We start from the raw sequence: 55419 nt of genomic DNA on the forward strand, positions 1-55419 counted from the left end.
CAGATGCAGAAATTAAAAAACCGCCCTGCCGGAAAAAGCAGGTGCGGTTTTACCCTTACAAAATCGTGGAAGCCGGTTCTTCCGATAACATTTTTTCAATCCGGTTTTTTGCATCAAGCAGGACAATTTTCGGATGGTGGTTTTTCATTTCTTCTTCCGTCAAAAGGGCGTACGAAATGATAATCACAATATCACCGGGTTGTGCAAGCCGGGCGGCCGCGCCGTTCAGGCAGATGACACCGGATCCCCTTTCACCCGGGATAATGTACGTTTCAAATCGCGCCCCGTTGTAATTGTTCACTATTTGCACTTTCTCATTGGGCGCCATTCCCGCAGCATCCAGCAAATCCGCATCAATCGTGATGCTTCCGACATAGTTTAAATTCGCTTCCGTCACGGTTGCCCGGTGGATTTTTCCGTTCATCACAGTCCGCAGCAAAGCAATCTCTCCTATTCTCATGTTGTTTATTCTGCAAAAATGATATTATCGATAAGCCGTGCTCTTTCAAATTGGACGGCGACTGCGAGGATACAGCGCCCATGTATGGCATGGACCGGTTCGAGGTCAGGATATGAATACAATTCTACGTAATCGATTTTCCCGGACAGATGCGCGGAAAGATGCGCTTTCACAAGGGAAATCACTTTTTCCGGGTTTCTCTCTCCCTGTTCAACCGCTTTGTTTGCCAATTGCAAACTTTTGTATATTTCGGGTGCTTCTTTCCGCTCCGCCTCCGATAAATAGACGTTTCGCGAACTTTTTGCAAGGCCGTCCGGTTCGCGCACGATCGGGCACGGGACAATGTCAATGGGAAAATCCAAATCGCGAACCAAATTTTCGACAACGGCCACCTGCTGGGCATCTTTCAATCCGAAATAAGCGCGGTCCGGCTGAACGAGGTGAAACAATTTCGAAAGAACCGTCGCCACGCCGTCAAAATGGCCCGGCCGCTTTCTTCCGCAAAGGACATCCGTCCCTTTTGTCACTGTCATTTGAACCGATAAAGCGCGCGGATACATTTCTTTAACAGACGGGATAAACAATACATCAACGCCTGCTGCTTCCGCTTTATGCCGGTCCCCTTCCGCATCGCGCGGGTATCGGTCGAAATCTTCATTCGGCCCGAATTGGAGCGGGTTTACAAAAATACTCATGATGACAATATCGTTTTCTTTTCTTGCCTGCTTTGCCAGGGCGAGATGGCCTTCATGCAAGTAGCCCATCGTCGGGACAAACCCGATCGACTTGCCTTCTTTTTTATACCGGGATACAAGCGTCCGGATTTTCTGCTTCGTTTCTGCAACACTCATTACCTGCACGGTTTTCATTTTGCATGCCCCCCGTACAGTGTTGCCAGTTCTTCTTCTTTCATCGTGTACGTATGCTTTTCTTCGGGGAACGTCCGGTTTTTTACTTCCTGTACGTATTGGCGGAGCCCCGCGCGCATCACGGTATCCGCATCGGCAAATTGCTTCACAAATTTTGCCACTTTTTCGCTTCCGTATTTTACCAGGTCATGGAATACAAGGACCTGCCCGTCTACATCAAGGCCGGCCCCGATTCCGATGGTTGGAATGGAAAGTGCGGCTGTCACTTCTTCCGAAAGCTGCCGCGGGACGCATTCCAGGACGACAGCAAAAGCGCCGGCCTCCTCGCACGCTTTCGCATCTTCCAGCAGCTTTTTGGCGGCTTCCGCTGTTTTCCCTTGGACTTTATAGCCGCCGAAAATCCCGACCTTTTGCGGCGTCAGCCCGATATGAGCCATCACCGGGATGCCTGATTCCGTAAGCGCTTCAATTTGAGCCGCGACTTCTTTCCCGCCCTCCAGTTTTACGGCATGGGCACCGCCGTCCTGAATGATGCGGGCGCCGTTTTTTAATGTTTCTTCGCGGCTCAAATGGTACGACATAAACGGCATATCGGTGACGATAAAAGTGTTTTTCGCCCCGCGTTTGACCGCTTTCGTATGGTGGACCATGTCCGCCACGGTCACCGGAATGGTCGAATCATAGCCGAGCACGACCATGCCGAGTGAATCGCCGACAAGAATCATGTCAACGCCCGCTTCTTCCGCAAGCTTTGCAGAAGGATAATCATAAGCGGTCACCATTGCAATTTTTTCTTCTTGCGCCTTCATCTTCACAAAATCCGTCGTTTGTTTCATTTTCCAACACTCCTCACCTGTCATGGATTGACCGGTGCAGAGGAAACAAACAATTGGAAAAAGGAGCCCGTCACTGGACAGACGGGCTCCCTGTTGTTTCAATTGTTCATTTTGGCCCTCTGTCCCCGTCCGTTTAAGGATCAAGGCAGAATCTATTTTGTATAAAAAGCTGAATTGGTGTAGTTCCGAAATAGATACTACCCAAGTTGATTATAGCAGGAATGGCCAGATTGCGCTATATCCGGCCAAAAATTTTGTCAATTTTTTAACGTTCGATTTCAATATCTGCGGAGTAAATGGCATGCATCTGTCCGTCTTCCCCTTCAAGCTGGAGCACGCCGTCATCCGTGATGCCGACCGCACTCCCTGAAATATCCCCTTTTAACGTATGCGCCGTGATTTTTTTCCCTGCCACATTGGCATAGCTTTCCCATAAAATTTTAAGCGGCGCAAAACCGTTTTGGAGATAAATTTCCTCGTATTTTTCCAATTTCTCAAGGATGCGCTGAATGAGCAGCGCGCGTTTTACTTTTTTACCAGAAGCAAGGGAAAGGGATGTTGCGATCGATTTTAAGGGGTCCGGGAAATCGGTTTCGTTTACATTGATCCCGATCCCTGTGATCACCGCCTGGATCCGATCCGTGTCCGCTTCAAGCTCTGTCAGGATCCCTGCGCATTTTTTTCCGCCGATTAACAGGTCATTCGGCCATTTGATCTCCGGCACAATCCCCGCTGTTTCTTCGATTGCCTGTGCGACCGCAACGGCGGCAATGAGCGTAAACGGGGGCGCCATTTGCGGCGGAAGATCCGGCCGCAGGACAATACTCATCCAGATACCGGTATATTTAGGGGAATACCAGGACCGCCTGAGCCTGCCCCTTCCTCCCGTCTGCTGCTCTGCAATCACAAGCGTGCCATCAGGACAGCCTTCCTGTACGAGCTGGTGCGCAAGCCGCTGGGTAGAATCGATCGTTTCCCGGTAATGAATGTTTCTTGCAAGCCGTTTTGTCCCGAGCCCGTACCGGATTTCATTTTTCGTCACTTTGTCGCCCGTTCCTTTAATCCGGTAGCCTTTTTTCCGAACCGCTTCCAATTCAAAGCCTTCTTTGCGCAGCTCTTCCATATGCTTCCAAACTGCCGCCCGCGAGCAGTTCAGCTTTTTCGCCAGCGTTTCTCCCGATACAAAGCCGTCCCCAGCTTCCGTTAGCAATTCTATTATTTTTTCTCTTGTGGATATTTGCACAAAACCCACCTCCGGATTGCCTCATATTGGTTTTCGATTTCGCCGTTTATCAGCGCTTTTTCAATCTCACGGAGCATTTCTTTCAGCCACGGGCCGCCTTTTTTCGAAAAAAGCGCCATCAGCTTTTTCCCGTCGATTGCCAGCTCGCTGCGGTTTTTCACCGGCAATTTCTGGAAAGCCTGCCGGAGAGCGGAAATGCGGGGCGCCGGGTTTTCGCGGCGAAAAGCACAGAAAACCGCTTCAGCATCCAATGCCGTTTGTTCGCCAGCATCGTAGAGCATAAGCGGATCCCACTTTCGCCCGGCGCGCATCCTGAAAAGGCTGAGCGTACGCACGATGGCTTTCCGTTTTTCATTCGGCAGTTTCCATTTTCGCAAAAAAGCGTTGGCATCTTCCGGGTTCGCGGCGGCAACAAGGTACACCCAAAGCTGCTGTTCTGACAATTCGTTTAACACCGGGTGCAGGACGGAAAAAAGCTGTGCTTCCCTGTCGCAAAGACCGGGGAGAAACCCCAGCAGCCCGGTTTCCTGAAGCAGTTGAAGTGCTTCATACGGATGCTCTCCTTCCAGCAATTTGATGAATTCCTGGGTTATCCGCTCAACAGCAATATGTCGGATAAGCGGTGCATGGCGCTTGATGGCCTGCTTCGTCCCGGGTTCAATACCAAAACCGAGCTGACTTGTAAACCGGGCGGCCCGCATCATCCGGAGCGCGTCTTCCCGGAATCTTTCTTCAGGGGATCCGACCGTTTCAATCCGCTTCATCCGGATGGCTTCACTGCCTCTAAACGGATCAATCAGTTTCCCGTTTTTATCCATCGCCATCGCATTCATCGTGAAGTCGCGCCGTTTTAAATCTTCAAGCAATGAGTCCACATATTCAACCGATTCCGGACGCCGGTAATCTTTATAGGCCGACTCGGTCCGGAACGTCGTGATCTCGTACTGGTTTCCTTTATATAATACAAGCACTGTTCCATGTTCAATGCCGATGTCAACAGTATGTTTAAAAAGCGCCTTTACCTCTTCCGGTTTCGCCGAGGTGGCAATATCGACATCGTGCACCGGCCGCCCGAGCAGGCTATCGCGGATCGAGCCCCCGACAAAAAAAGCTTTGAACCCTGCGTCTTCAAGCGTCCGGATAATGGGAAGCGCCGTCTGAAATGGCGGGAGCATGTCCATCAACCTCATTTACCGTTTGTTCATATATTTGTTCGTATTGTTTCAAAATGTTGCGGGAATAAAATTTCTCTTTTACCGTCTTTTCGCACGCTTTCGAAAATGCAGCATAAAGGCCTGGATCCTCAAGCAGCCGGACGGCTTTTCGGGCAACGTCGCTCACATCACCCAACGCGCACAAATAGCCGTTCACCCCGTCTGTGATGACTTCCGGAATGCCGCCGACCCGGGTGCCAATGCACGGGACACCGCACGCCATCGCTTCAAGCGCAACAAGGCCGAAACTTTCCTTTTCCGATAAAAGCAGCATCAGGTCGCTGATTGCGTACAACTCCTCGAGCCGGTCCTGCTTTCCTAAAAACAAGACATCTTTTTCTATACCGAATTGGGCAACGAGCCGGGAGACGACAGTCATTTCCGGCCCGTCGCCGACAAGGAGCAGTTTCGCCGGCATTTGTGCCCGCACTTTCGCAAAAGCCTTGACGACATCGGGCACGCGCTTTACCGCCCGGAAATTGGAAACGTGAATCAGCACTTTTTCCTTTTCCGAAATGCCGTAATCCTGTTTTAAATGGCCTGCCTCCCTTTTCCGGTATACGCGTTCATCGACAAAATTATAAACCGTCGAAATGTTTTTCTGCGGCCGGATCAAATCGTACGTTTGCCGGACGAGCGCTTCAGAAACGGCCGTTACTGCATCCGACTGTTCAATCCCGAACCGGATGGCGGAAACAAGCGACGGGTCATACCCGAGCACAGTGATGTCCGTGCCATGCAGGGTGGTCACGATTTTCATCCGGGTGCCGGCCATCATTTTGCCGAGAATGGCGCAGATGGCGTGTGGAATTGCATAATGGACATGGAGCACATCCAGCTTTTCCCTTTCCGCCACTTCTGCGATCTTAGAGGCAAGCGCAATATCATAAGGCGGATATTGAAAGACGGCGTACTGGTTCACTTCCACCTGATGGGTATAAATATTCGGGTACATTTTATTGAGCCGAAACGGGACACTCGAGGTAATAAAATGGATCTCGTGGCCGTTTTCGGCAAGCAGCTGGCCGAGTTCCGTTGCAATGACGCCGGATCCGCCTACGGTCGGATAGCACGTAATCCCGATTTTTAACTTTTTCATAAGTCGAGCACATCCAAATTCACAAGAACCGGTTTTTTGCTTAAAAACCCTTCTGCATATTTCACCCCGAGCTCTTTCCCGAACATCCTCTCACGCGCGGTGACCGCTTCAATATAGCCATCCGTAAGCGGTGTATGGACACTTCTTTCCCGTATCGAAAACTGGCTTTCATAGGCATGGAGGCTCTCAAGTTTTTTGTCCATAAAGTTGGTGACATCGACGACAAAATCGGGCGGATGAAAACCGTTTACCATATAAAAATAAAGATGTTTCGGTTTATGGGAAGGAAGATCCGGTTCAGAACGGTATTTCCCGATGCCGGCCGAAAAAAAGGCTTCCTCTGTAAGCCTGCCGCAGTTACCGTGATCGGGATGGCGGTCTTCATGAAAAGGCGCAAACACGACATCCGGCTGAAACTTCCGGATGACACCGGTAACGGCACGGATAGCGTCCGCTTGCATAAAAAGGCCGCGGTCTGGCAATTTCAGCGTTACTCTTTCTCTAACCCCGAGGCAGGCTGCCGATTTTTGCGCCTCTTTTTTGCGGTTTTCAACCGTCCCGTTCGAAGACAGCTCCGCTTCTGTCAAATCGCATATCGCAATTTTTTTCCCCATTGATGCCCATTTGGCAATAGATGCCGCCATGCCGATTTCGACATCGTCGGCATGGGCCCCGAAAGCGAGAATATCCACCTTGCCGGCCATTTCCTTTCCTCCTTCCGGTTAATCCAAAATATTTTCGAGCCCGTAAACAAATGTATTGAGGTTCATCACCGTTTCAACGGCTACTTTCACCCCTGACATGAAAGAGGCGCGATCCATCGAGTCATGGCGGATCGTAAGCAGCTGGCCGTCCCCGCCGAACAGCACTTCCTGGTGGGCGACAAGGCCGGGCAGGCGGACGCTGTGGATATGCATGCCTTCAAAATCCGCGCCTCTTGCACCTTGTAATGTTTCTTTTTCATCCGGATGCCCCTGTGTTTTTTTTCTTCTTGCTTCCGAGATCATTTGCGCCGTTTTTACGCTCGTGCCGGACGGGGCATCTTTTTTCCGGTCATGGTGTAGCTCGATGATTTCCACATCCGGGAAATATTTCGCCGCCATTTGCGCAAATTTCATCATCAGCACTGCCCCGATTGCAAAATTTGGTGCAATGATACAGCCGATTCCTTTTTGTGCGGAAACAGCCTTTAGTTCTTCCAGTTCCGCATCGGTAAACCCGGTCGTCCCGACAACCGGGCGGACACCATGTGCAAGGGCCGTTTTCGCATGGAGGAACCCTGCTTTCGGCACCGTCAAATCAATCCATACATCCGCCGGGCAATTTTCAAGGCATGCTTCCGGGTCGGTATACACCCGGACCGGTTCGCCGTTATAATCGGATACATCATTGAACAGTTTGCCATCAAAAGTCCTGTCCACTACGCCAACGAGTTTAAAATGTTCCGTCCGCTCGATCAGCCGGACCGCCTCGCTCCCCATTTTCCCGCGGGCCCCGGCAACAATAATCCGAATATCATCCATGTTTCATTACTCCTCCTGCTCTTTTCGCGTCCATCTGTCTTTATCACGCGTGTTAAATTTCTGCAAAACCATTGTATGGGCTTCCTGTAAATCAATATGTAAAGCATTTGCCATGCAAATGACGACAAACAGCAAATCGCCGAGCTCTTCTGCTACGGTTTTCGGCTTCTCATCCGGTTTTTTCGGTTTTTCCCCGTAATAATGATTGATTTCGCGCGCCAGCTCCCCAAGTTCTTCCGTCAGCCTTGCTGTAAGCGCAAGCGGACTGAAGTACCCTTCTTCAAACTGGCTGATATAATCATCGACTTCTTTTTGCATTTGCCGGATCGATTTGTTTTCTGCCATTTTCATCCCCCAATCCTGTAATCCTCTTCCATGTTAGCCAAAAACGGCAGATTTTACAAATCATATATTTGCTTTTCTCTCTGCCTGATTGCCCTTTTGTACCGCTTTCGCTATAATGGGAACGCCGGATATATACCGGGGAAGGAGGATACGGATTATGCTGAAAAAGAAAAACATTTTTTTTATCCTGCTCGGCTCTTGCATCTTTGCCTTTGGCATTGTCCATTTTAATATTCAGAACCATCTGGCGGAAGGCGGTTTTACCGGAATTACGCTGCTGCTTTACTATTTATTTCATATCAACCCCTCTTACTCCAATCTGATTTTGAATATTCCCGTATTTTTTGTGGGATGGAAGCTACTTGGAAAAAAATCGTTTTACTATACACTGGTCGGGACGGTCGGCTCCTCTCTTTTTTTATGGATTTTTGAGAAGAAACATTTCCATATTCCGCTTCGCGATGATATGTTTCTTGCGGCGCTGTTTGCCGGGGTATTTATCGGCGTCGGTCTCGGCATTATCTTCCGCTACGGGGGGACATCTGGAGGCGTCGATATCATTGCCAGGCTCGTGTTTAAATATAAAGGCGTGGCGATGGGCAGGACCATGTTCATGTTCGACGCATGCGTGATTACGCTGTCGCTTATCACCTATCTGCATTACCGTGAAGCGATGTACACGCTCGTTGCCGTTTTTGTCGGCTCGCGTGTTGTCGATTTTCTGCAGGAGGGGGCCTATACGGCAAGAGGCGCTTTTATCATTTCGGACAAGCATGATGAAATTGCCGAGAAAATTATGAAGCAGATGGACCGCGGCGTTACGGTTTTTCGCGGGCACGGTATGTTCACGAAACAGGACCGGGATGTACTGTACTGTGTCGTCGGAAAACATGAGGTGTCCCGTTTAAAAGGCATTATCCATTCCGTTGACCCCCATGCCTTTGTGTCGATGATGGAGGTCCATGATGTGCTCGGGGAAGGCTTTACACTCGATGAGAACAAACAGCCGATTGAAGATTAAAAAAGAGCTGCCGCGGCAGCTCTTTTTTAAATCTGTTTTTCAAAATGCAGGCGTTTGTTGATCAGGTAGATGACCGGCATACCAATCAGCATCACAGCAAGTTCACCGATCCCTGCCGTCAGCCAGCCGAAAAAGAAAGGCACGCCGTTAAACCATTGCATTTCCCATGCGATAATAAACATGGAGGCCGTAAAAGCAATGGAATTAAGGATCATCTGCCCCCAGACGCCCTTTATAAACCGTGCGGATAAAATGGTAATCGCAAGCGCAAGGACGGACTGACCCGTGCCGATGAACATATCATACTTGATCGGCGAGAAAAACAAGTTTGAGAGAAAAACGCCTAATACAATGCCAATCATATACTTCTTGTTAAACACAACGAGATGGTTAAAAATTTCAGAAACACGGAACTGGATGTTCATAAACGCAAGCGGCTGAATAAAAAATGTCACCGCAATATACAGCGCGGCGACAATCCCGTTGACGACGAGTGTTTTCAGTTTCATATGCATCTCTCCTTAGTTTTTTTACGTGGGATGGTTTCGAACCACGGGTTGGAAACAACCAAACTTCTTTATTATAATGCAAACTAGAACATGCAGCAAGACAAAAAAAGCTTTCCGGGTTGCCGATTCACCCCGGAAAGCTTTTCGTACTGTTAATTATTGTTGTTATTGCCGTTTAAGTTGGTAAAGATGAGGATTAAACGCAGCAGTTCAATGACCGCAACAGCCGCGGCAGCCACATATGTGAGCGCGGCAGCCGATAACACTTTGCGCGCTTCCCTTTCTTCCCCGCCGCGGACAATGCCGAGCGATGTGACTTGTGCAAGCGCACGGGACGATGCATTGAATTCAACCGGCAATGTCACAAGCTGAAACAACACGGCAAGCCCCATGAGAATGATCCCGAGCAGGAACATGCCTGTCGCATGCGTGAACATCCCGATCAAAATAAAAATCCAAGAGGCATTGCTGCCGATATTCGCCACAGGCACGAGGCGGTGACGGAAACGGAGCGGCCCGTAATTGACTTTATCCTGAATGGCGTGTCCGCATTCGTGCGCCGCAACAGCAGCCCCCGCAATCGAACGCCCGTGGTAGTTGGCAGTCGACAAATTGACCGTTTTGTTAATCGGATTGTAATGGTCGCTTAGAAAGCCGCTGTGTTCCAGCACTTTCACATGGTATAAGCCATTTTCGTCCAAGATCATCCTTGCCACCTCGGCGCCTGTCATGCCGGATGCATTTGCGACCTTTTCATACTTGCTGTATGTGTTTTTTACCTTCAGCTGGGCCCAGATCGGAATGATTGCCAAAATGAGATAGTAAATCAAAAACGACATTTGCCACCCTCCATACCCTCCATGGTAATCTTACCTTTATTGTATCCGAATAAGGTCAAAAGGTCAATCCATATGATCGGTCTCGTGACGCTCTTCTTTTTGCCCTTTGTATTTTCTCCATCCGACATACGATAAAGTAAGAATGATGATGCTGCCGGTGGAAATCATAATCCACCAGAGGGAGGGGTCGGCTTCATCTTCCTTCATGGCTTCAAACAGCTGCTTCAAATCTGTCCGGAGCGCCTCCAGTTCCTTTTTTCCGGACCCGCTGCCTGCCACCTTGTCCCGATAACGATCAATATAAGCGATTTTCGAATCGAGCCGCTGTATTTTTTCAACCGGCAGATCCACTCTTAAACTCGGCTCGATCACTGCATATTGTTTGAGGAACAGGTTTAATTTTTCGTTGTACGTTTCGCGCTTCCCTGTTGCGGCTGCTTTTTGCACCTCTGTAAATGAAGACATCACCGGCCCTTCCATCTGCGTCCAGAGCGGCTGATACTTCGATTGGATCGCATCCACCACGAGCCGGAATGACGTGCAGGCATCCACTTTCTCCTCAGGCTCTGCGCTTACTTTCGTCAACGCCTTTACCGCTTCATCATGGGTGACGGTCAAAACTCTCAATTCATCCATCGTTAAACGTTTATTTTTAAACGATTGCCTGGAAAATGTTTTCGAAAATTCATTCAGCACATTTTTTGCTTCTGCATATTGCCCGTTTTTCGCCAGCTGCAATGCCTCGTCGCTTAGGTCATTTAAATGTGCCAAAGCATCATCCGAACCTTTTGCAAAACTTTTTCCGGCAAAACTTAACATGAACACACAAAGAAGGATCACTACTTTTCTCCTCATCCTTGTCCCCCCTCATACTGTTACTAACTTATGAAGGGAGGGACAAGAGTAGACCATAAAAACAGCCCGGCGTCCATTTCGGGGATTCCTGCTTTCTGCCGACGGAAAAAGCGATTTAAAGTTCGAGGCGGAGCCGCCTTTTGTGCACGGCAAACCGGTATGCAAGCAAAAGAGAAAGGATGCTCAGCCAAAAGGTAAAATAGCCGATTTCACGGATATACCGGTATACATCTTCGTACCGGGGAAACTGCATAAAAACGTAGTCAATAATATCATTGTGCAAAGTCCATACCGCCGCAACCAAAAGATGCTTCCATTTGAATTGGTAAAACGGCGCATACAATATTCCCTCTATCGCCATTGCCAAATGGGAAGCCATCAGCATATATCCCTGCCGTGGCAATGAGCCGTTTACGATCAATACGAGAAGGTTCATCGCAACCGCCCAAATCCCGTATTTAAAAAGCGTCACCATTGCAAGTGCCTCCACATACGGCCAGTGTTTCCGCCATAAAAAGGCAAGCAGCACAAACAGAAAGAACAGGCTTGCGGTCGGGCTGTCCGGGACAAACAGCCAAAACGCAGGCGGCGTATCGCGAAGCTGCCACCCGTACCAAATGTAACCATAAATGGTCCCTGCAGCATTGGCTAAAAAAAGCATCCAAAGGACACGCCTGTCTGCCAGCGCCGCATACAATGCCGGTACATTCATCGTCTTCCCCCATTTCAAAAAAGATAGATTCATTTTAACAAAACAGAAAGCACGAAAAAAGCCGGCTTCTGCCGGCTTTTTTTGCTTTTATTTCGATTTTAGCCCGGCGATATAATCCGCCAGTTTTTTCAAATCCTGATCCGAGCCTTTAAATTGGTTAGGCGGCATTTTCCCCTTGCCTTTTTTGGCGATTTTTGCGATTTCATCCGCACTTAAGCCTGTGCCGACTAAAGAAGGGGCTGCCGCACTGCCCTGGAGATTTTCTCCGTGGCACGTCACACACGTCTGCTTGGCAAATATTTTATAGCCTTCTGCGTTTTTGTCAATGGCAACCTGTTTCACGATTTTCCCCTGCTCTTTCGCTTTTTTCCAATCGTGGTGGGCCGCCGCTTCCCATGTCAGGTAGAATATTGCACAAACCGCGAGCAGCATAAACCCGGTTGCAAGGGGCCTGTCAAGCGGCCGCCGCTTAGGGCCGCGGTCAATAAACGGTGCCAACAGCAGTGCAAGAAAAGCAACGCCCGGGATCGCGAGCCCGATCACCTGGTACGGGCCGGAAGAATAAGTATACTTTAATAGTTCATACAGGAATAGAAAATACCAGTCCGGCATCGGAATATAACTCGTATCCGTCGGGTCCGCAATTCGTTCAAGCGGCGACGGGTGTGCGGCAGTGAGACATAAAAAGCCGACGAGAAAAACAGCGCCGACGAGCCACTCTTTCAGCAAAAAGTTCGGCCAAAAAGCTTCCGTTTTACCGGGATACTCCGAGTAATCCTTAGGAATATTCGGTTTGCGGTCCGCATTAATTCTGGAATCACCAACAAATCTCATTCCTTTTCCGCGATGCATCCTTCCCCCTCCTTTTGCCCGTTATGGATACTTATTCATTACAGCGGTCCGGAAATTCCCTGCTTGCGGATCATCAAAAAATGGGCTGCCAAAAGCAGCATCAGCACCGCTGGCAGGAAAAAGACATGGATGGCAAAAAATCTCGTCAGCGTCTGGGCACCGACAATATCCGGATGGCCGGCCAAAAGCGTTTTAATATACGGCCCGATAAACGGCACCGAATCCGCAATCTGCAGGCTGACTTTTGTCGCAAAAAGCGCTTTCATATCCCACGGAAGCAAATAACCGGTGAGGCCGAGCCCGAGCATGACGAAAAAGATGAGCACGCCGACAATCCAGTTCAGCTCGCGCGGCTTCTTGTATGCGCCCTGGAAAAACACCCGCAGCGTATGTAAAAACATCATGACGATGACGAGGCTTGCCCCCCAGTGGTGCATTCCTCTCACAATCTGGCCGTATGCCACATCATGCTGCAAATAATAGACAGAGTGCCAGGCATTTTTAATATCCGGAACATAGTACATCGTTAAAAACATACCCGACAGAATCTGGATGGCTGTTATAAAAAAAGTGAGCCCCCCAAAACAATAGACAAAAGCGGAAAAATGGTGCGCCGGGTTGACATGCTCCGGCACTTCATGGTCAGCAATATCCCGCCAAAGCGGCGTAATATCAAGGCGCTCGTCGACCCAGTCATACAATTTGCTAAGCATCTCTTCCCCCTCACTTCACATATGGATTTTTCTGCGGTTTGCCCAGGTACAGATAGCCGCCCTTTGTTTTGACAGGGTATGCATCCAAAGGCGCGGAAGGTGGTGTTCCCGGTATGTTTTTCCCGTTTTTCTCATACCGTCCGCCGTGGCAGGGGCAAAAAAACTGATTCGGATGCGCTTTGTTCGTATTCCAGTTCACGGTACAGCCAAGATGTTTGCAAACCGGTGAAAGCGCCACAATATCGCCTTTACTGTCTTTATACACCCAGGCCGTCTGGGTGACATCCGACTTATACCAGCCGTCCGTCTGTTCGTATTTAAAATCGACACGCACCGGTTCGCTCTTAATATCAGAAACTTTCAATTTGGTTGGATGAAAGTCGCCGGCTGCTTCCGCCTCGAGCACCGGGTCGACGGCAAAACGGAGCATCGGCATCAGCGCACCCGCAGCCATAAATCCGCCTACGCCCATCAGCGTGTAATTTAAAAACTGCCTCCTTGACACCGGATCTTTTTTGCTCAACCTGTTCCCCCCCTTACAGAACTGTTGGTTTCCTAATATTTTCAAGATGTAGCAAATACACTCTTATGATAAAACAAAGATATTTGCCGGTCAATGAATATTGTCTATTTTATGTCAAGTATCTTTCTACTCGAAATAAACTGATATTTTAATATAACTTTTTCAGTTTTCTCCCCATGACCGGACAATAATGGAGATAAGCTGTTTTACCTGTTCATCTACAATGGCATCCTGCTGTTTTTGTTCCATATGTTCAAGTGGGACAGCCGGTAGCCAGACCACATTTCCGTTCAGTTCGGCCTGAAGCCTTTGCCAGCCGGGATCGCTGGTCAAATAAAAAATATGCCGGAACCCGCTTTCAGTCAATTCGGCTTCCCATGACTTGATGGCAGGCCCCGCACTGTCCGGGATCGTCTGCTGCAAATAAGGGAAAGCGGGCAGCAAAACAATCCGGCCTTTAAATTGCGACTCGAGGCAGCCTGCGATCATCTGGATCCATTCATATCCGGAAGCGAGCTGTCGGATATGGTCTCCGAATGAAACCGGGACAAGCGGCAGGACTGCCGTGTCAATAAAGTAACGTTCCTGTTGATACAATTCCATGTCTTTTGCACGCCAGCGCACAGATGATACCCCTTTCATTTTCCCCGCGGGCAGAAACCGGAAAGATTAATCATCCAGTTTTTTCATCTCCCCGCTTAATTCGACAAAACGGCCGTAATCTTTCTCATCGAGCGCTTTGTCGATTTCTTCCCGCAGTTTATTCCGTTTAAAGTCTTTCATGCTTTTTTCCAATAATTTTTCCGCCATTTGCCGGTCTGTCTCGTTTATATGGAGATCTTTCGGCATATACGGGTTTTCTTCAAGCACAGCCGCATACTGGTACGATAAATGGGATTTTTTGAAATTGAGCTGGATATAAATGTCTTCCTCACGGTTCAGCCGGATATCATGGAAAGACTTTTCCGCATCCGTTGTCATAATATTATCTTTATAAAAGCGGAACGGCACATTGTCCACGCAATGCGTCGACATGATAATGCCGCGCGGGCAAAGATGCGCTTCCTCGACGAAATGGACTTTTTCCATCAGCTGGTCGTGGCTCATTAAATAATTCAAAATCCAGACTGACTCCCGTCTTTTTAATTGGTAATGATTTAAAAACCAACGGATAAACTCCTTTTTCTCGTTGATTGAAACAGGGGTGAGAGCCATCGTAATCCCTCCTCTGCAAATTGAATGGCCGTGTTTACAGCGGGCAGCTTTTTTGATAAAACATTGGTTTACACCTTCATTATACCTTTTCCCGTCTAAACCGCCTACGAAAAAGTCCGGCAACGATGGCCGCAATTAATTTCCGTCTTCAAGCCTTTCAAGAAGTGCAATCCATTCATCATTTGCCGGATCTTCGCGCAAAAGCTTTTGGAAAATGCCGTAAGCCTCTTTCCTTCTCCCTTCTTCAATCAGGAAATAACCGTAATCCTCCAGAAACACCGTGTCGTTTTGTAAATCATTATATGCATATCCATAATACTTTAATGCCTGAGAATATTCTTCCAAATGCTTAAGCGATATGGCCAGATCCCAGTAAAGCCGAGGGTCGGTATCCCCTTCTTTTTCCATGCTGAGGGCCCGGTCACGGACTTCTTCGTACCGCTCCTTTTGAAGCAGCAGCTCGTTGTAGGAAAGGGCCGCATCCAAATAGCCGGGATCCAGTTCCAGCGCTTTTTTAAAATAATTTTCCGCTTTTTCCTCATCGCCTGCTTTTGTAGCCATTTTTCCAGCAAAATGATAAAGTTCTTTATCATACTCGTCTTCTTTTATGCCCTTTTCAGCAGCAGCAAGCGCTTCTTCCGGCATTTGTTCGTGCTCATATGCACGGCCAAGATACAGGTAAAGCGGATGGTAGCCGGGATCCGTTTCCCGCAATTCTTCAAACAGCTCTATCGCTTTTTCATAAAATCCTGCCTGGTACGCGGTTAAGGCATATCCAAATAATGTGTTCGCCTCAAAGCGGCCTTCCATCGCATGCTCATATTGGTGCAAGGCCTCTTCAAACGCGCCCGCTGCGCTCAGCACTTCTGCAAGGCGCCCGTGGATGTTTGTATCCGCAAATGTATCGATCCCTTTGCCCAAAAGCCACTCATATTCACGGGAAGCTTCCGCATATCGGGCACAGGAAGCGTAAAACTCGGCAAGCGCAAAATGGATGACAGGTTCTTCCGGCAAAAGCGATGCAGCTTCCATCAGTTTGTTTTCGCTGACCTCATACAGGCCCTGCATTTGATACAAATCCGCAAGCAAAAGCAGTGCACGCGGGTAATCGGGGTCCGTCTCCGGAATGCGGTCGAGGTATAATATGGCTTCTTCTTCATTGTCCATATCAATAAGCGTTTCCGCCATTAAGATCACAAGCTCGCCGTCATCCGGATAAGACGCAAGCAAATCTTTATATAATTGCTGTGCTTCATTCAGAAAACCGAGGCCCTCAAGTTGCCCGGCAAGCGCATATTTCTCTTCGTCCGTGCCGAGCGCGAGAAAATCTTCAAATGTTTTTTTCGCCTCCTCGAGCCGGCCTTCTTCCAAATGATCCAACAATTGTTCCATTAAGCTCATGAAAATCTTCCTTTAATCTTTGATGTGTTTCCTTTTGCTGAACCTTTTGCAACGTTAGCCGCGGGATTTTTGCAAAGCCAGAATCTTGCAAAGCCAAAATCCCCGGTTGCCGCTAAAAGCGCTCCCCCGGTCCCCTGGTAAAATGGCAATCGCCCTTTCCCTGGAGCCCACTTGCCTGCAGGAAAAACCGCGGGTGGCCTTTGGCTAAATCATAATGAATTTTGAAGGCCAGGGCAAATCATTTGCCTTTCCGGGTTCCCTGTTTAAGTATTTCTCCGCCGTGCATGAAAATCCCTTTTTTTCACAGCAAAAATAAAGCGGGGCACGGGATTTTGAATTTCCGCACCCCGCTTTTCCACGGGCATCATGATCAAGCTGTTCTCTGTTATCCTGAAAACAGGCGCCGGCTGATTTTCATTCTTTTGCTGGTGCCTGTTTTCAATAGGCGTCTAAAGCCGTTACAGAACGGATTTCAGATCATCAAAAAACTGCGGGTATGATACGGCGATTGCTTCCGCCCCTTTCAGGCAGACAGCATCCTTTGCCACAAGTGATGCAACGGCAAGCATCATCCCGATTCTATGATCCCCGTGGCTTTCCACCGTCCCGCCTGAAAGCCGGCAAGGGCCTTCAATGATCATGCCATCCGCTGTCGCTTCAATATGGGCGCCCAGTTTCTTTAATTCCCGGACAACCGTGTCAATCCGGTTTGTCTCTTTCACTTTCAGTTCTGCGGCATCTTTTATGACCGTCCTGCCTTCCGCCTGTGTAGCAAGAAGGGCAATGATTGGAATTTCATCAATGAGGCGCGGAATCAGCCCGCCGCCGATTTCAACGCCTTGTAAAGCAGCCGGACGGATCACCAACGTGCCTGTTTGCTCGCCGTCAGATGGGGCATGTGTTTCGATCACTTCCATATCCGCGCCCATTTGCTTTAAAACGTCAATGATCCCGGCACGGGTCGGATTGAGCCCGACATCCGGCAAGACGATTTCACTCCCGGGCACGAGCGAAGCAGCAGCCATAAAAAAGGCGGCGGATGAGATATCGCCGGGCACAACGATCTCCGTGCCATGGAAAACCGTGCCGCCCCGGACGGAAATCGTTCTCCCTTCCGTCCTGACCTCGCCGCCAAATGCCCGGATCATTCGTTCAGTATGGTCGCGGGTGGGCTGCGGCTCATGCACGATTGTAGTGCCGTCTGCCTGAAGACCGGCTAAAAGAAGCGCGGATTTTACCTGCGCGCTTGCAACAGGCAGCCGGTATTCGATTCCCTGAAGCGCCCCGCCCCTTATAGAAAGAGGGGTGAAATTGCCGCCCATTCTTCCGTCAATGTGCGCGCCCATTTCGCAAAGCGGTTTTGTGACGCGCTGCATTGGGCGCTTTGCAATCGATTCGTCGCCGGCAATGACCGAATGGAAGGGCCGGCCGGCAAGAAGACCGAGCATCAGGCGGGTCGTCGTACCGGAGTTTCCGGTATCGAGCACCGTTTCCGGCTCCGCCAAACCGTCCCATCCTTTTCCAGCAATCACCACCCGGGTGCCATCCCGTTCGATCGGCACGCTCATTTGCTGAAAACAATGAATGGTGCTCAAACAGTCGGCGCCGGGGAGAAAATTTTCTACCATCGTTTTTCCCCTGGCGACAGCGGCAAACATAACCGACCGGTGGGAAATCGATTTATCCCCCGGAACTTTAATCGTACCTTTTAACCCTGTTTGCGCGGGTGCCAATTTTTCCATTGCAGCCACCACCTTCTATTGGATATAGACTTCATGCGGGGTTTCTTTTTTTAAAAGATTCATGGCTAGATCGCGGTCGTTTTCCGAGCGAAAACTGATCCGGAGCACGCCGTATATATCTTCCCGCGCCTCAAGGATGCGGATATTCGTAATAGAGATTCCTTTTTCCGCCAGTTTATTGGTAATTTGAGAAACAACCCCCGGGACATCCGGAATATCGACAAATAAATCGTAAAAAGACGGGATTGCGCCCGATCCGCTGATTGGAAGGCAGTCGCGGTATTGTTTCGCTTCCGCATAAAAGCGGTGGAGAAGCTCATACTTGTTGTCTGCAAGCGCCTTTTTCACTTCCTGAAGATTTTTCGCCCATCTATCCAAAAGCCTGATCAGGTTTTCCCTGTTACCGCAAGAGATGTCCGCCCACATTTGCGGGCTTGAGGAGGCAATCCGTGTAATATCACGGAAACCCCCAGCAGCAAGCCTTTTTAAAAGGGGATATTCCGCATCTGCATCTTTCACAAGATGGACAAGTGACGCTGCGATAACATGCGGAAAATGGCTGATGACCGCAACCATTTCATCATGCATTTCCGGAGAAACGGTGATGAAATTTGCCTTTGTTCCTTTCAGCCACTGTTTCAATTCTTCCGTCCGCTGATCTTGTTCATGGAAAGGCGTAAGCAAATAAAAGGCATTTTCAAACAGGGACAGGCTGGCGGCCGTAACGCCGCTTTTATGGGAACCGGCCATCGGATGCCCGCCGATAAAAACGGTGTTGTTGCCGGCGAGCCGCTGCGCCTTTGCCATGATGCTTTCTTTCGTGCTGCCCGTATCGGTGATGATCACATTTTCCTTCAATTCCATTTGCCCGAGCTGCCCGATCAATTTTTCCGTTACAAGCACCGGCGTGGCCAATATAATTAAATCCGCGCCACGCACGCCGTCTTGGATCGTTTCCACGTAATCATCCACGACCATCAGGGCTTTTGCCATTTTCATTTCTTCCAATTTGGCATCATACCCTGTGACCTTGGCTTCCGGATGTTCCTTTTTAATCGCTAGTGCAATGGATCCCCCGATTAACCCGAGCCCGATCACAAACACATTTCCTTTCAAAGGTGCCACCTCTTTTTGTAAAAAGGCGGCCTTTTGCTGTCAAAAGGCCCGCCGTTGTCAAGTTCATTTGCGGCTTTCCAGAAAAGCCCCGATCGCCCCGAGTACGCCCCGGTTCTGTTCTTCCGACCCGATGGTCACCCGGACCGTCCCCGGCATCCCGAGCGCTTCCCCGGAGCGGACGATATATCCCCTGCCAAGCAAAAACCGGCAAACTTCCTCACTATCGCATTGAAAATCGATTAAAATAAAATTTGCCTGCGACGGGTAAAATGCAAGGCTGTTGCGGCGGCAAAACGCATAAAAGTGTTCGAGCCCCTGCCGGTTTTTGTCGCGGCAGCTCTGGATAAACGCCTGGTCCTCCAACGCCGCCTGGGCAGCCAGCTGGCCAAGGACATTGGTATTAAATGGCGGGCGCACCGGCTCGAGCTTTTGGATGATCGTTCGATCGGCAATCCCGTAGCCGACGCGTAAACCGGCCAGTCCGTAAATTTTCGAAAATGTCCGGCTGACAATCAAATGATGATACCGGCGGAATAAGACAAGCGCCTGTTCGTAATCTTTTGCGACCACGTATTCGCTGTACGCTTCATCGATAAAAACGAGCACGTCTTCCGGCACGCGGTCAAGAAAAGCGGTCAACTCCTGTTCGGTCGTATACGTCCCCGTCGGATTGTTCGGGCTGCAAATCCAGACAACCGCCGTGTTTTCATCAATTTGCCCGAGCATCGCCTCCAGGTCATGCCGCCCGTCTTTTAAGGGTACTTCACGGACTTCGGCGCCCTCGATGATGGCATTATGTTTGTATTGGGAAAATGTCGGTGCGGCCATCACCGTATTTTTGCCTGGTTCGAGGAGTGACCTGGAAACGATTTGGATCAGTTCGTCCGTCCCGTTTGTAAAAATCAGTTCGGTTGGATCAACGCCGAGATGTGCGGCCATTTTCTGTCTCAGTTGTAAGGCGTGCCCGTCCGGATAACGGGTAAAAGCAGGCTGAAAGTTTTTCAAAGCCTCATCCACTTTCGGGGAATAGCCGAACGGATTTTCATTGGATGCCAGTTTCACGATTGAATCGAGCCTGTATTGTTTTTTCACTTCATCAATGGTCTTTCCGGGCACATATGCATGCAAATCCGTAATTTTTGTTCTCCATTTCATCATCTTTAGCGAGAGTCCCCTGCTTCCATGCAAGAGCGCAAGCCAGGGGGTGATCGCATTCTCTCCTTTCGGTTCGTGACACGTTAGCATTCTCTTATTTTGTTAAATCCGGACGAAGCACGGCTGCACGGCGCAAATACACATGTTTTATGTCCTCCTGCCCAATGTCCGTGTCGACATGGATCAGGATACGGATGCAGCGGACAAGGCTTCCTTCAACCGGAATTTCTTGCATATTCATAATCGGGACATACTTCCAGCCGCTGAATTGGCGCATGACTTTCGAAGGAAAAGCCGAACGGATATCGGCTGTTGCCGAGAACAAAAGGGAAGCAACGCGGTCCGGCTTGATCCCGTTTTTTTCGATCAAGGCATTCATCAGCTCAGAAGTAGCAGCAAGGACTTCGCTTTCGTGATCGCGCTCGACCGTAGTCGCTCCGCGTATTCCGCGTATCATGTATGCAAATCCCCCTTTTGCTGCAGCAGAAACAGACGGCTCAGCCGGTCTTTGTCCACTTCAGCCAGCACCGGTTTGCCGACAGACTCAAGCAGGACGAAGTGAATATTGCCGGCAATTGTTTTTTTATCGCGTTTCATATAAGCATAGATTTCGTCAAATGCTGCGCCAGCCGGAATTTTCCAATCATAGCCGAGCGTTTCGATCCAGCTGAGAAATTGCGGCAAATCAAATTGAAGGCCGGTCTGTTCCCTGCTGATCAAAAGCGCGTAGACGATACCGGTCATGACCGCTTCGCCATGGGTGATTTTCCCGAACCCGCCGTGCGCCTCAAGGGCATGCCCAAGCGTATGCCCGAAATTCAAAAAGGCACGCACACCCGTTTCTTTTTCATCTTTGCGGACAATATCTGCCTTTACTTTGATCCCTTTTTTCAACAAGTCCGGAAGATGCGGGGATAAAAGATGCCCGCCGTCCGGAATCTTTGTTTGCAATTCTTTAAGGAACTCCTTATCCGAAAGAAGCGCATGCTTTACAAGTTCGGCAAATCCGCTTAACAGCTGCTTTTTGGGGAGCGTGCGCAGGAAATCTGTGTCATACAATACAAATTCCGGCTGGTAAAAAGCGCCGACGAGGTTTTTTCCAAGCGGGTGATTGATCGCTACTTTGCCGCCGACCGCGCTGTCATGGGCCAAAATGGTTGTCGGGATTTGAATAAACGCAATGCCGCGCATATAGGTTGCCGCCACAAAACCGGCAAGATCGCCGACCGCGCCCCCGCCAAAGGCAAGAATGCATGATTTCCGGTCTAAATGATGTTCCACGGCAAACGTCAAAGCTTCTTGGTAGACTTCAAACGTTTTGGCATCTTCCCCAGCTGGCACGGTCAGTACACACTGTTCCGCGCTTTCCGGAAGCTGTGAAAGCAGTTTGTCCAAGTGAAGCGGCCGGACATTTTGATCTGTTATGACCATGCAGCGCGTATATTTGCGGACGAGCGGACCCAGCTCCTGGAGCGCGCCGCTTGCTATGTATACCGGGTACTGTTTTGTTTCTGTATCAATGATGATCGTTTCCATTTAAAACAACCTTCCGTATTCTCTTTGCTCCGCAACCGTTTTTTTCAGCACATCCATCCTGTCGCTGTAAAACTGGGCAGTGATCGCTTCCGCCAGCTCCCAGGCGACAACGGCCTCACAGACGACGCTCGCTGCCGGCACCGCACAGCTGTCGGAACGTTCGATGCTCGCTGCAAAAGGTTCCTTCGTTTCGATATCAACGCTTTGAAGCGGCTTATACAATGTCGGGATCGGCTTCATGACACCTCTTACGACAATCGGCATGCCGGTTGTCATACCGCCTTCAAAGCCGCCGAGCCGGTTCGTTTTGCGCGTATAGCCCGTTTCTTCCGACCAGGCGATTTCATCATGGACTTCGCTCCCGGGCCGGTGTGCCATTTCAAAGCCAAGCCCGAATTCCACCCCTTTAAACGCATTGATGCTGATGATGGCGCGCGCCAGCTTTGCATCCAGCTTCCGGTCGTAATGAACATAACTGCCGACACCGGCCGGCATCCCGGTTGCGATCACTTCGACAATGCCGCCGATCGAGTCGCCGTTTTTCTTTGCCGTGTCGATGGCTTCCATCATTTTTTGCGCCGCCCCGTCATCCAAACAGCGTACCGGTGAACCGTCCGCTTTTTCCTGCAAGGAAGCAAGGGAATCATATGACACCTTTTCCGCGCGGACACCCCCGATTTCAAGCACATGCGAGGCCACTTCAATGCCGAGCTCTTTCAGCAGTTTTTTCGCGACAGCCCCGGCGGCCACACGAACGGTGGTCTCGCGTGCGGAAGAGCGTTCGAGCACATTGCGCAAATCCCTGTGCCCGTATTTGATCCCGCCGGCAAGATCGGCATGCCCCGGGCGCGGACGGGTCACACGCCGTTTCACATCGTCCGCATCGTCTGGAAGGGGCTCAATGCCCATGATCTTATTCCAGTGCACCCAGTCCCTGTTTTCAACCGTGAGCGCAACCGGCGAACCGAGCGTCAATCCGTGGCGAACGCCGGCAGAAATGATTGCCCTGTCCTTTTCTATCTGCATTCTCCGTCCCCGGCCGTAACCTTTCTGCCTTCTGGCAAGGTCAGTGTTAATTTCTTCAGCTGTCAGCGGCATGCCCGCTGGAAGGCCTTCAATAATGGTGGTCAGCGCCGGGCCGTGCGACTCGCCTGCTGTCAAATATCTCATTCTGCATCCCCCTTCATCACTTTAAAGCATTACATATCTATTACTATACCACAATCGCTATAAATCGAATAGATGGAGCGCTTTATATTTTTCTATAGAAAAAGGTGTCTACAATTTCAAATCCATACGCAGCCGGATTGAAAATCTGCTCCGTGCTGCCGACAAATAATATGCCGTTTGCCGACAGCGTTTTGCTGAAATTCCGGTAAACAGACACTTTGGCTTCTTCTGTAAAATAAATCAGCACGTTCCGGCAAATAATCAGATCCGCTGCCGGATAAGGGTCGTGCAGCAAATTATGTTGTTTGAACACCACCGCCCGCCTGATTTCGTCCGCAATTCGATAGAACGGACCTCCGCTGCTTTTTTGAAAATATTTTTGTTTCATTTCGCGCGGCACTTCCAGGATCGAACGTTCGGAATAAACGCCGGCTTCTGCTTTCTGCAGGGCTTTTTGATCAATATCGGTCGCCAGAATCTGAATCTTATTAAGCGGTAAATACTTGGACAAGATCATCGCCATCGTATACGGTTCTTCGCCCGTAGAAGAAGCGGCACTCCAGATTTTCAGTTTTTCTCCTTTTTCTTTCAGCAGCCCGGGCAAAATGTTCCGTTCGAGCACATCCCATCTTGACTTATTTCTATAAAATTCTGAAACATTAATCGTCATTCTGTCCAAAAATTCTTCCAGCAAATGTTCGTTTTTGTCCAATCCGTGAAAAAATTCACTGAAAGATGAAAAACCTCTTTTTTCATATAATGTCGTCAGCCTTCTTTTCATTTGCGCTTCTTTATACAAAGATAAATCGATCCCCGTTTTCTTTTTGACTTGCGCAATGAACCGGCCGTAATCATCCAGTTCTGTTTTCATTATGCAATCCCCGTATTTTTATTCAGATTTGTTGGTTCATACCGTTTATTTTAACATAAAAAAAGATTGGCGCGGAGAGGATCGCCAATCTTTTTTTGCATGATTTAATAAATCGAAGCATCCGCCGGCCGACTGTATGAGATCAGCTCATCTTCCCGGAAAAACAGGGAAATTTCACGTTTCGCGCTTTCTGGTGAGTCGGAACCGTGAATAATGTTTTTGCTGACAATCACGCCGTAATCGCCGCGGATCGTCCCCGGGGCGGCTTCGGCCGGATTCGTTTTGCCCATCATTTGCCGTGCGGTAGCGATGATGTTTTCGCCTTCCCAAACCATGGCAAAGACCGGACCGGAAGTAATAAATGCCACGAGATCATTGAAAAAAGGGCGTTCTTTATGCTCAGCGTAATGCTTTTTTGCAAGTTCATCCGAAATTTGCATCAATTTTGCCCCCGCAAGCCGAAACCCTTTCTTTTCAAAGCGGGAAACGATTTCGCCGATCAGCTGGCGGCTGACCCCATCCGGTTTTACCATTAAAAAAGTCCTTTCCATCTTCATCCACTCCATTCGCATTTCTACTATGTAAGACATCTTGGCCATAGAAAATCGTACCATGGTGGCGGGAAAATCTCAATATGTTTGAAGTAAGCGCTTCAAAACCGGGCCGCCAACGCAGGGCACTGCCCGGCAGCCCTGCTTTCTTTTAAAACTTTCTTTTTCCCATATAACGCGCCAAATCTGCCAGCATTTTTTTAAAACGGGTATCCGGAAGCTGCTCAAGCGTACCGAGCGCTTTCTCTAGATAGCAGTTGCTCACTGCATAAGACCGTTCGATCGCGCCGGACTGTTTGACCAGTCTGACAACGTCTTCAAGCTCCGCTTTTGGCATGTGCTCATGGACATATTCCAGCTTTTTTCTGATTTTTGGGTCTTCCCTTGCAAAAAGCACCGGAAGCGTTACATTGCCCTGGCGCAAATCTTCGCCTGCCGGTTTTCCAAGCTGCTTCTCCGTGCCGGTAAAATCCAGGATATCATCAATAATTTGATAGCTCATCCCGACATTGTAGCCAAACCGGTACAATTGGCGGTGGATGTTTTCGTCGGCGCCCGATGCAATCGCCCCGAGCTGGCAGCTAGCTGCAATCAGCAACGCCGTTTTCCGCTTGATCCGCCTTAAGTAACAGCGCAAATTTTGATGAAACCGGTATTTATCCTTAATTTGCTCAATTTCGCCGACGCACACTTCAACAAGTGTATCCGCCAGAATTTGGTGGGCGGAGAGATCCTCCACTTTTGTAATATATTCAAGCGCGGTTGCGAGAATATAATCGCCTGTATACATGGCAATCCGGTTGTCCCATTTGGCTTTTACGGTCGGTTTTCCCCGGCGCAATTCGGCATCATCAATGACATCATCGTGCACGAGCGATGCCATATGGATCAATTCCAGTGCAACAGCGACATTTTTGACACGTTCGATTTCGTAATCTCCGAATTTCGCGCCGAGCAGTACAAATACGGGGCGGATCCTTTTTCCTCCCGCTTTCAGCAAACTTTCAGATGCCTGCTGTATCAAAGCAGCGTTTGATGCGACAGCGTTGGCCAGCTCTTGTTCAATAAGCTCAATATCCGTTTTTAAAAACGAGTACAGCATTTGTACCTTCATTCCGTCTCCATCCGATCATCATTTCTCTTTCAAGGCAATATGTGCAGCTGCGGCCCCGCCGGCAAACGGCTTGTACAAAATCCTGCCAAAACCCGCATCGGAAAAAGCAGCTGCCAGTTCTTCCATTCCCGGAAACTGCAGTGCCGATTCCTGAAGCCAGGAATATTCCCGGTAGCTTTTTGCGAACCATTGTCCGAGAAGCGGCATGATCCGGCGGAAATAAAAGTAATAAAGCTGCCTGTACCCGGGAATCACCGGCTGGGAGGTTTCCAGGCAGGCCGCCATGCCGCCGGGCTTCAGCACCCTATACATTTCCTGCAAAACCTGTTTGTAGTCCGGGACATTCCTGAGCCCGAACCCGACCGTCACATAATCAAACGTTGCATCTTCAAATGGCAGTTCCATTGCATTTCCGTAACGGAGCGCGACATTTTTTAAGCCGAGCGCGTCCACTTTCCGCTTCCCGACTTCAAGCATGCTTTCACTGAAATCGAGACCTGTCACACTGCCGGATTCGCCCACTGCCTGTGCGAGGGCAATCGTCCAGTCCGCCGTCCCGCAGCACAGATCGAGTGCGCTGCTCCCTTCTCTTACCGCCATTTTCCGCATCAGGTCTTTCCGCCACCGCTTATGCTGGCTGAAGCTGATCACCGAGTTCATTCTATCGTAGTTTTGCGAAATTTTTTCGAAAACGACGTGTACCCGTTCTTCTTTTGGCATCATGGTTACCCTTCCTCCGCATATAATCTCGTTGCATCGCCATACCGCCCCATCAGCAGGCGGATCCGCTCTAAAAGCATTTCGTTTCCGCACGACATGGCCGCAGCCTGCAGCGCACGGATGCTTTCTTTCAAATACTTCTCACAAATATAAAATAGTTTCCGCTTTTTCTCATGCGGCAGCTGCTCAAAAGGGCGCCCGTCACCCGGGTAAGCCATTTTGTTCAAGGCTTCAAACAGGATGGAGCGCTTCCCGTTTTCAGCCTGTTCCTTTTCCCTTAACAGCCGGTTAAACAAAAGCAGTTCTTCGCTTAAACGGATGAGCGGCTGCGAACCGAAAAACTGCATAAATTTTGTAATAATCACGGATTCGATTTTTTTCAAATGCCTGACGAACGTTTCCGCGTCGGAATCGTCAAATTGGTAAAGCATCACTTTATATTCATTTACGGATTTGATTCCTTCCGCCAGTATGCCGACAAGCCGGACGTTGTGCACGCCCGCAAGCAGTTTGTAGTAAAGGCTGCTGAAATAATCCCCCGCTAGAACAGTAAGCTGGCGGTTTTTTTGATTTTCATTTGCATTGGTTACTTTTTCATGGGTGTCAAGGGCAATCTGGATCAGCATGGCAGTCGCAACAAACTGCTTCACTTCATGTTCCGTATACGGCTGCCCCGCAAGGCTGCTTATCAAAAGCAAAATCCGGTCTTCATCTATGTATGGGGCATCAATAAACTGATTTAAATAGTCGTGTGCCACTTCTTCTTCAATCGCCTGTTTGATTGCGGCAATTTGCTGCTCCCTCTGGTATGACATAACCCTTTCCCCGTTTCTTCGTTGATCTGGCCTAAAAATAAGCTGTAGTTTATTATATCACATATGTAAAACGGCCGTTAACAAATTGATTTCGGTTTATTTTTTCGCTTCGCTTTGCAAACTCCCGATGCCGGTCATGATTTGCGCTTCACCGCGAATCTTGATCATGGAAGTATGTTCGGTAAACTGTGCGACCAGCACTTCGCCATCATCCAGCATTTCCGTATGGTTCAGCTTCGTATCGGTACCCCTTGACAGCCCAATGACGCTCACCCCGTCCTGCAACGCTTTCACGACGATATAATCCGCCTGCGCCTCTGCTTTCATTTTCGGGCCTCCTTTTTATTCGTTTAAAAAACTTTTCATATATTCATCTTACCACAGCGCCGTTTGCAGTCAAAGCGCCGGAAACGCCGCGCTCAGGCTTTCCCCGGCTGTACCGGGATTTCGCAGGCATTTGCACCGGGAAAACGGGCGCCAAACGTATGCACGTTTCCCTTTTTCCGTTTTTTGGGCCCTGCTGTATTAAAAAAAGGCTGCCCAGGCAGCCTTTTTTCCGCTCAAAGCCAACCATATGTAATTACTTCACTGCGTCTTTAAGCGCTTTCCCCGGCTTGAATGCAGGCACTTTGCTTGCCGCAATGTCGATTTCCTCGCCGGTTTGCGGGTTTCTTCCTTTACGGGCAGCGCGTTCGCGCACTTCGAAATTACCAAACCCGATCAGTTGGACTTTATCTCCGTTTGCCAATGCATTTTGAATTGTATCAAAAATAGCGTCAACTGCTTTTGTCGTATCTTTTTTGGAAAGTTCGGTAGCTTCTGCCACTGCATTGATTAAATCCGTTTTATTCATTCCATTCACCTCCTCCAAAAGAAACGTAGAAGTCATTTCCAGTTTCTTCTCTTCAGTGTATACGGTTTTCCCTCATCATAAACGTTTAAAACCGGATAGAATCAGGCTTTTCAGCACCAATTCTGTTAAAAGATTATCATAATCGCAAGAGAGGTGCAAGAACTATTCGCTAACAAAGGAAAACTTTTCAACTTTTTTTCGGATTTAAAGTACTTTTCCCGAAAAATTCTAACTTGCGGCCAAAGATGCTCGTCCCACGTATACAAAAAAGGGATACCGCGGTATCCCTCTTACAAAATAATGGCGATCAGGCCGCCTGACCCTTCGTTAATGATCCGTTCGAGCGTTTCTTTTAACTTATAGCGGGCATTTTCCGGCATAAGCGATAATTTTGCCTGAATGCCTTCCCTGACAATGGAACTTAAGTTACGCCCGAATATATCCGAATTCCAGATGGACAGCGGGTCATCTTCAAAATCCTGCATTAGGTACCGCACAAGCTCCTCGCTCTGCTTCTCCGTCCCGATGATCGGGGCAAATTCCGACTCGACATCGACTTTGATCATATGGATGGACGGCGCCACCGCCTTCAGCCGGACGCCGAAACGGGATCCCTGGCGGATGATTTCCGGCTCATCTAGGCTCATATCCTGCAGGGAAGGCGAGGCAATCCCGTAGCCGGTTTGTTTCACCATTTTCAGGGCATCGGAAATTTGGTCGTATTCCGATTTTGCATGGGCGAAATCCTGCATCAGCTCGAGCAGATGATCCTTGCCGCGGATTTCGACGCCGACGATTTCCTTTAAAACCTGGTCGTACAGTTCATCCGGCGCCTCGAGGTCGATTTCCGCCACCCCTTGCCCCATTTCAATGCCGGCAAGGCTTGCAGATTCAATAAATTCATATTCGTTAAAAGCCTGGACAACGCGGTCCACATCGCGCAGCCGCTTAATGTCTTTTACCGACTCTTTCACGGCGTCCTGATAATTTTCACGCAGCCAGTGGTTTTCTTTTAACACCATGACCCAGCTCGGCAGGTTCACATTGACTTCCAGTACCGGAAATTCGTACAGCGCTTCCCGCAGCACATTCAGCACATCGGCTTCACGCATGCTTTCCACTGACATGGCGAGCACCGGAAGATCATACTTTTCCTGCAATTCCGCCCTCAGCATTTCCGTCTCCGAATGATGCGGCTTTGCCGAATTGACAACAATGATAAACGGTTTGCCGACTTCTTTTAACTCGGCAACAACCCTTTCTTCCGCTTCCACGTAATCCTCACGCGGAATTTCGCCGATCGTGCCGTCTGTCGTGATCACAACCCCGATGCTTGAATGTTCCTGAATGACCTTTCTCGTGCCGATTTCCGCCGCTTCGTGGAAAGAAATCGGTTCTTCATACCACGGCGTATGGATCATGCGCGGGCCGTTTTCATCTTCATAACCTTTCGCGCCCGGAACCGTGTAGCCGACACAGTCGACAAGCCGGATGTTCACATCAAGTCCTTCGTCGACATGGACAGCAACCGCCTGGTTCGGCACAAATTTCGGTTCTGTCGTCATAATCGTTTTCCCAGCCGCACTTTGCGGGAGTTCATCCTGCGCCCGGTTTCTGTCCGCTTCGTTTGTAATGTTCGGAAGCACAACGAGTTCCATGAATTTTTTAATAAAAGTGGATTTCCCCGTTCTGACGGCGCCCACGACCCCCAAATAAATATCGCCGCCCGTACGTTCTGCAATATCTTTAAAAATATCAACTTTTTCCAATTTGTTTCCCTCCCCACATTCGTTCCCGGGACACCATCATTCGCGCTGATGATAGGACATTATATGTGTATGATGTTGTCCGACCGCCTTATGTCTATAAAATGATTTTTTATAGATTTTCAAAAAGTTGCTGTACAGGATTTGCCCCTGTTTATTTTTTCAAAATTTTTCCTTACGAAGAGACGCAGGACCAAAAAATAAACCCTTTCTCTAACAATATATTGGGATGAGAAAGGGTTATGACTATTTTGCCATAAATACCGGTTCATTTTTTTGATTTACGGTGCAGGGAAGGGAATAAGCCGGTACAAACGGGGAGCCTTCAGTTAACAGCACGCGGATATCTTCCCCGGGTTTAAACGCCCGCTTGCCCGTTTTGAGCGCTTTTGCCAGATCAGCCCGGTAATCGACATAAATGCCGCCTCTCCCGGTAATGACAAACGGCAGTTTCCGGCCGGTATACGGAGACACCACGTACGGATCTGTTTTGTAACCGAGCTTTTTAAAATCTAAAGCGTATACATTTCTTGCAATCTCTTTTTTAAATGGCGGATAGCCCTGGGACGCAATCCGGATTTGCAAGTCTCTTATTTTCTCGGGTATTCTCGTATCAAACACTTTGACCGTCGGATGATGTTCCGGATCAAGGAGCACATATTGCAACGTGCCGCCGTTGTCATACGCATTTGCCGGCGGATCGGGCAGGTAGTTTTTCGGGCTTTTCAGCTTGTTGAAATCAATCGGGTATTTTAAATAGACCGGCGTATTTTGCGGCTTTGTCTTGATCGGAAGCAGGCCGCTATTGTCTTTCCGGTATTCATCTACAGCTTTTTGCACCATTTGAAGCTGCATGTCATCCGGCAGCCCGCTTTCTTTTTCCTGTGCCCCCGGATAAAGGCAGCCGCCTAAACTGATGCAGGCGCAAACAGCTACAAGCAATAGCAGCATATTTTTGAAGTGCAAAACGATCTCCCCCTCCGGTTAATTTGCCGGCCCGCTCAGCACGATATAAGCCATAATCAGGCCGCCCAGCGCCAGGCAGGCATACGCAATCACAGCAGCCGCCCATTTGAACAGTTTTTGTTTCAGCCTGTATCGGCTTGCAACAATCAATACCATCGCCAAACAGAGCAGGCCCATGCCAAAAAGCGAAATCCACATATTCGCCATCCCCCGGGACAAAACCATCTCCCCTTTCTCCCTTGTAAAATTCGTAAACTTTTCGGACTTCGGACATTATATCATAAGCTTTTGAAATGTTTCAATTTACGGCATAAAAAAGGCCGGGGCGAACGTCTGCCCCGGAGAAAAGGTTGACTATACCCAGCCTGCGCAGTTTAAAGCGAATTCTTTTTCCTTGCAGTTTATGCAACATGCATCCATCCGGTATCGTCCGAAAGCCTACCGGGACTTTTTTGCCAAGATGCCTAGTACTGTTCCCCCAGCATATCCATCAAACCTTCCATTTCATGTTTTTTCAGCCGGCCCATTAAATTGTCGACTGCTTCTTTCGGATCAAGTCCTTCAAATAAGACATGGTAAAGGGCATCGGTAATCGGCATTTTCACTTCGTACCGGCTGGAGAGCTGGTAAGCCGCCTTTGTTGTCCGGACGCCTTCCACGACCATTCCCATTTGTTCCAGCACATCATCGAGCTTTTTGCCTTTGCCGAGCATATTGCCGGCCCGCCAGTTCCGCGAGTGGACACTCGTACACGTCACGATCAGGTCGCCAATTCCGGCAAGCCCAAGAAAAGTGAGCGGATTTGCACCCATTTTAGTGCCGAGCCGGGCGATTTCCGCAAGCCCTCTTGTCATTAAAGCCGCTTTCGCATTGTCCCCGTAGCCGAGGCCGTCCGAAATGCCGGCTGCAAGCGCAATAATATTTTTCAGGGAACCGCCCAATTCGACGCCAATGATGTCGGGATTCGTATAGACGCGAAAATTCGAGTTCATAAAAATGTCCTGCGCTTTTTTGGCAGCTGCCATTTTTTTCGATGAAACGGTTACGGTCGTCGGGTGGCGCAGGCTGACTTCTTCAGCATGGCTCGGCCCCGATAAAACCGTGAGATCCCGCAGCAACGATTCCGGCATTTCTTCTTCAATCATTTCCGAAATGCGCATCAGGGAACCCGGTTCAATCCCTTTCGTGACATGGATGATGGAAAGCGGGCTTTTCCGCACCGCTTTTACTTGCCTGCATACATCACGCACCGCTTTTGTAGGGACCGCCAGTACAGCGGTATCAATGTCGTCTAACGCTTCTTCAAGTGAAAAGATGCCGGTAATGGCAGATTGCAGCTGAATGCCCGGCAAATAAAACGCGTTTGTATGGGATGTATTGATTTCATCGATCTGGCCTTTTTTGTTTCCCCACAACCTGACCTGAAAGCCGTTATCAGCCAAAACAATCGACAAGGCAGTGCCCCAGCTCCCCGCGCCGAGCACTGCAATCGTTTTTTTGGACAAATGAAACACCCTCTTTATGTTTATTTACGCGCACGGGCGATGATGTGGATCGGCGTTCCGGTAAAACCAAACGCATCACGGATCCGATTTTCCAAAAAACGTTCGTACGAAAAATGCATCAATTCGGGATCATTGACAAACACAACGATCGTCGGCGGTTTGACGGAGACTTGCGTTGCATAAAAAATTTTCAGCCGCCGCCCTTTGTCCGTCGGCGTCGGATTCATCGCAACCGCATCCGTTATAACTTCATTCAGCACGCTGGACTTCACGCGCATCGCATGGTTCTCGCTGACCGTCTTAAGCAGCGGGAACAGCTGGTCCAGCCTCTTTTTCGTTTTTGCCGATACGTAAATGACCGGCGCATAATCAAGAAACTGAAAATGGTCCCGAATTTTCTGTGTAAACTGATTCATCGTTTTTTCATCTTTTTGAACGGCATCCCATTTGTTGACGACAATGATCACGCCGCGGCCCGCTTCATGGGCGTAGCCGGCAATCCGCTTATCCTGTTCGCGGATCCCTTCCTCGCCGTTTAAAACGACACAGACGACATCGGAACGCTCAATCGCCCTCAATGCGCGCAGCACACTGTATTTTTCCGTGTTTTCATACACTTTTCCTTTTTTGCGCATCCCTGCTGTATCAATCATAACATAAGTTTGATCTTCATAAGTATAGACGGTATCCACTGCGTCTCTTGTCGTCCCTTCTATGTCGCTAACAATGACGCGCTCTTCGCCGAGAATCGCATTAAACAGCGAAGATTTTCCGACGTTCGGCCTCCCGATGAAACAAAATTTAATGACATCTTCCCCGTACTCCTCGTCCGCTTTTTCCGGAAAATGTTTGACAACTGCATCGAGCAGGTCGCCAAGGCCGAGGCCGTGTGCGCCTGATATCGGGAAAGGATCGCCAAAACCGAGGGCGTAAAAATCATAAATCTGGGTGCGCATCTCGGGATTGTCGACCTTGTTCACTGCCAGAACGACCGGCTTTTTTGACCGGTACAATATTTTGGCGACCATTTCATCCGCAGAAGTCACGCCTTCTCTGCCGCTTGTGATAAAAATGATCACATCCGCTTCCTGGATGGCGATTTCAGCCTGCTGCCGGATCTGCTCGAGGAACGGTTCATCCCCGATATCAATGCCGCCTGTATCAATCACGTTAAATTCGTGTGTCAGCCATTCAGCCGGACTGTATATGCGGTCCCTTGTCACTCCCGGAACATCTTCCACAATCGAAACGCGCTCTCCTACAATTCGGTTAAAAATGGTAGATTTGCCTACATTCGGGCGTCCGACAATTGCCACAACCGGTTTTGCCATACGATTCACCCTTTCTGTTCCGTTTTCGCAAAACAAATCAACTTTAGTAGTTTATCAATATTTTCTTGTTCAAGCAATATGCCGTAATTCATCCTGGCTTTTCCTTTTTTGCCGCTCTTTCTGAGATGAGATTCAAGGCGGTATCGATGAAATGCCAGCCGCACGCGTAGAGGAGAAAAAGCCCGGCGATATCGAGATATGCCGCAGATCCTGCCGTAATATGGAAATCCCATTTTGCAAGCACGAGCGCATACAGGATTTCCCCTTGTGCCGTACCGGTGAGTGCAGCGGCAACAGCATCCATTTTTGAGCGAAAAAGCAAATGGACAAGGATAAACAAAAACAGGCTATAGCAAATAGTACGCCAGGCAAACATCCAGACCGGATCGTACAGTTCAAATAACAACAGGCCTGCATAACCTGTCATCACGATGAAGACGCCGGCGAGCCGGACCAAAAGTGCCCATTTCGAAAATCTGCCGAAGTACCCATAACCGGCAGCCATAATGACGATGAGCGCCCAGCTCATATCAAGACGGCCCACCGCCGCTTGATGCGGAAAGGCAATCAAAAGCAGCAAAGCAACCAGTGCTGCCGGAAACCGCAAAGGGTGATCCCTTTCCAGCAAAAATGTCGCCCAAATCCATACCGCCCACATCACCCCCAAAAAAAATGCTCCTTCCACGGTGCACCCTCCTTTATCTCCATTATGGGAAAGATTGCACCGGGTTAACCGCAAGTTTTTCGCTTTTTTCAGGCATACTACAAGCGGGGGTGAATGGGCAATGGGAAAAGACCGCCAGGAGAAAAAACTGCGCCAAAGCGGGCGTGTAGAAAGCGACCGTGACCAAGCGCTCCATTACGGAGGGGCAACCCGCCTCGAAAGCGCTGACGCAGCACGCAAACGGCAGTAAAGAAAACGGTTTATAGAAAAGACAAAGCGCAAAAAAGCTGAGCGGCACCGGCAACCCGGGCGCCGCTCAGCTTTTCCATTCCATCCGGACATTTTTACTGTTTAAATTTCTTCAACTGGTCCCCAATCATATCCCCGAGCTGGAACCCGGTATTTTCTTCAGGCAGGTCATAATCAGAAGCTTCTGTATCGGCCTGTTCCAGTTCTTTCATGCTTAAGGACAAGCGGTGTGCCTGTTCGTTGACATCGAGCACTTTCACCTGCACTTCCTGTCCTTCCCTTAACACTTCATGCGGGGTGGACACATGCTTATGGGAAATTTGTGAAATATGAACAAGCCCTTCAACGCCCGGGAATACTTCTACAAACGCCCCGAACGAAACTAGGCGTTTTACCGTTCCTGTAAGGACAGTCCCTTTCGGCGCTTTCTGTTCAATGCCTTCCCAAGGGCCCGGAAGCGTATCCTTGATGGACAAGGAAATCCGCCCGTTGTCCCGGTCCACCGACAACACTTTCACTTTGACTTGCTCTCCTTCTTGGACGACATCGGACGGCGTTTCCACCCGTTCGTGCGCAAGCTGGGAAATATGGACAAGGCCGTCAATTCCGCCGATATCGACAAAAGCGCCGAAACTCGTCAGCCTTTGCACGGTCCCTTCCAGCACCTGGCCTGCTTCGAGATGGTCAAGGATATCCTGGCGTTTTTCTTCTTTTTCTTTTTCCACAACAGCTCGGTGTGATAAAATCAACCGGTTTTTGTCTTCGTCCAGTTCAACGATCAAAAAGGGCAATGTCTTCCCTTTATAGTCGGAGAAGTCTTCAACAAAGTGGTCCTCGACAAGGGACGCAGGAACAAAGCCGCGGACACCCAAATCGACAACAAGGCCGCCTTTTACCACTTCATTGACTTCCGCTTCAATGATTTCCTGGTTTTCAAATTTTTCCTTCAGCTCATCCCAGGCTTTTTCAGCATCATATTTCCGTTTGGAAAGAATGACGGCGTCTTCTTCCACTTTCGTAACGACGAGATTCAGCTCGTCCCCTTCTTTCACGGCATCTGATGCGGTTTCAATATGGAGATTGGAAAGCTCGCTGATCGGAATAATCCCGTCCACTTTGCTGCCTTCAATGGAAACGAGCACTTGCTTTTCCTCCACTTTGACAACCGATGCTTTCACTTTATCCCCTACAGAAAGGGACCGTACTTCTATTTCATTCATTTCGTCTGACATATGTACTTCCTCCTTATCCGGCGCTTCAACTACCATTGAATATACCCGTTCTTTTCAAATTAATTCGTATAATTCAAAAAGAAACGCTTTCCTATCAAATTTCTAACATCTTTTACTTTTTGTCAAGTAAAGAAGCCGATTGCTGCTGTGCCATTTTTTCTTTTGCCATCGCAAGAATCTTTCCGGCAACTTCATCAATATCCATGCTTGTCGTGTCCAGTTCTACGGCGTCCGCCGCTTTAGAGAGCGGTGAAACTTCCCGTTCGGAATCCAGCCTGTCCCTTTCCTCAATCTCCTGTTTTAAACGGCTGAGGTCTGAAGGGATCCCTTTTGCAACATTTTCGGCATGGCGCCGCTTTGCGCGCTCATCGGCGCTGGCTAGCAAAAAAATTTTCAATTCGGCATCCGGCAGTACTTTTGTCCCGATATCCCGGCCGTCCATGACAACGCCGCCACCGCGGGCGAGCATCCGCTGCCGCTTGACCATTTCTTCACGGACAACGGCATGCTTTGAAACAGCCGAAACTGCTCTCGTCACTTCCCTTTCCCTGATCTTGCCGGTTACGTCTTCACCGTCGACAAAAACGACCTGGCCGTTTTCCCCCGGCTCCAGGCGGATATTTGTCTTGTACAAAAGTTCGGCAAGCGCATTGCCGTCTTCAAGGTCCGTTCCGTACTGCAGCGCTTTATAAGTAAGCGACCGGTACATTGCCCCTGTATCAATGTAAATATATTGCAACTGCTCGGCAACTTTTTTCGCCGCCGTGCTTTTCCCTGCAGCAGCAGGACCGTCGATGGCAATATTGATTTTTTTCATACAACGATTTCACCCTATTCTCTCTTGTTGCATATACCCGTTTTTTGGGCAGATAAAAGGATACACCCTTTTTATAGTGTACCATAAAATGGTGAATCCTCCTATCCATGAAATGCAAGTTTTATCCGGAAAGCCCCTTTTTACGGAGCAAAAGCTGCTGCTCGAAGCAAAAACGCAGGATATACTGCCTCTCTTTCGCGCTTGTATTTTTAAACTGGAGCGAGGCCCCTGTTTTTCCGCCGGTTTCAAACAGCCTAACGACGGAAAAATGCAGCTGTAAGTATTGGTAACCTTCTTTTAGCGGCAGGACAAGAAGCGCTTTTCCTGTTTCATGCTCCCTTGGGCGGATATCATCAGGCAAATAGACCGCACAGCCGCCCGAACTGATGTCTTTTGTAACTGCCGTTGTTTTCAAATTGGATTCCGGAAAGGTGAGGGCAATATCGAGTGCGGCGTCTACCCTGACATACTGCCGTCGCTGGATTTTGCGCACATCTTCCGGATCAGGAGCGGATAAAATGAGCATCGGGATATTGCCGAGTTCCCTGCCGGTTACTTTTGATGAAAACCGGTAAGGAATCTGGCCGTCCGAAACGAAATCAACGAGCAGCCCCTGGCCGAGCAGCAAAAATACGGTCCGGTTTGTTTCCATGTCGATCGGGTAATCAATATAAATTTTATCCTCTTTTATATCCGCAATTTTACATCTATATCTTTTACCTGTATCTTTATCTTCCAGTGTGAGTTCCAGCCCGACTTTTAACATCTTCCCAAACCCCTTTTATAGATTCCAATCTTATTATGACACAGGCTGGGCAGTTTTGTATTCTTTTTTCGCGTTTCATTTCATTTTTTGCCAAAAGGCCCGGCTGTACGCCGGGCAATGCTCATATGGACTTGCCGTATGCTCTTTCCGTGTTTTTCAGCTTTTCCACTTTTTCTTCGTTGCCGTTTTCCGCGTTGATATAAATCCGGTACGTTTCATCATGCAACACGCCGAGAAATTCATAACAAAGCACTTCCCGGTTCATGTCGCCGGTCATGATCGCAAGGCGGCTTTCCATAATGTCAAGCTTCGGATTCACACGGGACCTTGCTTCTTTTTCGCTGATGGCGGGCTTTGGAATATCCCTTTTTTGATGGCTTTTCAGAAAATCATCCGCTACAAACCCGATCACCTGGCCGTTGTCAAGCGCCACTTTTAATTTGACCGTTTCCGGATAAATGCGGACATTCCCCTGTTTCGCAGCGAAAGAAAAAACACCGACGTTGTCATATTGTGTGCTTTCAAACATGTCCATTTTCTCAAAATGGTGCCGGTTTAAAAAATCCGCCGCTTTCTTTTGGGCCTCGTTTAAACTGATTTTTTGCTTTCCCACCGGACGCTTGTTGAAAAACCAGACCGGGTATCCCCCTTTCCGCGTCACATCTGCGGTTGTTTCATTGCCGTTTTTGTCTTTTATACGGACGGTGTAAAAAGAAAAACGGGCGCCTTTTTGATTCGGTTTGGCTTCCGCCTGGCGGGCCGTTTTGAGTCCGGCGTATTGTTTTACAGTGGCGACCGCCTGTTTTTTGCTGATCATTTTTCCTTCCAGGTGCTCATAATGGTCATCGCGGTTTTGGAAACTCGTAAAAGACGGGCTGTTCAAATCGGCATTGTCATAGCCTTTGACCGTCCTTTCGACCGTCTTAAAGCCGTCGATGATCGTGTTATCCTTCGTTTCTTTTCCTTGGGCAAGGGCGCGTTCCACGTCCATCCAGCGGAGATTGTGCTTTAAAACATTATTTTGCACGCCCCGGAGCTGGTCCTGGATATCCGCGCTCTGGCCGTACAGTTTTTTCAGTGAAGCATACTCTTTATCGGATAGAGGTTCTTTATCCAAATCGCGCACCGCCGTCCGGTAGCTGAAATTCCCGATATTAGTCAGAAATTCTTCCGTTTTATGAAAAGGCAGAAGCGATAACGGAAGTTGGCCGACATCCGCATGCGCTTCTGATGTCAGGCGCCATACTTCAGCCAGTGCCGGTGAAAGGGACTTGCGTGAGTTCATGGCGAGGGTGTTTCCGATTTCATCATGCAAAAGGTCCATTCTGTATGCAAGGTCATGAAAAGCCCTTTGATACGTGCTTTCTGCATTTAACAAGACCGCCTCTTTTTCACGGTGCTCTTTATATGCCCAGGCAGCAGTCCCGCAAAGCCCGAGGGCAAGCACAACAATCATTGCCCGTTTCAGCATATTCATTTCCCCCTCTTATTTACAAAAAATATGTTTGCCGATTCGTTTGATTTGCGGCCTTGACCAGATCCACTTGCTTGTTGCGGTCGCCGGATTAAAATAATACAGCGCATTACCGGACGGATCCCAGCCATTGATCGCATCGAGGACGGCTTTTTTTGCCGTATCATTCGGCGCAAGCCAGATCTGCCCGTCGGAAACACAGGTAAACGCACCCGGTTCGAAAATCACCCCCGAGATGGTGTTTGGAAAAGACGGGCTGTCAATACGGTTTAAAATAACAGCCGCCACGGCCACCTGCCCTTCATACGGTTCGCCGCGCGCCTCCCCGTAAACCGCTTGCGACAAAAGGCGAATATCGTTTTGCGAAAATCCGTTCGGCACATTGGTAGCGGTTTGGACGGGTTTTTTGGCTGCCGTTTTCGGTGCCTGCTTTTTTGTGCCGCCGTAATACGTGAATTTTTTCCCGCTTGCAACCATGGACTTTACGTATGCCGCATCGTATTTTGACGCTTTGACGAGTTTCGCTTTGACGCCCGGGCCGGCGAGGCCGTCAACAGGCATTCCGTATGCCTTCTGGAAATTTCTTAAAGCCCAGTAAGTGCTGTAACCAAACACCCCGTCAATCGTTCCTTTATAGTAACCGATGTACTGCAGCCTCGCCTGCAGTTCAATCACATCATCCCCGACCGCTCCTTTTTGAATCACCTGATTCGAAAACGCCCGGGCCGTCCCGCTTGTGCCAAAAGAAAACAAGGCCAATACGGCACAAAGCAGCAACATGTATTTTAAGCGATTTTTTCCAATCATACCGCACCCCCCAAAAACTTTAAGCATTATCCGTAGTTTCTGGAGAAGGCGGCAATTTTATGCAAGACATAAAAAAACAACCGGCGATTGATCCGGTTGTTTTGCCCATTATCATAATTGTTGTGTCCCTGCCGCATCCTGCGCAAAATGTTTGGCAGAAAGGCTGTGCGCCTGCTTTGCTTTTTTCAGGCCGAGCCACCAAAGCCCGAGCATAAACGGTACCATAAAATACAGCCATTTTTGCTGGGTGAGCATGATCCAGTCGTAAAAACCGTGCAGGATCACCGGCACCATAAAAGAAAAAAGGAACCAGCACTTTTTGCGCGGGGAGAATCTGGATTTTCCCATATAAAAGCCCATCATGACACCGAAAATGGCATGGCTTGATACAGGAAGAAGCGCACGCCCGAACGCCAGGTCAACGCCGCCCGAAAAAAGCGATAAAATATTTTCGAGCGTGGCAAATCCGAGCGAGACGCTGACGCCGTAAACGATGCCGTCAAAAGGTTCATCAAATTCCCGGTTAAAAAACACAATAGCGGCCAAACACAGCCACTTGCAAAGTTCCTCCGGCAAAGCGGAATGGAGGAAAGCATGCCAGATGCTGCCCGAAAAGAGATGCTCCCGTTCGAGGATAAACTGCAAAAACATAACCGGCAGCGTGACAAGCGCACCGTATAAAAACGCTTTTGCAACAACAAGTATCGGCTCTGGCTCAAACTGGTCCCGCAAATAAAAATAGCATAGCAGGGCAAGTCCGGGGGCGATGCCGGCTGACAAAAGGACAAGCATATCGAAACCTCGCTTTTTGCAAAACTCAAATGATCCGTGCCAAGTCATTTGTTTTCATCGTAACATGAAAAAGCCGGAAAAGAAATACTGCCCCCCGAAAAAACCCTTTAATTTCCTTTTTGCAAGAGAGCCTCCCGGTTTTTGATCGCTGTGGCAATTACACCGCCATGGAAACGTCCGTTTTCAATAAAAATCTCATTGGCATTGTTTCCGGCAGCAAGCACGCCCGCAATAAAAATCCCTTCAACATTCGTTTCCATTGTCTCTTCGTTGTAATGCGGGCGGCCTGTTTCCGGGTCAACGTCCACTCCCATTTTCCGCAAAAACGTATGATCCGGATGATAACCGACCATCGCAAATACAAAATCATTCCGGATCTCTTTCACTTCTCCGCCTGCTTCGTATACAACGCTCTGTTCTTTAATTTCTTTTACGTGCGCCTGAAATTCCATTTTCACTTTCCCGTGGCGGATAAGCGAATCAAATTCAGGCAATATCCACGGTTTAATGCTTTCGGAATAATGATCGCCGCGGTACAGCACGGTCACACGGGCACCCGCCTTGTGAAGCTCAATGGCAGCGTCCACAGCCGAGTTTTTTCCGCCGATCACACAAACATCGGTGTCAAAAAACGGATGGGCTTCTTTAAAATAATGGTACACTTTGTTTAAATCTTCCCCCGGAACATCCAGCCTGTTCGGATTGTCGTAATAGCCGGTTGCGACGACCACATAAGGCGTCTCATATTGGCCTTTTGTCGTCGTAATGGAAAAGGTTCCGCGTTTCTTTTCGACACGGAGCGCTTCTTCAAACCGGTGGATGCGAAGGGCCTTCAGTTTCGCCACTTCACGGTAGTATGTAAGCGCTTGGTTGCGTTTCGGCTTTAAATTTTCGGTAATAAACGGCACATCACCAATTGCAAGCCGGTCGCTTGAACTGAAAAAAGTCTGGTGCGTCGGATACCGGTAAATCGCATTGACGACATTTCCTTTTTCCAGTATAAGCGGATGTTTCCCGATTTCCTGCAGGCTGATTGCAGCAGCCAATCCGCAAGGGCCGCCGCCGATAATAATACAATCTTCTTTTCGCATGTTTGTCCACTCATCCTTTTTTCGTATCTGCCTTTTCGTTTTCATCCGTTTATTTAAAAATCTCCCACCGTGAACACGACAGGAGATTTCAGCCTTTCCTTCTTCTGAACCTGTAAAGCCCCGTTTGCTGCCCAGCTGGAGCCGGCTTTCGGAAACTCTAAATCCAGCCTCTGAACCGCGAAGCTTCCGCCACTCTTCTCACACCGATCATATAAGCGGCAAGCCGCATGTTCACCCGGCGTGAGCGGGAAGTATTGTAGACCGTATTAAACGCCTGGACAAGCACTTTTTCAAGCTTTTCTTCCACTTCTTCCTCCGTCCAGTAATACCCCTGGTTATTTTGTACCCATTCAAAATACGAAACTGTGACGCCTCCTGCAGATGCGAGCACATCCGGAACGAGCAGAATGCCGCGGTTGGTTAAAATTTCGGTTGCTTCAAGCGTTGTCGGACCGTTTGCTGCTTCCACCACGATTTTCGCCCGGATATTATGGGCGTTTTCTTCTGTAATTTGGTTTTCAATGGCGGCCGGAACGAGAATATCGCAATCCAGTTCAAGCAATTCCTTGTTCGTAATCGTATTTTTAAACAGGGTTGTAACCGTCCCGAAACTGTCGCGGCGGTCGAGCAAATAGTCAATATCGAGGCCTTCCGGATCATGCAGCGCGCCGTATGCGTCGGATATGCCGATCACTTTTGCGCCCGCATCATGCATAAATTTTGCAAGGAAACTTCCGGCATTGCCGAACCCCTGAATGACAACCCTGGCGCCTTTTAAATCAATCCCTTTTTTTCTGGCCGCTTCACGGATGCAGATGGTTACCCCTTTGGCCGTAGCGGATTCGCGGCCGTGCGAACCACCAAGCACAAGCGGTTTTCCTGTGATAAAGCCCGGCGAATTGAATTCGTCAATCCGGCTATACTCATCCATCATCCAGGCCATAATCTGCGAATTTGTAAACACGTCCGGTGCCGGAATGTCTTTCGTTGGGCCGACAATCTGGCTGATCGCCCGGACATAGCCGCGGCTCAAATTCTCAAGCTCGCGGAAAGACATTTTCCGCGGATCGCAGATAATGCCACCTTTTCCTCCCCCATACGGCAGATTCACAATGCCGCATTTCAGCGTCATCCAGATAGATAAGGCTTTCACTTCATTTTCCGTCACATCCGGGTGAAACCGGACGCCTCCTTTGGTCGGGCCGACAGCATCATTGTGCTGCGCGCGATACCCCGTAAAAATCTTAACCGTACCATCATCCATTCTGACGGGAATTTTAACCGTTAACATACGGACCGGCTCTTTTAAAAGTTCGTATACTTCTTCAGGGTATCCAAGCTTTTCAAGAGCTTCGTGAATAATTGTCTGTGTCGATTTCAGCACATCTCGACTTGCTTCCATTGTTTGATGATCTGCGCCCTTTTCGGCTGCCATTATCGCAAACCTCCTAGATACGAAAGAAATATCTGCTATCAAATTTAGTATACAACTTTCCCCAGCAGATGAAAACCTGAAAAAACATGGCGGACGGTTACGGGAAATGCTTCAGGAGTTCCGCAAGCGCATTTTCCTCAAACACCGCGATCCCGTATTCCCGGACCATAAACGGGGAAATCCGGGCGCGCTCGCCGTATTCAAGAATAAGCGGCGCATTTTGTGTTCCCGGTTTTTGCAGCAAATAATACTGGTCTTCGAATATATAAAGGCTGCACGCGGAAATCCGGCCGATCTGGTTTAAAAAGCCCGCAAGCGCAATCACTTCCTCAATCGATGGAAAAAAGTAGGCTTCTTCCTGTTCCAGCGTTTCCGGATCCGCCCATTCGCCCGGATCCGCGTCGTCCGCTTCGCCCACTGTCAGAATAAACACCAATTCCTGGACATTAAATGAATAGATTTCAATGGTCAGCATATCGCTTTCGCCGACATGGTAAGCCTGATCCGCCAACTCCAGCATTTCTTCAAATAAATGATTCCAAATGGGCGAGTCGAGATCGTTTTCCATAATACCGCGTTCCGATAACTCTTCAAACGTAATGGAGTATTTAATTTTATTGGATGAAATCCGTTCCAGCTTCATTGATTTCCGCCCCCTGCATACGGATCTTACCTTATCGTATGCGGAAGGGGAAAGATGGTTCATGATGGCCGCCTGCTGCTTTCGATCGTAATTAAATGGGCTTCCGGTTTTGCACAAAGCCTGAGTGGAACAAGTGTCGTGCCGTAACCGTTGCTTATGAGGTGGATGACATTGCGCACTTTTCTCACCCCGCCGCGCCTGTAACGGCTAAGGCCGAGAATACGAATCTGCCCGCCGTGCGTATGGCCGCTCAGCATCACATCGATATTGTCCCATTCATGAAGCTGGTGGATCATTTTCGGGTTATGGCTGATTAAAATCCGGAGATCGTCCGGCTGCACCGATTGAAGTGCTTCATCGAGATTTTCGTTTTCCGTCGTCAAATCATCCACGCCGATCAGCGCAATTCGTTTTTTCCCGTTTACATATACAAAATCCGCCGCGTTGCGCAGCGTGCGGACGCCGGTTCTGGCAAAAACGGTCGCGAGCGCTTCGCCGTCCGCTTCATAATCATTATTTCCCCACACAAAAAATACCGGGCCAATTTTTTTCAGCAACCGCAAATTTTCCTCTGTTCTGGAAAGCGGAACCCCCTTTTCCAGCAAATCTCCCCCGATTATTGCAAATCGTGCTTCTCCTGTTGCCTCTTCGACCAGCCTGGGATCAATTTTGCGCCGGTGGATATCAGAAATAAAGAAAAAAGTGCACGGCTCCTCTCCGGCCGGATACTCATCAAGCAAAAACCGGTGCCGGATGAGCCGATTTAACGATGCTTCATAATGCATATACATCAATAAAACAATGCCAAGCAAAAAGGCAATCGATAAAAATGCAAACATACACGAGTGCTCCTGTTCCGCCGGGTGCTGGCCGGCACAAACGAAATTTTCTGCAATCCCTATCCGTATTATATCTTAATCATGGCAGATAGAAAGCATTCCGGCATTGTTTTTGACATAGCGGGAGAGAACCGCACATAAAATGAAAAAGACTTTTAAATGTCAGGAGGACTGAGATGAAAAACCATTATAAAACGTATCATCCCTTTATCGGACCGTTTGACCCCTGCCCGCCGATAACCGAAAAAGTTTACTCCACCCCGCCGAATTTGTATTTAGGGTTTCAGCCCCCGAACCTTCCGCAATTTGCACCGCAGGAAGCGTTAAGGCGCGGGACGCTTTGGAGGCCGCTTTATGACCCGTATTACAGCCCTTATGAACGGGCAAAGGAGGAAAACGATTGAAGCAGCTGCCAAAAGAGTATTACACAAGGCTTGAAGAACTGCAGGCCCTTGATTTTGCACTTGTGGAACTGAACCTTTATTTGGATACCCATCCCGATGACCAGGCAGCGATCGAACAGTATAACACTTTTGTCCATGCCAGGAAAAAAGTCAAAAGAGCATTTGAAAAACAGTTCGGGCCGCTGACAAATTTCGGGCACAGCTATTCGCCAACGCCTTTCCAGTGGAAAGAGCCGCCGTGGCCATGGCAGGTATAAGCAAATAAAGGAGGAAACCGTACATGTGGATCTATGAGAAAAAATTGCAATATCCCGTCCGGGTCTCAAGCTGTAACCCGAGACTTGCGAAACTTTTAATCGAGCAGTACGGCGGAGCGGACGGAGAGCTTGCGGCAGCGCTCCGGTATTTGAACCAGCGCTACACCATCCCAGATAAAGTGATGGGGCTTTTAAATGATATCGGCACGGAAGAACTGGCCCATCTTGAAATGATTGCGACGATGGTCTTAAAATTAACAAAAGATGCCACACCGGATCAATTGATTGCTGCCGGCCTTGACGCGCATTATGTGGACCATGATAAAGCGCTCCATTATCATAATGCCGCAGGAGCCCCGTGGACAGCTACCTATATCCAGGCAAAAGGGGATCCGATTGCCGATATTTATGAAGACATTGCCGCCGAGGAAAAAGCGCGGGCTACGTATCAATGGATCATCAATTTAAGTGACGACCCTGACCTAAATGACGGGCTCCGCTTTTTAAGGGAGCGGGAGATTGTCCACTCGCAGCGGTTCCGCGAAGCCGCGCAAATTTTAATGGAAGAAAGAGACAGAAAAAAAATTTTTTAGAAGATGCCGGGGCATCTTCTTTTTTTCGGCGGCTTTTAGTCTCCGTACCTGTTCCGGTGAATGGCTACTTGTTCTCGTGGTATAAATTAATATCAAACTCTTTTTGCATCATTTCGAATACAAGGTGGCGATCCTTCCAGCTTTCCCCTTTCCATAAATCTTTGCTTTTATCAATAATTTCGCAGCGGAGCGCATGAAATTCTTTTTCAGCCTTTTCCCGCTTGTCAAACAAGATTTTGCTCATGCCCCAAAGCGCAGCGGCCACAAGCAGGAAAAACAGGTGAAACGGGCTTTCAGAAATACCGGAGAAAACGGAGAACACGGAACCGGCATTTTCAAAAGACCTGTAAACATAGTAAGCCCAAGCGCATGTGTAGAGCATGCTTGTCCAAAGAAAAACAAGATGCCGCTTCCGCAGGCGGTCAAATTTTTTTTTGCGTTTGACAGCACTTTGCAGCATCTGCTTTGTCGCCGCATCTGTCCCTTTTAGTCCGGTGATGGACGGCTCCATACTGATCCCCCCTCACTCTACTATATGCGGCAAGGGACAGATCCATGACAAGCAGGCAGCTGCCCTGTCCTGAAATTTCGCCGGCAGATCCCCCCTTCTTGTGGCACCATTTATCGCGGGACGGGCATCTATCTGAAAAACAAAAAAGTATAACAGATGTAAACGGCAATTGGCACTAAAATAAAAATGACAGCCAATAGGTTCACAAGCGGCAACCGGGAGCGGGATTCCTTTTCGGTACTTTTCCGCTTTTCTGCCCGCGAAACGGCCGCCGCCGTTTGTTTCTCCGTTTTTTCCTTTGCTTTGCCGGCCGGTTCAAGCTTTTGCCGCCGTTTTTCCATTTCAATGATATATTTTTCGTCTGACATGGCTTCCCCTTCCCCACATCCGGACTAAATCCCCTGTTTTTTGATGCGGATACCTAGTAAACAATCGATTGTAAAATGCATGATGATGACCGCCGGAAGATTTTCATGAGAAAGCGCATAAACGGCACCAATCCAAAAACTCAAAAGCAGAACATTCGCGATTAAATACCAGTGGTCAAAATACCGGATATGCATGAGTGCAAAAATAAGGCTTGCTGCCGGCAATCCAAAATGCGTCTGGATGGCGCCCCGAAACAAGAGCTCTTCCGCCACCGCGATCAGCGCCGTTAAAGCAATAATAGACGGAACCGAACGGGTTTTAAAAATCCGCTCATTCACGCCCCCGTCATCATAATACGCTTTCGGGAGCCATTTCATGAGCAAAGTATCCGCAAAAACGACAGCAACTCCGTTTAATAAACCGTATGCACATTTCGCAAATGACATATGAAAGTGCTGAAAAAATGCTTTGCCATCCGGAAATAACAGAAATCCGAGCAAAGCGGCAGCAAACAGGAGAATCAGCTGTGTCAAAATTAAGTGAAAAGTAAGTTCCCGGTCTGTGAGTTCCTTGATCAAATCCGCCTGTTTTCTTCGTGCCATTTTTGTTCCCCTTTTCTGAATAGGTCCTGCAAAAGCAATTCCCATGCAGGAACGGTTTCGAGGGTGCCCCCGCTTTTTTGATTGCTTTCATATAAGGCTGTTTCAAGGCCGCAAATGTCACAGCACGCTTCATTGCCAGCAGCGGGCGGTTCACCGAAATACCGTAAAATTTCCGAGCGGCGGCATGACGAAGACCGGACCATCTGCACCATTTCCTTTAACTTCCGGCGCTTGTACGCCATCCGCTCGTCCCGGATGGCTGCAACCTCCCGGGTCCATGCTTCTTCCGGCAGGTTAAGCACTCTATGGTGCAGCAGAAACCGGAGTTGCGGTTCCGTGCATCCAAGCGCCGCCCCGGCTTCCTTCAAATCTCCTTTCCATCTGCTGAAAGCGGCCAATTGTGCATCAGTCGGAAGCTCAGCCTCGATCAGCTGAAGCGGGAGCCGTTCATCCCCTTCCGTATACAAAAGGACGGCAATGCTCGGGAGCCCGTCCCGCCCGGCTCTACCGATTTCCTGCAGATAGGCTTCCATCTGCAACGGCAGGTGAAAATGGATGACAAAGCGGATATCTGCTTTGTTCACCCCCATGCCAAACGCGCTTGTCGCACAAATGATCTTGATCTGTCCGTAAATAAACTGCTGCTGGATCAAAATTCTTTGCTCCTGGTCAATGCCGCTGTGATAGGCGGCCGCTTCGGCGATCCCCTCCTGCCTTAACCGCGCCGCCATTTCCTCAGCCGCCTTTTTGCTTGAAAAATAGATGATGCCGGGCTTCTGCAAGTTTTTCGCATAGGCAACTAGTTTTTCCTCTTTTTCGCGGTATGAAGGAATCCGGTCTATTTTAATGGCGATATTGGGCCTGTTGACAGAATAAATAAACCGGTTTGGGTCTTTTAAGCCAAGATACTTGCAAATATCGTCCCTCACCTGTTCTGTTGCTGTGGCGGTCAGAGCTAGGGTAAGCGGTGTGCCCAATTGTTTCCGGACTTCGCCAAGGTTTAAGTATTCCGGCCTGAAATCATGACCCCACTGGGAAATACAATGCGCTTCATCGACTGCAAAGAGCGCAGTCCGGATGGTTTTTAATTTTCCGAGGACATGGCGGTTGTGCAGCATCTCCGGCGAGACAAAGATGAATTTGAAAGCGCCCAGATGCGCAAGGGCCGCTTCCCGCTCCGGACCGGTTAAAAACGAATTTAACGCAACCACACTTTTTTCGCCGCGCATTTTCATCTGCTCTGTCTGGTCCTGCATGAGCGATAAAAGCGGAGAAACAATGATGCAGGATCCGTCCAGCAAATAGGCAGGCAACTGGTAGCATAAAGATTTTCCGGTACCGGTCGCAAGCATCGCCAGTGTATCTTTACCGTCCAGCAGTGAACGGATGACTTCTTCCTGCCCTGGCCGGAATGCGCTGAACCCGAACTTACTTTTCAAAAAGCTTAAAAGATCCACTGCGGCCCATCCTTTCTGCCAATACAAGGCGAATATGGAAATACGGGATGTCCCCTACTTTTTCTTTAATCGGTTTTAATTTCTTTGTATTTAAATCAGCGGCTGCCCGGATGATCTTTTGTTCTTCATCCTTTGGCACATACCGGTTCAGCGGAAAATCCGGGACCGTTAACGCGATTTCAATCAAATGGTCTTCAATCGTGCTTTGTTTTAACCCTCTCAGCGTGCTGATTTCCGCAATCGTTTTCCCTTGCTTCAAGAAGCCAAATGTCACCGCGGCAGACCGGGTCAGTGGCAAGGCCTTTTGCACATCGTGAAGCATTTGGTATAAATACCGGAATGTTTCAGGATCTCCGAGGATGCGCCGGACGATAAAATGAAGCAAATGCAAAAACCGGTACCAGTACTCTACAGGATCAAGGTGCAGGGCGGAGGCAGCCTGCGTGATCGTATATCCGATCCGGCCCGCACCCGTCAACCGAAGGACAAAAATTTCAGGCTTTTCCGGCGGGCTGCCGGAAAACAGACGGTAAAATTCACGGTACAAATGCTCCGCTAACGCAATCCTGCTTTTTGCATGCTGTTTCAGCCAGTTTTTTGCCCAAGCCTGAAGAGCCGGGTCCCTTTGAACCGGATAATATACTTTATTTCCATACACTAAGTTGGATACGGCCTGGGTAATGAGATTCAACCTTTTCCAAAACAGATTTGCCGAATCCTGGTATTTCAAGCCGTCCAGGTAAGGAAACCGTTCTTCCATCCTGCCGGTTGCCAAAAGCAGGGCAGCACCTTTTTCTGTGACCACGCAGGCATCCGGGCCGCTTTTTTGCAGCAACCCGGCTTTTAATAGGGCCTCTACTTCGCGTGTGAAAGCCTCACGGGAAATAAATGGAAACGTTTGAAAGAGCCTGCCAATCTTGAAAAAATGGGAATCCTGGATCGTCTGTGCTGATTTTTTGCCGTTTAATAGATGAAAAACAGCATAAGGGGTGCGTTCTCCATTCAGGTTGCTGAAGCAATCCAGCAATACAGCCTGTAAAAAAGGCATCTGAATCCTCTCCTGTTCTTTAGCTGAAAAAAGGGGGAAGTGCAAGGAAAAATCGGGGGTTGGTTCTATTTTAACATGGAAACAGGCGATTTGTTTACCATTTTTTTCATTGATTCGACAGGTTTCACGAACTCCGCCAGCCCGCTATTGAAATAAGAAAAAAAGAGTTTTAAAATGAAGGAGAAACACCGGCATGCCTTCGTGCACATGACGAGGCTGCCTGTTTTTCTTTTCTGCCATGATTGAACAACGAGGAGGAATCAAAATGGCAAAGTTTACAATCGTGGACAAAGATACATGCATCGCTTGCGGCGCTTGTTCCGCCAGCGCTCCTGATATTTTCGACTATGACGATGAAGGGCTTTCTTTCGTGATTTTGGATGATAATAAAGGCACTGCGGAAGTCCCGGAAATATTGGAAGATGACCTGATGGATGCCTTTGAAGGATGCCCGACAGAATCGATTAAAGTTTCCGACAAGCCTTTTGATGGCGATCCGTTAAAATACGAATGAAAAAAGCAGGCCGTTTGAGCCTGCTTTTTTTCATATTCTTTTCCCCCCAATGGCGGATGCTTTGTCAATCCAATTTTTCATTTTTGTAAACATGAGCATAAACAAAGCCGTCACGATGAGGCCTTTCACAAGATTAAAAGGCAGCACGCCCGCCACAATATACGCTTTTACATTCCCGACCGAAAAGTTCATGAAGTACAGATAAGCCGGTAAAATGACGAAATAATTTAAAATGCTCATACATACCGACATGGATACCGTGCCAGTGACTAGACCTACAGTCATGCCTTTTTTTGTCCGCATCCGTTTGTAAATGAGATATGTCGGCAGGACGAACAGCATCCCTGCAAAAAAGTTTGCCACATTCCCGATCGGTACCCCTGCTTCACTGCCGAGTGATAAATAATTCAGGATATTTTTGATTAGTTCCGCTACAACAGAAGCCATCGGCCCGTAAAGAAGGGCTGCCACCAATACCGGAATGTCGCTGAAGTCCACTGTTAAAAACGATGGAAAAGGCGGAACCGGAAATTTAATAAACATCAGCATAAAAGCCAGAGCACTGAGCAACGCGACCGCAACGAATTGCTTTACATCCCATTTCTTCATTTAAACTTCCTCTCTCCTTGTGACCGATTTATCATCAAAGGAAGAAAGGTGCCGCGGACCAAAATGAAAAGCCCCTGACAAAATGTCGGGGGCTTTGTAATAGGCGAGTCCAAATAAGCGTTTAATACGTCATTAAACACTGGCAACCTTTATCTTCTCCCATCCAGACTATACTGTCGGTTTTGGAATTTCACCAAATCCTGCCGGAAATCCGGCTCGCGGACTGAAAGGCAACTGCCTTATCACCGCCGGTCGGGAATCTCACCCAGCCCCGAAGATAAATCGTATGAAATTTTGATTACAAGCTTATTATACATGCCGGCTGCCATTTTGTGAAGCATTCCGCATCACTTTCATTCATTTTTTATTTTCAGCACCTGGCCGGCCATAATTCGGTCCGACCGCAATTTGTTCCAGCTTTTCAGCCTTCCCACGCTCGTATGAAAATGGAGGGCAATGTTCCAGAGCGTGTCGCCTTTTTTCACAGTGTAAGCTGCAGGCTGAGGGACGGTGGAAGCAGCAAAAACCCCGTAAGGATCATGGGTCTTGGCGGAAACCGTCTGGCCCGGCGCGCCTGGTCCGAAGATCAAAAACGGGTCAATGGCGTTTTTCTTATCCGGCGTCCATGGCCCGTTATGCACTTCAAAATGAAGATGGATACCAGTTGAATGGCCGGTCGAACCCATATAGCCGACCACCTTTCCTTTTTCAACATGCTGCCCCGCTCTCACTGCCCTTCCGGCAAGATGGGCGTAAACCGTTTCATAACCGGACGGATGGCGGATAAAAACAACATGGCCGTAGGATGCGGACAGATAGGAACGGGTAACGGTACCTTCTTGGGCGCTGAATACTTTTGCGCGGTATCTTCCGGCAATATCAAGCCCTTTATGTGTGCCGTATCTTGTGTTAAATGTGTCGGAGATCGTCCCTGCCGCCGGAAAAATCCAGTCTTTTGTCGCTTCATGGATAACCGACCCGGATGCGGCTACGTCATTTGCCGAACAGGCAAACCCCAGGCATGCAGCTGTCAATGAAACGAAAAGGCATATTTTGATGTATGCCGGCAATTGATCCACCCCATTTTCATTTTTTCAATTCCGTTTCAAGCAAAGCCATCTTCTAAGATGCGCAAAAAACGGGAAAATATACAAAAAAGGCAGACCCGGCGCAGAGGTCAGCCTTTTTTTGGAAGGAAAAATGAAAAGGTGGTCCCTTCCCCTAATTTGCTTTTGACAAAGATCCGGCCACCATGCCCTTCGACAATGTTTTTAGCAATCGCAAGGCCCAGCCCTGTTCCCGATTTGCCGCGCGTCCTTGCTTTATCCGCTTTGTAAAAGCGTTCAAATACAAACGGCAAATCCTCATCCGGTATACCGGATCCGTTGTCTTCGACGTGTACATATACGCCGCCGGGTGCTTCTTCCTCTTTTACTTTGACGTAACCGTTCGAGGAAGTATGCCGGAGGGCGTTATCAATTAAATTCGTCAGCACCTGTTCAATTCTGTCGGCATCGATTTCAAGGGTGAGATCGCTGTCCGAAGTCTCGCAAACGAGGTCGATTCCTTTTTCTTTCGCGATGCCGTTAAATTTATGTGTCACTCTTTCAATGAAACTGTTAAATGAGACCGGCTCCATTCTGAACGAAAAATGCCCCGCTTCCATTCTTGCCAGATCGAGCAGCTCATTGACAAGCCGGCCGATCCTTAGCGTTTCATCGTAAATGATTTTGGCAAATTCTTTCTTTTCTTCTTCACTTGCCGCAATATCATCAATGATCGCTTCGCTGTATCCCTGCAACATGGCAACCGGCGTCCGCAATTCGTGCGAAACGTTTGCGATAAAATCATCGCGCAGCTTGTCCAGCTTCCGTTCTTCCGTCATATCGCGGATAATGGTGACAACGCCGCGGATCCGGGACAAATTATAAAGCGGGCTTGCAATCATAACATAGTACCGACCGTTGATTTCAATTTCATCCGTCTGTTCTTTCTCCGTTTCGACCACTTTCGCAAGCAATGCGGACAACCCTTCAGGAAGCGGGGCGTCTTTTGCAGCCTGGTTATGATACCAGTTTTGAAGAAACATCTCAGCCGGCGGGTTCATGATTAAAATGGCACCGTCCCGGTTAAAGGTCAAAACACCGTCGGCCATGCTGCTTAAAATATTCCGCAGCTGCTCTTTTTCCTGCTTTAAGGCGTCCATATTAAATTTAAGCTGTCGCCCCATCGTATTAAAAGCGGTCGCCAGTTCCCCGATTTCATCACGGGTTAAAATCGGCACCTTTTTGTCAAAACGCCCTTTTGCCACTTCAAAAGCCGCTTCCCGCATTTTATGCAATGGCCCGCCAATCCTTTTTGAAAGGAAGAAAGCAAAGCCGGTCGTTAAAATAATGGCAATGCCTGCACCGAGCAAAATGATTTTTGTCGTTTGCCGCGTCATTTCCTGAAGCACTTCCAATGACTGGTAAACAAATACCGCGCCCGGTTCTTCCCCCTTCACATGAAGCGGGACGGCCGTCACAATCACATGATGGTACTTATTGCGGGAAGACCCGCCAGAAGGGGTTAACTCTTTGCTCACTTTCTTCTTTTCGCTAAACACTTGGGACAGCTGCTTGTCCTTTAAAATCGACGCGTACGGGATCCCTTTGTATGATTTGGAACCGGATGGATAAAAGATATCATTTTTGCGGTAAACGATCATGACTTTCTCGTTTTGGTCCAGAACGCCGAGGGCAATTTCTTTCCCGATCTTTCCGCTTGGGTGCTCCTCCATAATCCTCGAGATTTTTTGCGCCGTATTAGACAAATCCTGCTCAATCTGATTGATATGGTATTCTTCAAAAAACTTGAGCAACAGTACCGTCAGGATGAGCAGAACGCAGGCAACCATCAGTAGAATGGTCATCCACAGTTTCCCGACAACCGTCCGCCAAATTCTCATTCCGGCGCAACCTCAAATTTATACCCGACGCCCCAGACGGTAACGATCATTTTAGCCGCGTTTTCGCTCACTTTATTCAATTTTTCCCGCAAGCGTTTGACATGCGTATCCACCGTACGGAGATCACCGAAAAATTCATAATGCCATACTTCTTTTAAAAGCTGTTCGCGGTCAAACACTTTATCCGGAGATTTGGCGAGAAAATAAAGCAGCTCATACTCTTTCGGGGTCAGATTGACTTCCTTTCCGTCCGCTGTGACGCGGTGAGCATCATTGTCAATGGTAATATGCGGGAAAACGACAATGTCTTTTGCTTTTGTATCCGCGTTTAAGAAACCCGTTTGCAACGACCGGCGAAGCAGGGCTTTCACCCGTAGTACCACTTCGCGCGGGCTGAAAGGTTTTACAATATAATCATCCGCGCCAACTTCAAATCCTTCCACCCTGTTGGCTTCTTCGCCTTTAGCCGTCAGCATGATCACGGGCGTCATTTTCTTTTCGTGCAATTCCTGGCACACTTCAATGCCGTCTTTGCCCGGCATCATAATATCGAGCAAAATGCAGCTGTAGTCTTTTTCAAGCGCCATTTTCAAAGCGGTATCGCCGTCTTCCGCTTCATCTATCGTGTAATTTTCCCTTTCCAAATACATTCGTAACAGGCGCCGGATCCTTTCTTCATCATCAACCACTAAAATTTTTACATCCTCATCCATTGCTATTCCTCCTCAGTCAATATCAGCCGCCTGCTGCGAGCAAGATTCATCCAGCCGGTAAAATCCTTGCGGGCTTCCCGAGGCCATGCAAGCCGCCCGCATCCCCGGGTGGGGCTCCCGGGGATGCGGAGGATTCAAAAGCTTACAAAATCAGGCATACGAATGCAGCCCAGCAATGACAAGATTTACTGCAATCAGGTTAAACAGAATAATGGCAAAGCCAATGACGGCCAGCCAGGCGGATTTTTCACCTTGCCAGCCTTTTGACATGCGCAAATGGAGAAAAGCGGCATAAAACAGCCACGTAACCAGTGCCCACACTTCTTTCGGGTCCCAGCTCCAAAATTTGCTCCAGGCAATTTGTGCCCAGATCATCGCAAAGATTAACGCGCCGAGCGTAAACACCGGAAACCCGATCAATACCGAACGGTAGCCGATCTCATCCATTAAATCCGCATTTATATTTTTGGTGAGCGGTTTTAACAGCGCGCCGATCCGCTTTCTGGCCGCCAACCGGACCAGCACGTAAAGAATGATGCCGCTCAAAACAGACCAGAGCACCGTGTTCAGTTTGACGGCATTGATAAAGGCCGGCACATAAAACCACGGCGTCATTCTCCCAGCTGTTAAAAGTTCCCCGCCATGCGGCCCGATAACAGCCGGCATATGGTAGACGAGGGCATTTTCCCCCGTGTTTTTTGCCCCGTTACGGTCAATCCAGCTGAAATCCGCTTTGTAATGAAACAAGCCGAAAGCGGATTTTGCGACAATAAAACCGGCGATGCAGATTAAACAAAGCATAACAAATTCCAGCCAGAAAGTCTGCCGGTTTGATTTTTGCTGATCAGTGCTTTTCACAAGGTAAATCAGCCCGGCAGCAAAACTGACAGCAAGAATGGCCTCCCCGGCGGCCGCCGTTGTCACATGAATCTGCAGCCAGTAGCTCCTGAGAGACGGCACGAGCGGATTGATGTCTTTCGGGAACATGCTTGCATAGGCAATCAAAAGAAGTGCAACCGGCAAAGCAAACAGCCCGAGCACCGCACTCCTGTAAAGAAAATAAATGACCATAAAGGCTCCAACAAGCATCATACCAAAAAAAGTAGTGAATTCAAATAAATTACTTACAGGGGCATGCCCGGATGC

The 55419-nt window shown here is 48.8% G+C and carries 64 protein-coding genes and 2 riboswitches (1 of these 66 only partly in view); of the genes, 6 read left to right on the forward strand and 58 right to left on the reverse strand.

All coding sequences use genetic code 11. The annotated features are described in order from the left end of the window. Positions 1-55: 55 nt before the first annotated feature. The 9 genes from panD to NSS95_RS08070 all read right to left on the reverse strand — a co-directional run bounded on the left by panD (position 56) and on the right by NSS95_RS08070 (position 7595). The gene (gene panD, locus NSS95_RS08030; protein WP_014098184.1) at positions 56-439 is read right to left on the reverse strand and encodes an aspartate 1-decarboxylase; all 384 of its coding nucleotides are present in this window, start codon (positions 437-439) and stop codon (positions 56-58) included. A gap of 26 nt (positions 440-465) precedes the next feature. Further along, on the reverse strand, positions 466-1311 hold the full coding sequence (panC, locus tag NSS95_RS08035; protein WP_185740949.1) for a pantoate--beta-alanine ligase: 846 nt from the start codon (positions 1309-1311) through the stop codon (positions 466-468). Between the two features lie 14 nt (positions 1312-1325). Continuing rightward, positions 1326-2165: a 3-methyl-2-oxobutanoate hydroxymethyltransferase gene (panB, locus tag NSS95_RS08040; RefSeq protein WP_110134018.1), complete on the reverse strand. Its 840-nt coding sequence runs from the start codon at positions 2163-2165 to the stop codon at positions 1326-1328. A 265-nt stretch (positions 2166-2430) separates the two neighbouring features. Next, a complete protein-coding gene (locus NSS95_RS08045; RefSeq protein ID WP_017550456.1) occupies positions 2431-3408 on the reverse strand; it encodes a biotin--[acetyl-CoA-carboxylase] ligase in 978 nt (325 codons plus the stop codon). Further along, complete coding sequence (locus tag NSS95_RS08050; RefSeq protein WP_017550457.1) at positions 3381-4583, reverse strand: CCA tRNA nucleotidyltransferase; 1203 nt, start codon at positions 4581-4583, stop codon at positions 3381-3383. Before NSS95_RS08050 ends, NSS95_RS08045 begins: the two co-directional genes overlap by 28 nt. Then, positions 4537-5721, reverse strand: a complete 1185-nt coding sequence (gene bshA, locus NSS95_RS08055) for an N-acetyl-alpha-D-glucosaminyl L-malate synthase BshA (RefSeq protein WP_014098179.1) — start codon at positions 5719-5721, stop codon at positions 4537-4539. Before bshA ends, NSS95_RS08050 begins: the two co-directional genes overlap by 47 nt. After that, positions 5718-6425: a bacillithiol biosynthesis deacetylase BshB1 gene (bshB1, locus tag NSS95_RS08060; protein WP_014098178.1), complete on the reverse strand. Its 708-nt coding sequence runs from the start codon at positions 6423-6425 to the stop codon at positions 5718-5720. Before bshB1 ends, bshA begins: the two co-directional genes overlap by 4 nt. Positions 6426-6443: 18 nt before the next feature. Beyond that, positions 6444-7244 carry a 4-hydroxy-tetrahydrodipicolinate reductase gene (dapB, locus tag NSS95_RS08065; protein WP_013859487.1) on the reverse strand — a complete coding sequence of 267 codons (801 nt, stop codon included), beginning with the start codon at positions 7242-7244 and terminating at the stop codon, positions 6444-6446. A gap of 6 nt (positions 7245-7250) precedes the next feature. Next, a complete protein-coding gene (locus tag NSS95_RS08070; protein ID WP_014098177.1) occupies positions 7251-7595 on the reverse strand; it encodes a nucleotide pyrophosphohydrolase in 345 nt (114 codons plus the stop codon). A gap of 151 nt (positions 7596-7746) precedes the next feature. On the opposite strand from NSS95_RS08070, the gene NSS95_RS08075 reads away from it, so the two are divergent. After that, the gene (locus tag NSS95_RS08075) at positions 7747-8610 is read left to right on the forward strand and encodes a YitT family protein (protein WP_017550458.1); all 864 of its coding nucleotides are present in this window, start codon (positions 7747-7749) and stop codon (positions 8608-8610) included. Between the two features lie 26 nt (positions 8611-8636). Here NSS95_RS08075 and NSS95_RS08080 read toward each other — a convergent pair whose 3' ends face one another. The 29 genes from NSS95_RS08080 to NSS95_RS08220 form a co-directional block, all read right to left on the reverse strand. Beyond that, the gene (locus NSS95_RS08080; protein ID WP_017550459.1) at positions 8637-9119 is read right to left on the reverse strand and encodes a QueT transporter family protein; all 483 of its coding nucleotides are present in this window, start codon (positions 9117-9119) and stop codon (positions 8637-8639) included. Positions 9120-9125: 6 nt separating this feature from the next. Beyond that, a riboswitch (PreQ1 riboswitch) is annotated at positions 9126-9170 on the reverse strand. Between the two features lie 101 nt (positions 9171-9271). Beyond that, positions 9272-9958 carry a zinc metallopeptidase gene (locus NSS95_RS08085; RefSeq protein WP_013859491.1) on the reverse strand — a complete coding sequence of 229 codons (687 nt, stop codon included), beginning with the start codon at positions 9956-9958 and terminating at the stop codon, positions 9272-9274. A gap of 63 nt (positions 9959-10021) precedes the next feature. After that, complete coding sequence (gene ypjB, locus NSS95_RS08090) at positions 10022-10813, reverse strand: sporulation protein YpjB (RefSeq protein ID WP_014098173.1); 792 nt, start codon at positions 10811-10813, stop codon at positions 10022-10024. A gap of 115 nt (positions 10814-10928) precedes the next feature. Then, the gene (locus NSS95_RS08095) at positions 10929-11525 is read right to left on the reverse strand and encodes a DUF1405 domain-containing protein (protein WP_017550460.1); all 597 of its coding nucleotides are present in this window, start codon (positions 11523-11525) and stop codon (positions 10929-10931) included. Between the two features lie 87 nt (positions 11526-11612). Further along, entirely contained in the window at positions 11613-12377 is a 765-nt protein-coding gene (locus tag NSS95_RS08100; RefSeq protein WP_014098171.1) for a menaquinol-cytochrome c reductase cytochrome b/c subunit, read from the reverse strand. A gap of 38 nt (positions 12378-12415) precedes the next feature. Continuing rightward, on the reverse strand, positions 12416-13090 hold the full coding sequence (gene qcrB, locus NSS95_RS08105; protein ID WP_013859495.1) for a menaquinol-cytochrome c reductase cytochrome b subunit: 675 nt from the start codon (positions 13088-13090) through the stop codon (positions 12416-12418). Positions 13091-13100: 10 nt separating this feature from the next. Then, entirely contained in the window at positions 13101-13613 is a 513-nt protein-coding gene (locus tag NSS95_RS08110) for a QcrA and Rieske domain-containing protein (RefSeq protein ID WP_013859496.1), read from the reverse strand. A 162-nt stretch (positions 13614-13775) separates the two neighbouring features. Next, complete coding sequence (locus NSS95_RS08115) at positions 13776-14237, reverse strand: YpiF family protein (protein WP_014098170.1); 462 nt, start codon at positions 14235-14237, stop codon at positions 13776-13778. A 45-nt stretch (positions 14238-14282) separates the two neighbouring features. After that, positions 14283-14828, reverse strand: a complete 546-nt coding sequence (locus NSS95_RS08120; RefSeq protein WP_014098169.1) for a ReoY family proteolytic degradation factor — start codon at positions 14826-14828, stop codon at positions 14283-14285. Positions 14829-14963: 135 nt separating this feature from the next. Next, positions 14964-16229 (reverse strand): tetratricopeptide repeat protein, encoded by a 1266-nt coding sequence (locus NSS95_RS08125; RefSeq protein ID WP_014098168.1) that lies wholly within the window; start codon positions 16227-16229, stop codon positions 14964-14966. A 458-nt stretch (positions 16230-16687) separates the two neighbouring features. Then, positions 16688-17971, reverse strand: a complete 1284-nt coding sequence (gene aroA, locus NSS95_RS08130) for a 3-phosphoshikimate 1-carboxyvinyltransferase (RefSeq protein WP_014098167.1) — start codon at positions 17969-17971, stop codon at positions 16688-16690. A gap of 15 nt (positions 17972-17986) precedes the next feature. Beyond that, on the reverse strand, positions 17987-19087 hold the full coding sequence (locus tag NSS95_RS08135; RefSeq protein WP_014098166.1) for a prephenate dehydrogenase: 1101 nt from the start codon (positions 19085-19087) through the stop codon (positions 17987-17989). A gap of 63 nt (positions 19088-19150) precedes the next feature. After that, on the reverse strand, positions 19151-20245 hold the full coding sequence (gene hisC, locus NSS95_RS08140) for a histidinol-phosphate transaminase (RefSeq protein WP_277613360.1): 1095 nt from the start codon (positions 20243-20245) through the stop codon (positions 19151-19153). Between the two features lie 91 nt (positions 20246-20336). Continuing rightward, positions 20337-20699, reverse strand: coding sequence for a chorismate mutase (gene aroH, locus NSS95_RS08145; RefSeq protein ID WP_014098164.1), 363 nt, complete (start codon positions 20697-20699; stop codon positions 20337-20339). Further along, entirely contained in the window at positions 20696-21778 is a 1083-nt protein-coding gene (gene aroB, locus NSS95_RS08150; protein ID WP_014098163.1) for a 3-dehydroquinate synthase, read from the reverse strand. Before aroB ends, aroH begins: the two co-directional genes overlap by 4 nt. Then, positions 21779-22948: a chorismate synthase gene (gene aroC, locus NSS95_RS08155; protein ID WP_014098162.1), complete on the reverse strand. Its 1170-nt coding sequence runs from the start codon at positions 22946-22948 to the stop codon at positions 21779-21781. A gap of 82 nt (positions 22949-23030) precedes the next feature. Continuing rightward, complete coding sequence (locus NSS95_RS08160; RefSeq protein WP_035184690.1) at positions 23031-23819, reverse strand: CheR family methyltransferase; 789 nt, start codon at positions 23817-23819, stop codon at positions 23031-23033. A gap of 104 nt (positions 23820-23923) precedes the next feature. Then, positions 23924-24370 (reverse strand): nucleoside-diphosphate kinase, encoded by a 447-nt coding sequence (ndk, locus tag NSS95_RS08165; RefSeq protein ID WP_014098160.1) that lies wholly within the window; start codon positions 24368-24370, stop codon positions 23924-23926. 151 nt (positions 24371-24521) lie between these two features. Continuing rightward, positions 24522-25484 (reverse strand): heptaprenyl diphosphate synthase component II, encoded by a 963-nt coding sequence (hepT, locus tag NSS95_RS08170; RefSeq protein WP_014098159.1) that lies wholly within the window; start codon positions 25482-25484, stop codon positions 24522-24524. Positions 25485-25502: 18 nt separating this feature from the next. Next, the gene (locus tag NSS95_RS08175) at positions 25503-26207 is read right to left on the reverse strand and encodes a demethylmenaquinone methyltransferase (RefSeq protein WP_071451919.1); all 705 of its coding nucleotides are present in this window, start codon (positions 26205-26207) and stop codon (positions 25503-25505) included. 2 nt (positions 26208-26209) lie between these two features. Then, positions 26210-27019: a heptaprenyl diphosphate synthase component 1 gene (locus tag NSS95_RS08180; protein WP_104851435.1), complete on the reverse strand. Its 810-nt coding sequence runs from the start codon at positions 27017-27019 to the stop codon at positions 26210-26212. Positions 27020-27115: 96 nt separating this feature from the next. Then, positions 27116-27346: a trp RNA-binding attenuation protein MtrB gene (gene mtrB / locus NSS95_RS08185; RefSeq protein WP_017550470.1), complete on the reverse strand. Its 231-nt coding sequence runs from the start codon at positions 27344-27346 to the stop codon at positions 27116-27118. 253 nt (positions 27347-27599) lie between these two features. Beyond that, positions 27600-27872 (reverse strand): HU family DNA-binding protein, encoded by a 273-nt coding sequence (locus NSS95_RS08190; protein ID WP_013859513.1) that lies wholly within the window; start codon positions 27870-27872, stop codon positions 27600-27602. A 290-nt stretch (positions 27873-28162) separates the two neighbouring features. Then, complete coding sequence (spoIVA, locus tag NSS95_RS08195; protein WP_026683325.1) at positions 28163-29641, reverse strand: stage IV sporulation protein A; 1479 nt, start codon at positions 29639-29641, stop codon at positions 28163-28165. A gap of 243 nt (positions 29642-29884) precedes the next feature. Continuing rightward, entirely contained in the window at positions 29885-30604 is a 720-nt protein-coding gene (locus NSS95_RS08200; RefSeq protein WP_014098154.1) for a hypothetical protein, read from the reverse strand. An 18-nt stretch (positions 30605-30622) separates the two neighbouring features. Next, positions 30623-30829: a DUF2768 domain-containing protein gene (locus NSS95_RS08205; protein WP_014098153.1), complete on the reverse strand. Its 207-nt coding sequence runs from the start codon at positions 30827-30829 to the stop codon at positions 30623-30625. A 239-nt stretch (positions 30830-31068) separates the two neighbouring features. Continuing rightward, complete coding sequence (locus NSS95_RS08210; protein WP_014098152.1) at positions 31069-32109, reverse strand: NAD(P)H-dependent glycerol-3-phosphate dehydrogenase; 1041 nt, start codon at positions 32107-32109, stop codon at positions 31069-31071. Positions 32110-32129: 20 nt separating this feature from the next. Next, entirely contained in the window at positions 32130-33440 is a 1311-nt protein-coding gene (gene der, locus NSS95_RS08215) for a ribosome biogenesis GTPase Der (RefSeq protein WP_014098151.1), read from the reverse strand. Positions 33441-33528: 88 nt separating this feature from the next. Continuing rightward, the gene (locus NSS95_RS08220) at positions 33529-34125 is read right to left on the reverse strand and encodes a YphA family membrane protein (RefSeq protein ID WP_017550473.1); all 597 of its coding nucleotides are present in this window, start codon (positions 34123-34125) and stop codon (positions 33529-33531) included. Between the two features lie 100 nt (positions 34126-34225). On the opposite strand from NSS95_RS08220, the gene NSS95_RS08225 reads away from it, so the two are divergent. After that, positions 34226-34354: a YpzI family protein gene (locus NSS95_RS08225; protein ID WP_014098149.1), complete on the forward strand. Its 129-nt coding sequence runs from the start codon at positions 34226-34228 to the stop codon at positions 34352-34354. A gap of 94 nt (positions 34355-34448) precedes the next feature. Here NSS95_RS08225 and rpsA read toward each other — a convergent pair whose 3' ends face one another. From rpsA to NSS95_RS08275, 10 genes are all read right to left on the reverse strand, one after another. After that, a complete protein-coding gene (gene rpsA, locus NSS95_RS08230) occupies positions 34449-35585 on the reverse strand; it encodes a 30S ribosomal protein S1 (RefSeq protein WP_014098148.1) in 1137 nt (378 codons plus the stop codon). A gap of 112 nt (positions 35586-35697) precedes the next feature. Beyond that, positions 35698-36402, reverse strand: a complete 705-nt coding sequence (gene cmk, locus NSS95_RS08235) for a (d)CMP kinase (RefSeq protein WP_017550474.1) — start codon at positions 36400-36402, stop codon at positions 35698-35700. Between the two features lie 121 nt (positions 36403-36523). Further along, positions 36524-37168 carry a flagellar brake protein gene (locus NSS95_RS08240; RefSeq protein ID WP_014098146.1) on the reverse strand — a complete coding sequence of 215 codons (645 nt, stop codon included), beginning with the start codon at positions 37166-37168 and terminating at the stop codon, positions 36524-36526. 121 nt (positions 37169-37289) lie between these two features. Continuing rightward, positions 37290-38639: a germination protein YpeB gene (gene ypeB, locus NSS95_RS08245; protein WP_035184684.1), complete on the reverse strand. Its 1350-nt coding sequence runs from the start codon at positions 38637-38639 to the stop codon at positions 37290-37292. A gap of 15 nt (positions 38640-38654) precedes the next feature. Beyond that, positions 38655-39449, reverse strand: a complete 795-nt coding sequence (gene sleB / locus NSS95_RS08250) for a spore cortex-lytic enzyme (protein ID WP_014098143.1) — start codon at positions 39447-39449, stop codon at positions 38655-38657. A gap of 111 nt (positions 39450-39560) precedes the next feature. Next, positions 39561-40241, reverse strand: coding sequence for a glutamic-type intramembrane protease PrsW (gene prsW, locus NSS95_RS08255; protein ID WP_014098142.1), 681 nt, complete (start codon positions 40239-40241; stop codon positions 39561-39563). A 107-nt stretch (positions 40242-40348) separates the two neighbouring features. Beyond that, on the reverse strand, positions 40349-41332 hold the full coding sequence (locus NSS95_RS08260; RefSeq protein WP_014098141.1) for a YpdA family putative bacillithiol disulfide reductase: 984 nt from the start codon (positions 41330-41332) through the stop codon (positions 40349-40351). Positions 41333-41489: 157 nt separating this feature from the next. Further along, on the reverse strand, positions 41490-42767 hold the full coding sequence (locus NSS95_RS08265; protein ID WP_014098140.1) for a Glu/Leu/Phe/Val family dehydrogenase: 1278 nt from the start codon (positions 42765-42767) through the stop codon (positions 41490-41492). 97 nt (positions 42768-42864) lie between these two features. Continuing rightward, complete coding sequence (locus NSS95_RS08270) at positions 42865-43410, reverse strand: adaptor protein MecA (RefSeq protein ID WP_017550477.1); 546 nt, start codon at positions 43408-43410, stop codon at positions 42865-42867. A 59-nt stretch (positions 43411-43469) separates the two neighbouring features. Further along, complete coding sequence (locus NSS95_RS08275) at positions 43470-44249, reverse strand: metallophosphoesterase (RefSeq protein ID WP_026683317.1); 780 nt, start codon at positions 44247-44249, stop codon at positions 43470-43472. A gap of 176 nt (positions 44250-44425) precedes the next feature. Between NSS95_RS08275 and NSS95_RS08280 the strand changes: the two genes are divergently transcribed. From NSS95_RS08280 to NSS95_RS08290, 3 genes are read left to right on the forward strand one after another with little or no spacing between them, the layout of a single operon-like run. Further along, positions 44426-44653 (forward strand): spore coat associated protein CotJA, encoded by a 228-nt coding sequence (locus NSS95_RS08280; protein ID WP_014098137.1) that lies wholly within the window; start codon positions 44426-44428, stop codon positions 44651-44653. Continuing rightward, the gene (locus NSS95_RS08285) at positions 44650-44910 is read left to right on the forward strand and encodes a spore coat protein CotJB (protein ID WP_014098136.1); all 261 of its coding nucleotides are present in this window, start codon (positions 44650-44652) and stop codon (positions 44908-44910) included. The genes NSS95_RS08280 and NSS95_RS08285 overlap by 4 nt, the downstream gene beginning before the upstream one ends. Before the next feature lie 23 nt (positions 44911-44933). Continuing rightward, positions 44934-45503: a manganese catalase family protein gene (locus NSS95_RS08290; RefSeq protein ID WP_014098135.1), complete on the forward strand. Its 570-nt coding sequence runs from the start codon at positions 44934-44936 to the stop codon at positions 45501-45503. 64 nt (positions 45504-45567) lie between these two features. Here NSS95_RS08290 and NSS95_RS08295 read toward each other — a convergent pair whose 3' ends face one another. From NSS95_RS08295 to NSS95_RS08315, 5 genes are all read right to left on the reverse strand, one after another. Further along, complete coding sequence (locus tag NSS95_RS08295) at positions 45568-46014, reverse strand: YpbF family protein (protein ID WP_014098134.1); 447 nt, start codon at positions 46012-46014, stop codon at positions 45568-45570. Positions 46015-46142: 128 nt separating this feature from the next. Next, positions 46143-46382, reverse strand: a complete 240-nt coding sequence (locus tag NSS95_RS08300) for a hypothetical protein (protein WP_014098133.1) — start codon at positions 46380-46382, stop codon at positions 46143-46145. Positions 46383-46406: 24 nt separating this feature from the next. Next, positions 46407-46985 carry a CPBP family intramembrane glutamic endopeptidase gene (locus NSS95_RS08305; protein ID WP_014098132.1) on the reverse strand — a complete coding sequence of 193 codons (579 nt, stop codon included), beginning with the start codon at positions 46983-46985 and terminating at the stop codon, positions 46407-46409. Continuing rightward, positions 46958-48442 (reverse strand): RecQ family ATP-dependent DNA helicase, encoded by a 1485-nt coding sequence (locus NSS95_RS08310; RefSeq protein ID WP_014098131.1) that lies wholly within the window; start codon positions 48440-48442, stop codon positions 46958-46960. Before NSS95_RS08310 ends, NSS95_RS08305 begins: the two co-directional genes overlap by 28 nt. Next, a complete protein-coding gene (locus NSS95_RS08315) occupies positions 48414-49490 on the reverse strand; it encodes a helix-turn-helix domain-containing protein (RefSeq protein WP_061565207.1) in 1077 nt (358 codons plus the stop codon). The genes NSS95_RS08310 and NSS95_RS08315 overlap by 29 nt, the downstream gene beginning before the upstream one ends. Before the next feature lie 265 nt (positions 49491-49755). Here NSS95_RS08315 and NSS95_RS08320 point away from each other — a divergent pair, with 265 nt between their 5' ends. After that, complete coding sequence (locus NSS95_RS08320) at positions 49756-50004, forward strand: ferredoxin (RefSeq protein ID WP_014098129.1); 249 nt, start codon at positions 49756-49758, stop codon at positions 50002-50004. A gap of 30 nt (positions 50005-50034) precedes the next feature. Here the strand turns inward: NSS95_RS08320 and NSS95_RS08325 are convergent, their stop codons facing one another. The 5 genes from NSS95_RS08325 to ccsB all read right to left on the reverse strand — a co-directional run. Continuing rightward, the gene (locus tag NSS95_RS08325) at positions 50035-50613 is read right to left on the reverse strand and encodes an ECF transporter S component (protein WP_014098128.1); all 579 of its coding nucleotides are present in this window, start codon (positions 50611-50613) and stop codon (positions 50035-50037) included. 147 nt (positions 50614-50760) lie between these two features. Continuing rightward, a riboswitch (FMN riboswitch) is annotated at positions 50761-50896 on the reverse strand. 70 nt (positions 50897-50966) lie between these two features. Then, positions 50967-51683, reverse strand: coding sequence for a peptidoglycan DD-metalloendopeptidase family protein (locus tag NSS95_RS08330; protein WP_014098127.1), 717 nt, complete (start codon positions 51681-51683; stop codon positions 50967-50969). Between the two features lie 107 nt (positions 51684-51790). After that, positions 51791-53560, reverse strand: a complete 1770-nt coding sequence (locus NSS95_RS08335) for an ATP-binding protein (protein WP_014098126.1) — start codon at positions 53558-53560, stop codon at positions 51791-51793. After that, positions 53557-54273, reverse strand: coding sequence for a response regulator transcription factor (locus NSS95_RS08340; protein ID WP_014098125.1), 717 nt, complete (start codon positions 54271-54273; stop codon positions 53557-53559). Before NSS95_RS08340 ends, NSS95_RS08335 begins: the two co-directional genes overlap by 4 nt. Before the next feature lie 150 nt (positions 54274-54423). Further along, positions 54424-55419 carry the 3' portion of a c-type cytochrome biogenesis protein CcsB gene (gene ccsB, locus NSS95_RS08345; protein WP_026104515.1) on the reverse strand. The gene runs 204 nt beyond the window's last position, so 996 of the gene's 1200 nt are visible here — the last part of the coding sequence; the start codon falls outside the window, past its right edge; the stop codon is at positions 54424-54426.

Source organism: Weizmannia sp. FSL K6-3076 (assembly GCF_038007245.1).
Taxonomy (GTDB): Bacteria; Bacillota; Bacilli; order Bacillales; family Bacillaceae_C; genus Weizmannia; species Weizmannia faecalis.

What these genes read in the sequence shown, in the direction of transcription:
- NSS95_RS08050 (WP_017550457.1), bottom strand. Translation starts at nt 4,583, where the DNA reads ATGCTCCCGCCATTTCAGACGGCGCTTCCCATTATCCGGACGCTTGAA.
- NSS95_RS08290 (WP_014098135.1), top strand. Translation starts at nt 44,934, where the DNA reads ATGTGGATCTATGAGAAAAAATTGCAATATCCCGTCCGGGTCTCAAGC.
- ndk (WP_014098160.1), bottom strand. Translation starts at nt 24,370, where the DNA reads ATGGAAAGGACTTTTTTAATGGTAAAACCGGATGGGGTCAGCCGCCAG.
- NSS95_RS08095 (WP_017550460.1), bottom strand. Translation starts at nt 11,525, where the DNA reads ATGAATGTACCGGCATTGTATGCGGCGCTGGCAGACAGGCGTGTCCTT.
- NSS95_RS08160 (WP_035184690.1), bottom strand. Translation starts at nt 23,819, where the DNA reads ATGAAAACAGAACTGGATGATTACGGCCGGTTCATTGCGCAAGTCAAA.
- NSS95_RS08270 (WP_017550477.1), bottom strand. Translation starts at nt 43,410, where the DNA reads ATGAAGCTGGAACGGATTTCATCCAATAAAATTAAATACTCCATTACG.
- NSS95_RS08125 (WP_014098168.1), bottom strand. Translation starts at nt 16,229, where the DNA reads ATGAGCTTAATGGAACAATTGTTGGATCATTTGGAAGAAGGCCGGCTC.
- NSS95_RS08315 (WP_061565207.1), bottom strand. Translation starts at nt 49,490, where the DNA reads ATGCCTTTTTTACAGGCTGTATTGCTGGATTGCTTCAGCAACCTGAAT.
- hisC (WP_277613360.1), bottom strand. Translation starts at nt 20,245, where the DNA reads ATGATGAAATGGAGAACAAAAATTACGGATTTGCATGCATATGTGCCC.
- panC (WP_185740949.1), bottom strand. Translation starts at nt 1,311, where the DNA reads ATGAGTGTTGCAGAAACGAAGCAGAAAATCCGGACGCTTGTATCCCGG.
- NSS95_RS08295 (WP_014098134.1), bottom strand. Translation starts at nt 46,014, where the DNA reads ATGGAGCCGTCCATCACCGGACTAAAAGGGACAGATGCGGCGACAAAG.
- aroB (WP_014098163.1), bottom strand. Translation starts at nt 21,778, where the DNA reads ATGGAAACGATCATCATTGATACAGAAACAAAACAGTACCCGGTATAC.
- NSS95_RS08240 (WP_014098146.1), bottom strand. Translation starts at nt 37,168, where the DNA reads ATGTTAAAAGTCGGGCTGGAACTCACACTGGAAGATAAAGATACAGGT.
- cmk (WP_017550474.1), bottom strand. Translation starts at nt 36,402, where the DNA reads ATGAAAAAAATCAATATTGCCATCGACGGTCCTGCTGCTGCAGGGAAA.
- NSS95_RS08085 (WP_013859491.1), bottom strand. Translation starts at nt 9,958, where the DNA reads ATGTCGTTTTTGATTTACTATCTCATTTTGGCAATCATTCCGATCTGG.
- NSS95_RS08180 (WP_104851435.1), bottom strand. Translation starts at nt 27,019, where the DNA reads ATGTCATACCAGAGGGAGCAGCAAATTGCCGCAATCAAACAGGCGATT.
- NSS95_RS08225 (WP_014098149.1), top strand. Translation starts at nt 34,226, where the DNA reads ATGGGAAAAGACCGCCAGGAGAAAAAACTGCGCCAAAGCGGGCGTGTA.
- rpsA (WP_014098148.1), bottom strand. Translation starts at nt 35,585, where the DNA reads ATGTCAGACGAAATGAATGAAATAGAAGTACGGTCCCTTTCTGTAGGG.
- NSS95_RS08325 (WP_014098128.1), bottom strand. Translation starts at nt 50,613, where the DNA reads ATGAAGAAATGGGATGTAAAGCAATTCGTTGCGGTCGCGTTGCTCAGT.
- bshA (WP_014098179.1), bottom strand. Translation starts at nt 5,721, where the DNA reads ATGAAAAAGTTAAAAATCGGGATTACGTGCTATCCGACCGTAGGCGGA.
- NSS95_RS08265 (WP_014098140.1), bottom strand. Translation starts at nt 42,767, where the DNA reads ATGGCAGCCGAAAAGGGCGCAGATCATCAAACAATGGAAGCAAGTCGA.
- NSS95_RS08205 (WP_014098153.1), bottom strand. Translation starts at nt 30,829, where the DNA reads ATGGTTTTGTCCCGGGGGATGGCGAATATGTGGATTTCGCTTTTTGGC.
- hepT (WP_014098159.1), bottom strand. Translation starts at nt 25,484, where the DNA reads ATGAAGGTACAAATGCTGTACTCGTTTTTAAAAACGGATATTGAGCTT.
- aroC (WP_014098162.1), bottom strand. Translation starts at nt 22,948, where the DNA reads ATGAGATATTTGACAGCAGGCGAGTCGCACGGCCCGGCGCTGACCACC.
- NSS95_RS08175 (WP_071451919.1), bottom strand. Translation starts at nt 26,207, where the DNA reads ATGATGCCAAAAGAAGAACGGGTACACGTCGTTTTCGAAAAAATTTCG.
- NSS95_RS08100 (WP_014098171.1), bottom strand. Translation starts at nt 12,377, where the DNA reads ATGCATCGCGGAAAAGGAATGAGATTTGTTGGTGATTCCAGAATTAAT.
- ypjB (WP_014098173.1), bottom strand. Translation starts at nt 10,813, where the DNA reads ATGAGGAGAAAAGTAGTGATCCTTCTTTGTGTGTTCATGTTAAGTTTT.
- NSS95_RS08340 (WP_014098125.1), bottom strand. Translation starts at nt 54,273, where the DNA reads ATGGATGAGGATGTAAAAATTTTAGTGGTTGATGATGAAGAAAGGATC.
- dapB (WP_013859487.1), bottom strand. Translation starts at nt 7,244, where the DNA reads ATGGATGATATTCGGATTATTGTTGCCGGGGCCCGCGGGAAAATGGGG.
- NSS95_RS08070 (WP_014098177.1), bottom strand. Translation starts at nt 7,595, where the DNA reads ATGAAAATGGCAGAAAACAAATCGATCCGGCAAATGCAAAAAGAAGTC.
- NSS95_RS08075 (WP_017550458.1), top strand. Translation starts at nt 7,747, where the DNA reads ATGCTGAAAAAGAAAAACATTTTTTTTATCCTGCTCGGCTCTTGCATC.
- der (WP_014098151.1), bottom strand. Translation starts at nt 33,440, where the DNA reads ATGGCAAAACCGGTTGTGGCAATTGTCGGACGCCCGAATGTAGGCAAA.
- NSS95_RS08190 (WP_013859513.1), bottom strand. Translation starts at nt 27,872, where the DNA reads ATGAATAAAACGGATTTAATCAATGCAGTGGCAGAAGCTACCGAACTT.
- NSS95_RS08335 (WP_014098126.1), bottom strand. Translation starts at nt 53,560, where the DNA reads ATGAGAATTTGGCGGACGGTTGTCGGGAAACTGTGGATGACCATTCTA.
- NSS95_RS08080 (WP_017550459.1), bottom strand. Translation starts at nt 9,119, where the DNA reads ATGAAACTGAAAACACTCGTCGTCAACGGGATTGTCGCCGCGCTGTAT.
- prsW (WP_014098142.1), bottom strand. Translation starts at nt 40,241, where the DNA reads ATGCTTGTCCTTTTGTCAGCCGGCATCGCCCCCGGACTTGCCCTGCTA.
- sleB (WP_014098143.1), bottom strand. Translation starts at nt 39,449, where the DNA reads ATGATTGGAAAAAATCGCTTAAAATACATGTTGCTGCTTTGTGCCGTA.
- NSS95_RS08275 (WP_026683317.1), bottom strand. Translation starts at nt 44,249, where the DNA reads ATGTTTGCATTTTTATCGATTGCCTTTTTGCTTGGCATTGTTTTATTG.
- aroH (WP_014098164.1), bottom strand. Translation starts at nt 20,699, where the DNA reads ATGATACGCGGAATACGCGGAGCGACTACGGTCGAGCGCGATCACGAA.
- NSS95_RS08300 (WP_014098133.1), bottom strand. Translation starts at nt 46,382, where the DNA reads ATGTCAGACGAAAAATATATCATTGAAATGGAAAAACGGCGGCAAAAG.
- NSS95_RS08280 (WP_014098137.1), top strand. Translation starts at nt 44,426, where the DNA reads ATGAAAAACCATTATAAAACGTATCATCCCTTTATCGGACCGTTTGAC.
- NSS95_RS08305 (WP_014098132.1), bottom strand. Translation starts at nt 46,985, where the DNA reads ATGGCACGAAGAAAACAGGCGGATTTGATCAAGGAACTCACAGACCGG.
- NSS95_RS08260 (WP_014098141.1), bottom strand. Translation starts at nt 41,332, where the DNA reads ATGCGAAAAGAAGATTGTATTATTATCGGCGGCGGCCCTTGCGGATTG.
- NSS95_RS08120 (WP_014098169.1), bottom strand. Translation starts at nt 14,828, where the DNA reads ATGGCTCTCACCCCTGTTTCAATCAACGAGAAAAAGGAGTTTATCCGT.
- NSS95_RS08320 (WP_014098129.1), top strand. Translation starts at nt 49,756, where the DNA reads ATGGCAAAGTTTACAATCGTGGACAAAGATACATGCATCGCTTGCGGC.
- mtrB (WP_017550470.1), bottom strand. Translation starts at nt 27,346, where the DNA reads ATGAAAGCAGAGGCGCAGGCGGATTATATCGTCGTGAAAGCGTTGCAG.
- bshB1 (WP_014098178.1), bottom strand. Translation starts at nt 6,425, where the DNA reads ATGGCCGGCAAGGTGGATATTCTCGCTTTCGGGGCCCATGCCGACGAT.
- ypeB (WP_035184684.1), bottom strand. Translation starts at nt 38,639, where the DNA reads ATGCTGAAACGGGCAATGATTGTTGTGCTTGCCCTCGGGCTTTGCGGG.
- aroA (WP_014098167.1), bottom strand. Translation starts at nt 17,971, where the DNA reads ATGGAAAAATTGGCACCCGCGCAAACAGGGTTAAAAGGTACGATTAAA.
- qcrB (WP_013859495.1), bottom strand. Translation starts at nt 13,090, where the DNA reads ATGCTTAGCAAATTGTATGACTGGGTCGACGAGCGCCTTGATATTACG.
- panB (WP_110134018.1), bottom strand. Translation starts at nt 2,165, where the DNA reads ATGAAACAAACGACGGATTTTGTGAAGATGAAGGCGCAAGAAGAAAAA.